This is a genomic window from Coprococcus intestinalis (assembly GCF_023656595.1).
Lineage (GTDB): Bacteria > Bacillota > Clostridia > Lachnospirales > Lachnospiraceae > Coprococcus_A > Coprococcus_A intestinihominis.
On the sequence record NZ_JAMOKJ010000004.1, the window covers coordinates 57,672 to 115,342 of the forward strand.

Here is a 57,671-nt window from a genome sequence, read left to right on the forward strand (position 1 = left end):
TCACAGAAGTTCTTGACGAAATGAATCTCCTCTTCAGAATCTGTTATGAAAGCGTTCAATGTAACGACAATCGGAACGCCGTATTTCTGAAGGTTCTCAATATGCTTCTCAAGGTTGACAATACCTTTCTTCAGTGCTTCAAGATTTGGTACGGATGTCTCTGTCTTCGGAACGCCGCCGTTGTATTTCAAGGCACGAACTGTAGCAACCAGGACAACAGCATCCGGTTTCAGACCAGCCATACGACATTTGATATCGAAGAATTTCTCAGCACCGAGATCAGCACCAAAACCGGCTTCTGTTACAACGATATCTGCCATCTTAAGGGCAAGCTTTGTTGCACGCACACTATTGCAGCCATGAGCGATATTGGCAAATGGTCCGCCGTGGACGATGGCCGGTGTATGTTCCAGGGTCTGGATCAGATTCGGCTTCAACGCATCCTTCAGGAGTGCTGCCATAGCACCAACCGCATTCAGATCTCCGGCTGTAACAGGTTCGCCGGCACGGTTGTAAGCAACAATAATCTTTGCCAGACGGTGCTTCAGATCTTCCATATCATCTGCCAAGCAAAGAATAGCCATGATCTCAGAGGCAACCGTGATGACAAAGTGATCTTCACGTACAACCCCATCCATCTTGTTGCCAAGGCCGACAACAACATTTCTGAGAACACGATCATTCATATCGAGACATCGTTTCCAGATAATCTGTCTGGTATCGATATCCAGTGCATTGCCCTGTTGGATGTGATTGTCCATCATTGCTGCCAGAAGATTGTTGGCAGATGTAATGGCATGAAAATCACCTGTAAAATGCAGGTTCAGGTCTTCCATTGGTACAACCTGTGCGTAACCGCCGCCGGCAGCACCGCCTTTAATGCCGAAGCAAGGGCCGAGAGAAGGCTCTCTTAAGGCAATAACGGCTTTTTTGCCAAGCTGACCAAATGCTTCACCCAGACCGACAGTGGTTGTTGTCTTACCTTCGCCGGCCGGAGTCGGATTGATTGCAGTGACAAGCACAAGCTTGCCATTTGGATTGGATTGAACTTTCTTTAAATATTCATCTGAAAATTTTGCTTTATACTTACCGTATAATTCAAGGTCGTCTTCTTCCACACCGATAGATGCAGCGACATCTTTGATCGGGAGCATGGCTGTTTCCTGTGCAATTTCAATATCTGTTTTCATTCTAACTCCTCCTGCGTATTAAAGGTGAACGTTGTTCAAATCTTGTAACATGATGAGGAAGACCTCACCATGGTATCTTTCTCGATAGTACCATGATTCTTATAATAAGTATATTTAAAATTACTTATAGGATCTATTAGTAATACTTCTTACATGGCTTTTTGTTGAAAAAAACTATTGATTGCCATTGAGATAAGTTTCAAATTCCTCCATCGTCATCTTGATCTGACGCGGTTTGGTGCCAATTTCAGGCCCAACAACACCGGCTTCACAGAGCTGGTCCATAATACGGGCAGCACGGTTAAAACCAATCTTGTACACACGCTGCAGCATGCCGATGGACGCCTTATCTTTTTCAATGATGAAACGGCCGGCTTCTTCAAAATAAACATCTTTGTCACTGCCTGATGCGCCGGAAGGACTGCTGATGGCAGCTGTCTCTATGCTCTTTTTAATCGTCTCACTGTATACAGGTTGACTGGTAAGATGGGCACGGATAAAATCAGTGACACGCGCAATCTCATTTTCAGAAACAAAGGCACCCTGAACGCGGACCGGTTTCTGCAGGCCCTGTGGATAGAACAGCATGTCTCCGTTTCCCAGCAGCTTCTCAGCACCGTTCATGTCAAGAATAGTGCGTGAATCGACACCGGAGGATACGGAGAAAGCGATACGTGACGGTACGTTGGCTTTGATCAGGCCGGTAATAACATTGACAGATGGACGCTGTGTGGCAATAATCAGATGAATACCTGCTGCACGGGCCAGCTGGGCCAGTCGGCAGATGGCATCTTCAACTTCGGATTGAGCGACCATCATCAGGTCTGCCAGCTCGTCGATGATAATGATAATCTGCGGCATCTTCTTGTGCTGTTCACTTTCGTATGGGAGATTCTCCACACGGGCATTATAACTCTTCAAGTCTTTGGCACCGATTTCGGCAAATTTATTGTAGCGGTCCATCATAGTATTTACTGCCCAGTTCAGGGAACCGGCGGCTTTCTTCGGATCCGTAACAACAGGGATCAACAGATGCGGGAGACCGTTATAAACATTCAATTCCACCACTTTCGGGTCGATCATGATCATTTTGACCTCATTCGGATCGGCCCTGAAGAGAATGCTCATAATGATCGTATTGATACAGACGGATTTACCGGAACCCGTTGCACCAGCGATCAGCAAATGCGGCATCTTTTCAATATCAGCAACAACCGTCTGGCCGCCGATATCTTTGCCCACGGCAAAAGCCAGTTTGGACTTTGCCTGCTTACACTTGTCGGACTCAAGAAGATCACGCAGATGCACCATTTCCTTGTGGGTATTCGGAACTTCAATACCGACGGCTGCTTTGCCCGGGATTGGCGCCTCAATTCGGATATCTGCAACTGCCAGATTCAGCTTGATATCATCAGACAGACTGACAATACGGCTAACTTTCACACCCTGATCCGGTTGGAGTTCATATCTGGTAACTGCCGGACCGCAGCTGACATTGGTTACCTGGACACCTACACCAAAACTTTCAAATGTCTGCTGAAGCTTCAGCGCAGTCTGTTTCAGGGATGCGGCTGTCTGTTGATTGCCGCTGCCTTTTCCCTGATCAAGAAGATCCAGTGGCGGAAATTCGTATTTTTCAATCTCTTCTTCTACAATTTCAAGGGGTTCATCAGAACCGGAAGCTGTATCCTCTACAGTTCCTTTCGCAGTTGTATGATGCGAAGGGGATGAAGTGCGGGCGGCTGTCGGTGATACAGTTGTCTGCTGTTGGGTCTGTGCAGCCGGAGAAACGTCCTCAGGTTGTATGTCCGCCACTTCTGTATTGATGTTTCCTGTTGTTTCAGGAATCTCGGACAGAATCTTGGAGATATCGATAAATGTATCGTCTGTATTAACCGGTGTTTCCTCCGGCAATCCTTCTATTTCCAACTCCAGATCATCAGGAGACAAAATAGTTCTGGCAATGACCGGCTTGCCTTTTGGCTTTTTGTCTTCGACAGTCTCAGTCTCCGGTTCTGATTCCGCTTCGGATGGGATATCCCGGCTCAGGTTGGACATGATATCTGATATGGAAGCAGAAGGTGCCTTTACAGAAGATTTGCCGGAAACATGTCCGGTCATAAATTCAGGAATCTGAATATGCAACGGCTGGACAGACTGTCCCTGATCAAAACTGTCAAGGGACGGCTGTTTGGAATCGTCAGAAATGACCGCTGTCTCAGCGGATGAAGCTGACTCTTCGGTATAAGTCTGCAAAACGGGTTCTGATGAAGATGCCGGTGCAGGATCCTTGGACTTGACATTTTCCTTTTTCCTTGACGGGATAATGATATTGGCTGCCTTTTTCTTAGGCTGTATGGAAACGGTTTCTTCATCAATATTTTCATATGCTTCATCCTCAGGCAGGCTGTCTTCTTCAGCTGCCTTCGCTTCCATACGGGCAAGACGTTCGCGGGCCCGTTTCTCACGCCATGCGTTGAAGTGCTGTCCCATATCGGTCATCATATGTCCGATTAAAGTGCCCAGGCGGATAAAAATCCGTTTGCCGGTAATCAATACACCGGAAACCAGCATCAGACATACAAGAATAACGGTAGATCCGGCACGTCCAAAGGCATTGAAAAGAACCCAGCTCAGACTGAACCCGATCAGACCGCCGCCGTTGTGAGCAGCAGCTGAATTGAGAAAACCATCCAGTACAGAGGCTGTGCCGTCAAAAGAACTATCAGCCAGTGCCATCAATGCCATGATCATAATCAGGAAAACAGTGGCTGCTGTCAATTTAATCCGTGCAAGACGACTGCCGCGGTTGGATATGTGAAAGGCGCTGCCGATAAAAAGAAGAAAAGGAAGCGCATAAGCAACAAATCCGAAAAGGCCAAAAAAGAGATAGGCCGCTTTGTCTCCGACTCTTCCGCCAAGGCCAAACACGCTGAGTAAGATGAGAATTGAAACTGCAAGGATAATGATCAATTTGATCTCATCTCCCACAGGTTCTGTATATTCACTGACTTGCATGCGCGATGCCTTTGTATTGGCAGATTTCCCGGATGTGTTCCGCTTCTTTCCGGCGGATGATTTCCTTGTTGTAGTTGTTTTTCTGGTCGATGCAGTACGGCGTTTGACTTCACTGCTCTGCTTTCCCGCCATCTAATCACTCCTTTATAAAATCAGTAAAAATAAATATTCAGTCAAATTGCAGTTTGAAATAGTGATCTGGAAAATAAATGCGAAATATCAATGACCTTTGATATTCCGCATTATCAGAATCTTATTATCTTAATGTAAATCAGCCTTTTACGAAATAGGCAATAATGGCAATGATACCTACGACTGCACAGTAATAAGCAAAATACTGGAACTTATTGGAACGTACAATATAGATCATCAGCTTGATACATATGTAACCAACAACACCGGCAACGATCATACCAATAAAATAGTAAGCAATTGAACTGCCGGCAACTGCAGCAGCATCAAAATGTCTCAGCTCCAGAATGTTGGCACCCAAAATTGCAGGAAGTGAAGCCAGGAATGAATACTTAACAGCGTAAGCACGGTCGAAACCAAGCATCAGACAGGCTGTAATAGTTGTTCCGGAACGGGAAAGGCCAGGAAATGTTGCAAAACCCTGAGCAACACCAATAACAGCGGCGTTCGCATAAGTCGTCTTCTTCACTTTCTTGTGGCCACTTGGACGTGTGTCGGAAATCAGAAGAAGAATGGCTGTGATCACAAGACAGATACCTGGAACAAGTAATGTCTGTGAAGCTCTTTCAATCAGAGAGCTGAAAGCCACACCCATAATGCCTGTTGGAATCGTCGTAATGAGAATCAGTACAACAAACTTCTTGTAAGCACTGTTGATCAGACGGCGATAAGCGGTATGCTCTCCATTCTTCTTGTTGCCGATCCATGTCTTGAAATTGGCAATAATGTCAAATAACAATTGAAATGCGGCAACGATCAGATTGCGGACATCCTTCCAGTAAACAATGCAGACGGCAACCAGTGTGCCAAGATGCAGCATTGTATCAAATAAAAGGCCTGTTTCTGTATTCACATTGAAAATAATCTTGAACAGAGCCAAATGTCCGGAACTGCTGACCGGAAGAAATTCGGTCGCACCCTGAATGATACCCATTAAAATTGACTGCAGTAAACTCATATAAAAATTCCTCCAAATTATTCATAGCGAAGTATCATAAAAAAGAGGCTGCTGCCCGTTGTCTGCAACAACCTCTTACACGCTATTTGCATTTTACTACATATTGAAAGCTTTAACAAGAGCGAATTTGAAATTCGTCAATCATTTCGTTTAATTTGGCCAGGGCATTGCTGATTCCGCCAATGGCATCAATAAGGCCGCAGTCAACGGTTTCCTGACCGTCAAGAACGGTTCCGACATCTTTGGCCAGCTTGCTTGTATCAAGCATCAGCTTTTTCAGATGGCTTTTGGCGATACGGGAATTGGTGACAATAAAATTCAAAATGCGTTCCTGTATACGCTCGAAATATTCATATGTCTGTATCACACCAATAACCATGCCATTCATTCTGACAGGATGAATGATCATGGTTCCGCTGGGTACGATGAAAGAATAGTCCGCTGAGACAGCCAGCGGAACCCCGATTGAGTGACTGCCGCCAAGTACAAGAGATACTGTCGGTTTGCTTATGGAGGCTATCATCTCGGCAATGGCAAGGCCGGCTTCCACATCTCCACCCATGGTGTTCAAAAGAACAAGGATGCCGTCGATGTCGCAGCTGTCTTCTGCCATGGCCAATTGTGGGAGAACGTGTTCGTACTTGGTGGTTTTGACATTTCCCGGAGATTGCTCATGACCTTCTACTTCACCAATAATGGATAACAGAAAGATGCGATGTTTGCCTGCATTGGCCTTTAAAACAACCTGCCCGTATTCACGGATCTGTTCATCCTGGGTAGGTTTGTCAGATTCATTGGATTCATTTTCCTGCATGATCGGATACTCCTTTTTTAGACAGTGTGTCCGATCACGGATATTTTATTCATTGATCTGTATTCTTGACGTATCGGCTGTTTCGCCGGATGCAGTGGTATCTTCTGTGTCTGATTCTGTTTCAGATGGCAGTGCTGAACCTGATGTAGCCGAGGAATTCTTTTGAATATAATCCGTTACAACAGAAGCAATGGTCCGATATGTACCGATGCGTCCGGTAGCTTCTGAACGATAACCCAGGGTGTCCGCCAGTATATTCGTGGTGGCAACAATATATGTTCGTGCATCGTCCAGCTTGTGACCATCGATCATAATATCGGATAAACGGCTTCCGATGGCAGTTGAGGCATTAAAGGTATATGAAATACCCGAAACCTGAAGAAAACCGTCTGCATTTGGATAATTATTAAAGCTGTTCTCTAGGGCGGTCCTCAGATCGCCGCCGGTCATTTTACAGGTGACAAGATATAACTGGTCGTCAAACAGGTTCTGGACCTGTCCTTTTGAAACAATACCATTGGCCAGTGTACCGGAAATCGATTGATCCGGCATGAGTGCAACAACTGCGCCGTCCGATGCAGCTGCATCCAGCATAGCGTCTGCGGTCAGGTTGCCGATGCCTGTTTCAGCTAAATGATAGGTCCGGACATCGCTGTCAGTGGAGCCATCTTCTAATGTGTCGGCTGTTTCATCTGATGTGTCTGATTCTGTTTCAGCTGTGTCGGCAGCTGTATCGGTCGACAGAGTGATAGAACCTGCATGTTCAGAGGCATTGGTATCAGCTGAACGGACAACACTTGCCACCGCATCAGCTACAGACTGTTCTGCCGATAAGCTGTTGTAATCAGAAGATGTATAGAACTGACTGTCAACAGAAACATCTGACCGGTTAATATCAAGGCTGGCGACACCGATTACATTGCCTTTTGTGCCGGCAGAAGTAATGACTGTACCGTTGTCTGCTGTATTGGCAAAAGCTTCAGAAGCGCCGCTTTCAATGACAATGCTGACACCGTCTATTGCGGCAAGTGCATTCGTGATATCTTCGCTGCCTGTGTAGGTAAGAACGATCACTGCATCTGTCTTCCCGGACATCTGACCAAGGACATTCTTCACGGTTTCTACAGGGTCGGCCACTGTCAGACTGCTCTTTTGTGCCTGAGTCTGACTGAGACCGGTGGTTACACCGATCACACCGATACGAACACTGTTGATATTCAGAATCTTGTAGTTTTCAAAAACCGTACTGCCATCGGCCTTGGTGATATTGGCTGCAAGAAATGGAAAACTGGCTTTGGATCGGAGAGATGAAAGGGTATCTGCACCATAAACAAAATCCATTGGACCGGGTACCATTGCATCATATTGCATTGTATTCATCAAAGAAAGAATGGACTGGCCATTGTCCATTTCAGCGATAACACTGTCTCCAAGACAGTTGCCTGCATCAAGAAGCAGGACATGATCACCTTCGGAGGACAGCTTATGGCTGAGGGCAGCAACTTTTTCGTAACCGGCGTATTGTCCGTCTGAATAGGTGATCTGCCCCTGCATATCGCTTGTGTAAATAATCCTGAGGGTAGCATTTCTGTCCGGACGCAGGATCGTATGCGCAATCAAAGCAACAAGTATAATCACAATAAGGACTATAATTATGTAGAAATGGCGTCTACTCAGGTGTTCAGTCTGTACAGTGTCCTGCTGGCTGTGTATGTTGTTTTTTTTCATGAAAAAGGCTCCTTATTCTCCGACAATGGTAATCTGGCACATTTTCATGGCTTCAAGTGCATTCTTGTGGCTCTGAGGAGTCACGCCTGCACAGCAGGAAGCATCAACAATAATCTCTGTATCAGGAAGTGCAGTCTTAAGAAGAATAGCGTTGGAAATAACGCAGATATCAGTACAGAGACCAACAAGTTCAATCTGATCGATAGGTGCCATACGTGCAATTCCGCTGACACATCCGGCAAGACTGGTTGATCCGAAGGTTGGTTTGTCAAAAATCAGGCAGTGATTCTTGAGTGCATATTCATTCAGTTCAGGCTGCAGCTCCCAGCCTTCCGTGCCTCTGATACAATGTTCAACAGGCAGATTCTGACCTTCCTGAGTTTCAAGATAATTCTCTTCGTGCGTATCGCGTGTGAACATCACAGGTCCTTTGAATTCGGCGACCTTCTCTATGACTTTTGGAACAATCGCCTGTGCTTCTTTTGTTCCAAGGGAACCATCAATAAAGTCTTTCTGCATATCAACAACAACAAGGTATTTACTCATATTAAAATCTTCCTTTCCATTTCTCTGCTTACTTATAATAGCGAAGTACATGCTCCGGATAAGTCGTATCGCCATAGGTCTCCCAGCCAAGCTGCTCTTTCATCATGTCTGAGAAAGCCTGGGCATTGGCTTCCGTATAGCCGCCGTCACGTTTGATGGCCCATTCAATATAGTTATGTCCGAAGTTGTAGCCCTGCAGCGCCAACCGGAGTCTGCGTATATCTCCAGGCCCTTTACATCCGGCCAGTTCAAGGCAGTCTGCAAAATAATGAATACCGGTTTTGATAGAATATTCAGGATCCTGGATACTGCCGGGCGTCTGATCATATTCTGTATTGTAGTAGCATTCGGAACACTGCATAACATCTGCGCCAAGGCCGCTGCTCTCCTGCTGCATCAATGCTTCGATGACTGGGACATAGGATTCAATGCCGTATTCTTTGGCATATTGTTGAATCAGGGGCTCATAATTCAGAACAGCATCGTCTACGCTGGCAGTGCCGGGAGTGTCAAAATTACGAAACCACGTAAAATTGCCAAAGCCTCTTGACCAGCCGTAACCACCGATAAGCGCCAAAATGGTGCAGCCAACAATGATAATAATATCTCTGCGGCGGTTCGCCATTATCTTTTGTTTATTCATATTTTTACTCCTGTATTTTTTTACATTCTACCACATCAGAATCTATTTGTCATCCGCAAAAAAAGCTGAAACTACTTGACACTGTGAATGTCCAATGCTATAACAATAAAAGACAGTTCGATTGCACCATCCTGTCTATAAACAAAACCAGGGCTATGAAACCGGAACATCAGGGACATAGCATTGCTGTGTCCCTTTTATTATTGTATAGGAAACACATTGGGTAATTCGTATATAAGTGATCAATAAATCAGGAAGGTACTATAATCATGTATTATTTGAAGACTGAACATAGTTTTGATTCTGCACATTTTCTGGCAGGTTATGAGGGTAAATGCTGCAATATTCACGGCCATGAATGGCGTGTTGTGATTGAGATCTGCCGCCCGGATCTGGATGAAGAAGGCCAGACAAGGGATATGATGTTTGATTTCGGTCAGTTGAAAAAGGATGTCAAGCGTGAAGTGGATGCCATGGACCACGCGTTGATCATTGAAAAAGGCAGTCTGATGCCTGCGACTATGGCAGCACTGCAGGCGGAGAATTTCAGGATTATTGAGATTCCATACCGACCGACAGCAGAAAGACTGGCTTATTATTTTTATGAGAGACTGACGGCATGCGGTTATCATGTTCATCGCTCGACAGTGTATGAGGCCCCGAATAACTGCGCGTCATATGAGGAATAAGAGATGGGAAGGACATATGAGGTAGTAGAACATTTTGTCAGCATTAACGGTGAGGGCCCGTTGGCAGGCCAGCTTGCAGTATTTGTCCGTTTCAAGGGCTGCAATTTATCGTGTCTGTATTGTGACACAAAGTGGGCCAATGTGCCGGATGTGCCGGCCAGAGTGATGACGGCAGAAGAAATTCATCAGGCAATCATGGAAACCGGAGTCCGCAATGTGACACTGACCGGCGGTGAACCTTTGGACCGGCCGTATATTTCAGAATTATTGGAGAAACTGGCCGCGGATCATTTGCTGCATGTGGAGATAGAAACAAACGGCAGTGTCAGTCTGGCTCCTTTTGTGAATATCCCCAACAGGCCGTCTTTTACAATGGATTATAAGTTGTCCTGCAGCGGCATGGAGACCGCTATGGATACAGATAATTTTTCACTGCTTACGGAAAAAGATACGGTCAAATTTGTCACGGGCTCTTTGGCAGACTGTGAACGGGCCGTGGAAATAATGAAACAATTCCGGTTGATTGGACGCTGTCATCTTTATTTCAGTCCGGTTTTTGGCAGTATTGATCCGGCAGATATTGTAGAATTTATGAAAGAGCAACAATTAAATGGCGTCAATCTCCAGATTCAGATGCATAAAGTCATCTGGGATCCCGACAGGCGCGGTGTGTAGGAGGTTATGAAAGAATGGCTATAGATACAGAGGCAATTAAGGAACATGTGCGTGGTATTCTCGTAGCTTTGGGAGATGATCCTGAGCGTGAGGGACTGAAAGAGACCCCGGAACGTGTTGCAAAAATGTATGAAGAAGTATTCGAGGGTATGAATTATACCAATCATGAAATTGCGCAGATGTTTGACAAAACATTTGAGCAGGATCTGGAATTATCCGGCAAAAGTGACGACATGGTCTATGTCAGAGATATTGAAATTTTCAGCTATTGTGAACATCATATGGCACTCATGTATGATATGAAAGTTTCTGTGGCCTATATACCGAACGGCAAGGTTATTGGTTTAAGCAAGATCGCCAGAATTGCCGATATGGCCGCCAAGCGTCTGCAGCTGCAGGAACGGATCGGTTCTGATATTGCAGAAATCATGGCGGAAGTTACAGGTTCAGATTCGATTGCTGTCAAGATTGAAGGCTGTCATAGCTGCATGACTGCCCGCGGCATCAAGAAAACGGCTGCTAAAACATTGACAACAACATTTACGGGACGTTTTAAAACCGATGCATCACTGCAAATGCGTGTGATGATGCAGTAATAAGGAGGACTTTATCATGAAAGCACTTGTGTTATCCAGCGGCGGCGTTGACAGTACAACCTGTCTCGGACTTGCTGTAGATAAATATGGCAGTGACAATGTGATCGCTCTTGCCATTACTTATGGACAGCGACATACAAAAGAAATAGAAGCTGCAAAAGCTGTGGCTGCATATTATCATGTAGAAATGCTGCATCTTGATCTCACACCGATTTTCCAGTACAGCGACTGCTCTCTCCTGAGCCATTCAGATCAGGCAATTCCGGAGGAATCCTACGCAGAACAGCTGCAGCACAGCGACGGCAAGCCGGTTTCGACCTATGTGCCTTTCCGTAATGGTCTGTTTCTCTCTTCTGCTGCAAGTATTGCCCTTTCAAAGGGCTGTGATGTGATTTACTATGGCGCACACAGTGACGATGCGGCTGGCAATGCTTATCCGGATTGCAGCGAAGTATTCAAAAATGCCATGAACCAGGCAATTTATGAAGGCAGCGGACATCAGCTGAAAGTGGAAGCACCTTTTGTGAATCTGACAAAGGCAGATGTTGTCAAAAAAGGTCTGGAACTGAACGTACCTTATGAATTGACGTGGAGTTGTTATGAAGGCGGCGAGAAGCCATGTGGAAAATGTGGCACATGTATTGACCGAGCTAAAGCATTTGCTGCCAATGGTGTTGCTGACCCTGCGCTATAAGTGCCGGGCGGAATTTGAAAAAAGGAGAAGAATTATGTCAGGACGTACCAAAGAAGAAACAGCTGGTATTACCCATCTTGGAAGTCAGGGAACGAAATATGATTTTAACTACTGCCCTGAAGTTTTGGAAACATTCATTAATAAACATCCGGATCATGATTATTTTGTAAAATTTAATTGTCCGGAGTTTACAAGCCTTTGCCCGATGACCGGGCAGCCGGATTTTGGCAATGTTATTATTTCTTATGTTCCATCTGAAAGAATGGTTGAAAGCAAGTCTTTAAAACTGTATCTTTTCAGCTTTAGAAATCATGGAGATTTTCATGAGGACTGTATGAATATTATTATGGAAGATCTGATTAAATTGATGGATCCGAAATATATTGAGGTATGGGGAAAATTCCTGCCAAGAGGCGGTATTTCCATCGATCCTTACTGCAACTATGGCAAACCGGGCACAAAATGGGAAGAAATCGCAGCCATGCGTCTGGCCAACCATGATATGTATCCGGAACGGGTAGATAATCGATAGATAAAACCTTAAAAGATTTGCATTGCTGATGCAGGTGCGGCTTATTTTCCTGCATTTTCGAAAAAAAGCGGTTTCCATAGGGAAACCGCTTATGAGCAGATAAGGGGAGTCGAACCCCCCTCTCCAGCTTGGGAAGCTAGCATTCTACCGATGAAACATATCTGCATGCAATTATTGTAACCGATTATAAAAAAAATTTCAAGCTAATTTAGAAAATAACAGTGATATTTTTCTTTACCGTTTCTTAGGGTGTAATTCTGCAATTTGCTTGCATCGCACAGCCATTAGCTGATACAATGTAGGTGTTACATATTTCGGGCGGCCGCATACCAAGCTCTTCTAATTCTTATAGGCCGCCCTTTTTATGTTTTTTTTATTGATTTGATAGACGCAAAACCTTTTATAAGTCCTCGCAAATGTTTATAAAACCTTGCGAAAATGGCTTAAAATCAAGGTTTTCCGCATATCGTCATTTATCTTGCCGTATCTCCACATAATCTCGTTTTGTAAGCGCGGGCGGCAAAAAAGCGTCAAGCGCAGCACCGAAAATGAAGGAGGACGACATGAAAAACGTACTTTTAGACAAGGGTATTATACTCCCGTCCGGCGAAATCAACAAGGATAAAATCAACCTTGTAGCCGGAGCAATCACGCAGCCGTTCGCGGAAATGGTATGGGTAACGACAGGCGGCGACATGGAAACCATTAACCGCTTGACGGACGTATTTGTAACCATGAACACCCCCGCAGACAGGGAAAAACTTTTTAAGGTTGTCAAGCTGCTGTACGGGCTTATGGGCTTGCCCTTTTCTGAGGAAGCCGAGCCTATGGGCGCAGACCCCGACGTATTGGAATACTTCCTGTTTTCCCTTACGGCTGACTTTGGCGAAGTCATGCAGGACATAATCGCCGACGACAATTAAATACAGACCCGCACAGGCGGCGTTTCTTACTCCCACACCGGGAGAACAGGAACGCCGCTATTTTTATGCCCTCATGTTACGCAGTAGGAGCAGAAAAAGCCTTGATTTATGCGGTTTTGCGGGCGCGTTTTTCGTGCGGTAAGGGATTTATACCTTTTCCCTCAAAATCGCCGTTCTACTGCGTAACAAATCCACAGCAAAGGAGTGATGAAGCTATGGCAGTTTTCCGCGTGGAAAGGACAACGGGCTACACCGTAATGAGCAACCACCACTTACGCAACAAGGAGCTTACCCTAAAGGCAAAGGGGCTGCTTTCTCAAATGCTGTCACTTCCCGAAAATTGGGACTATACCCTTGCGGGGCTGTCCTACATCAACCGGGAAAGTATCGACGCTATCCGTACCGCCATTTGGGAGCTTGAAAAAGCCGGATATATCACAAGGCGGCAGGGGCGCGACGAGAAAGGAAAAATGACCGCTATCGAGTACACCATTTACGAGCAGCCGCAGCCGCCGGGATTGGATTATCCGATATTGGAAAATCCAACAGCGGCTAACCCGATATTGGAAAATCCGACAACGGATAATCCGACGTCGGAAAATCCAACGCAAATAAATAAAGATATATCAAGAACTAACTTACCAAAAAAAGAAAAATCAAATACGGATTTATCAATTACCCATTCCATTCCTATCCATTCCGGGCGTTTGGAACAAACGCCTATCCCTCTGCCTTATGGCGAGGACGAAACGGCACAGCCGCAGGAAAGGAAAAGAACGGAAAGGAACGACGCTTATAGAGTGTATGAGGAAATCATCAAGGACAATATCGAGTATGACATTCTCTTGCAGGATATGAAGTTTGACCATGACCGTCTGAATGAGATTGTTGACATTATCCTTGAAACACTCTGTACGTCAAGAAAGAAAATCCGTATTGCCGGGGACGATTACCCCGCCGAACTTGTGAAGTCAAAGTTTATGAAGCTGAACAGCGAACATATCCGCTTTGTGCTTGACTGTATGCAGGAGAACACCACCAAAATCCGCAACATCAAGCAGTACCTAAAGGCGGTGCTTTTCAATGCCCCGTCTACCATTGACAGCTACTATACTTCCCTTGTCGCTCACGATATGGCAAGCGGCGCACTTGCACCGAGAAAGCCGAAGTACGGCGACCCGGACTATTACACCTACAATGAGGGCGAAAGCCTGTAAACGAAAAAAGGAGGATTTACCACATGACACAGAAAACAGGAGCTTTGATTTTTGATGAAACCGCTGACCGCTACGACATTCGCTTTGATATTGCCGACTATTACGGCGGCTTGCATTGCGGCGAGTGCATGGACGTATTCACAGGCGGCAAATGGAAGCCTACCCGCATTGAGTACGGGGACAACTGGTATCTTGTAGGTATCCGCGCCGAGGATTTGAACGGGCTGCGGGTACGGATTTAACAGGGCGGCGTGAAGAACGGACGCCCTTTTTTCACGCCCAAAAGAACACTATCACTATCGGGAAAGGAGGAACGGTAAACATTGCAAGATGAAATCAACGAAAAAGTGGTTGCGCTCTCTGTCAAGGGAGCAAAGCTGACCGCTGAAATGCTGCAAAAGGCAATCAAAGCCATGCTTGCACAGGCAAAAAAGCAGCAGGAAAAACAGCCCCACGGGAAGCAGACCCTAAAGCAGCTTGCGAAGCAGAACGCGGGGCTTTCCAACATTGAGATAACCGAGGGCAATATCAAAGCCTTTGAGCAGACGGCAAAAAAATACGGTATCGACTTTGCCCTAAAGAAAGACAGCACCGAAACGCCGCCCCGTTATCTTGTATTTTTCAAGGGGCGGGACGCGGACGCTCTGACCGCAGCCTTTAAGGAGTTTTCCGCAAAGAAGCTGACACAGGAGCAAAAGCCCTCTATCCGAAAGGCACTTGCCACATTCCGGGACGCAGCAAAGCAGCTTAATGCGAACCGTCAAAAGACAAAACACAAGGACAGGGAGGTATCGCTATGAAGCCGAATATCAAGAAGCTGCTTATCCTAAACGCCCCCTATCTGCTCTTTGTGTATCTCTTTGATAAAGTCGGACAGGCGGTGCGGCTCTCTCCGGGGGCTGACCTCTCCGGCAAGCTGCTTTCCATTGGCAGCGGCTTTTCTGCCGCCTTTTCAAATGCCCTGCCGAGTTTCGCCCCTATGGACTTGCTTATCGGCATTGTCGGGGCTGTCGTTATCCGGCTTGCGGTCTATGTGAAAGGCAAGAACGCAAAGAAATACCGTAAGGGCATGGAGTACGGCTCTGCACGTTGGGGCAATGCCGAGGATATAAAGCCGTATATCGACCCCATTTTTGAAAATAACGTGCTGCTGACGCAGACCGAACGGCTGATGATGTCAAGCCGCCCGAAGCACCCGAAATATGCACGAAACAAAAATGTACTTGTCATCGGCGGCTCCGGCAGCGGCAAAACGAGGTTTTTTGTAAAGCCCAACTTAATGCAAATGCACAGCAGCTATGTAGTCACTGACCCGAAAGGAACGGTTTTAATCGAGTGCGGGAAGCTCTTGCAGCGGGGCGGGTACAAAATCAAAGTGCTAAACACCATCAATTTCAAGAAATCCATGCGGTACAATCCCTTCGCCTATCTGCGCAGCGAAAAGGATATTTTGAAACTGGTAAATACCATTATCGCCAACACCAAAGGCGACGGGGAAAAATCCGGCGAGGATTTTTGGGTGAAATCGGAACGGCTTTTTTACTGCGCCCTTATCGGCTACATCTGGTACGAAGCCCCGGAGAATGAGAAAAACTTTACGACGCTGCTTGAAATGATAAATGCGTCGGAAGCCCGCGAGGACGACCCGGAATTTCAATCCCCCGTTGACCTCATGTTTGAACGCTTGGAGGAAAAAGACCCGGAACATTTTGCGGTGCGCCAGTACAAGAAGTTTTTGCTGTCTGCCGGAAAAACAAGAAGCTCTATCCTCATTTCCTGCGGTGCGCGTCTTGCCCCCTTTGACATTCGGGAACTGCGCGAGCTGATGGAAACCGACGAAATGGAGCTTGACACCTTAGGCGACCGAAAGACCGCGCTTTTTGTTATTATCTCCGACACCGACGACACCTTTAACTTTGTTGTATCAATCCTTTACACACAGCTTTTCAATCTGCTTTGTGACAAGGCAGATGATGTGTACGGCGGGCGGCTACCTGTTCATGTGCGCTGTCTGCTTGACGAGTTTGCAAATATCGGGCAGATACCGAAGTTTGAAAAACTCATTGCCACGATAAGGAGCCGCGAAATCTCCGCGTCCATCATCTTGCAGAGCCAGTCGCAGCTAAAGGCTATCTACAAGGACAACGCCGATACCATTGTCGGCAACTGCGATACGACCCTGTTCTTGGGCGGCAAGGAGAAAACGACCCTTAAAGAAATGTCGGAAATCTTGGGGAAAGAAACCATTGACAGCTTCAACACTTCCGAAACAAGAGGACGGGAGCTTTCCCACGGGCTGAACTATCAGAAGTTAGGCAAGCAGCTTATGAGCGAAGATGAAATTGCGGTCATGGACGGCGGGAAATGTATCTTGCAACTACGCGGGGTGCGTCCGTTCTTCTCCGAAAAATACGATATTACCAAACACCCGAAGTACAAGTACCTTTCCGACTTTGACAAGAAAAATGCCTTTGACATGGAAAAGCACTTGCGCCGCCGTCCTGCAATCGTAAAGCCGGACGAGGTATTTGACTATTACGAAGTTGACGAAGCAGATTTGCAGGAGGACACAGAAAATGAATAAGCGTATCAGAAAGAAAAAGGCAAAACAGCAGCTAATCCGGGCTATCAGCGGGCTTGTGGAAGCTGCCGAGGAAATGCAGCGGGAACAGGAACGCAGGACAAGACAGGCAGGTATTTCCTATATCAAGTATATCGAAGCTGTCCGGGAACGGCAGTACGGCATTATGCCTGTCTACACACCACTTTTTGAAAAGGAGGGAGCTTAAAGTAAAAATAATAAACACGGGCTACATGGTACGCGCCCCTACTCCTTGCGCGTATCGCGGCAGGAAGCCGCACCCTTACAACTGAATACCGCCGCGCCGCAGCAACAAACGCAGCGCGGGGACTTATGACCGCGGCAGTTATCGAAAACTGACCGCCGTTTTTTATGCCCTTTTTCGGGCAGCCGCACAGCGGCAGAAAGGAGTTATATTATGGCATTTTTCAACAGCGCAGTAGGCGTTTTACAGACACTCGTTATCGCTCTCGGAGCAGGTCTTGGCATTTGGGGCGTTATCAACCTCTTGGAGGGCTACGGAAATGACAACCCAGGTGCAAAAAGCCAGGGCATGAAGCAGTTCATGGCTAATTAGTTGGAACAAAAAACGAAAGGAAAAGCACAATCCAGACGGTATCAGCGGCAGGCTACAAGAATAAATTGTGATTTCACAAGATTGGTGCTATAATAAGAGAAAAGTTCCTGCCGGGGCAGCCGCCCCGGTGGTATAGATAGAAAGGCAGGAAAACAATATGCACATCAGCTATAAGCCACTCTGGCACACACTGTTAGAGCGTGATATGAGAAAAGAGGATTTAAGGCTTGCCGCTGGTATGACAACAAATATGATTGCCAACATGAGCAAAGAGGGAAAGCACATCAGCATGGATACATTAGCCCGTATCTGCGAAACGCTGAATTGTGAGATTACCGATGTGATTGAGTTAGTACCAGACGAGCCTGCTTCCACAGGAGGTAAGGAACATGAGCGAATTGAAACCAAGAATAACGGAAAACGGAATTGATTATATCCTTGTCGGAGATTATTACATCCCGGACTTGAAACTGCCGGAGGAACACCGCCCTATCGGAAAGTACGGACGGATGCACCGGGAATATTTAAGGGAAGTCCACCCAGCCAGATTGAATACATTGATACTGACCGGGGAATTGTGGACATATCTTGCAGACCTGAACGAACAGGCACAGGAACGGTTAGACACCATCATGGAGCAGATGAAAACTGCCGAGGGCGTAACCGAGGAATTGAAGCGTACCCACCAAATGGAATGGGTGCAGCGTTGCAATAACATTCATAACCGGGCAGAAGAAATTGTTTTGCATGAGATGATTTATTCATAACGGGAGCAATTAAATCGGAGGTATATAAGATGATTGAAATTGTATTTGGTGAAAGTGCCTGTGGAAGTTTGAAAATTGCCCAAACTTACGGCAAGGGAAAGTATAGAGGAAGTGCTGTTTCAATATTTATGAGGCATGAAGACGGGAGTGTTCCATCTTCAGATGAAATGAAAAAAGCACAGCTTCAAGCACAGGAACAAGAACGCATTGCTTGGGAGAATGCTATTCCATTGGGAGGCAAGAGCTGTGATGTTTATTGTTTTGATATGGCTCTTAGTGTGGGAGATATTTCTGATAATGGAATTGGCGAACAGCGGAAAAATGTTTTCAAGAAAATGCTGTCTGTCTGCTTTGTAGAGGATTTAGATTATCAGGTTGAAGAAAAAATACAGAAAATTAAAACTACATTGACCTCAGTGATTGAACGATATGTAGCTGGGGAAGAAATTCGCATTTGGTATAGCTATAATCCAGATGAGCTTTGTGGTATGTATTGGCTTATGAAACAACTTCAACCCTTAAACTGCCAGACAACAATTTATTTGGTTAAGTTACCTACATGGGAATATGGAAAAGAAAATACTATGACATCCAAAATAGCATGGGGCGAGGTCTCTCCTGGCGAATGGGGAAACTATATAACTCTACAAGAGAAAGCTAATCCTGTATTTCTTTCAGCTTGTGCTATGAAATGGAATCAACTTCAAAATGAAAATGCACCTTTGCGTGCAATGTTAAATGGTAAATTGCAAAGCGTTTCAGAAGATATATATGATAGTTTCATTCTTCGTGAAATTGCGGAACAGCCAGAGCAATTCAAAATGGCTATTGTCATAGGTAATGTTTTAGGAAAATATCAACTTGGAATTAGTGATGTATGGATTTCCAATCGCATTGATAAAATGCTTGAAGATCCCGGATAATCAGGTTTAGGTCATCCAGAACCATGTGGCTGAAATATTCATCATCACTGATATGGGCGGCTTGCAGCACTTTCAAATGTGGGTCATCTTCGCCAGGGCGATACCGTTCTATGATTTCATGTCGGACAGTATCGACAAGGGTGTTGAGGTTTTGAATCTGCATGGTGGCAATCCCATCCACATAAATCTCAATGTCCGCAAGAAACTTGATAAAGTCCTTATGGGTGGCAAGTTCGCAGAGCAGACGGTTGTTGATCCGACCGCTTTTCAGAAGTGCAACCATTTCATCGTTCAAATGCAGCTCCGTCAGTGGCGTGTTGATCTGCTCCCTGTTCTCTGTCCGGCACAGCAGATAATCGACGGAAACCCCATAGAAGTCTGCCAGCGTGATAAGGTTGCCATGATTGATTTCCTTAAAATCTTCTTTTTCATAACTGCCAAGGGCTGATTTAGAAATACCCGTTAGTTTTGATAGTTCTTCCAGATTTAAGCCTTTGTCCTTGCGGAGTTCCCAAAGGCGTTCCTGTATGCTTGTTGCTCCTTTCATGGGCACACGCTCCTTTCCAACGGTTTCATTGCTGCCGCTTATCTGGATTATATCACACTTTCCGTAATCGTGGAAATTTCTGATTTTTACCCTTAATTCCTACTTTGTGGACATACGGCACAGGGCACAAAAATGTTCTATGATACAGGTAGTTCATCGATGGATTATTCCAATCGAATGACCAGCCTGTGTGGGATATGCTTCCCCGGCGATGTAGCGCCATGAATTTTGGCAGGGATATGGAGGAACCCTGACCAAAACGAGCGTACCAAAGGGAGCGATACGCCGCTGTGAGATTCAGGGGAGGAACGACACCGGGGAGAACTGGCGAACTGACACCGAAATGATACCGAAACACAACAATCTGATAGGGGGACAGTCTACCCTATCGCTGATACTTCGGGAGATTTTAAGCGGCTCTATGGCTGTAATTTTACCGAAAATCGCCCCGAAACCATACACTAAAACGGGAGGAAGCGCAATATGCCGAGAATGAGCAAAAAGAGGAAGTATGAGCTTTCCTTTTACCTCAATGACCGGGGGCGTGTCACTTACAACGAATTATGCCGGAAATGCCAGCATGGGTGCAAGCAGAGCTTCCGGGCGGTTGTGATTGACTGCCCCTGTTATTTATCCAAACGAGCAAAGAAAAAGGAGGAACACACAGAATGAATTTTGAATTTATGACGATAGACACACCATTGCCGCCCTGTATGCCTTTTCCCAGAGCGTTGACAGGATTTCCAGTCAGCAGCACCGCAAAGGTCATGTACTGCCGGATGCTGGACGCTATGCTCTCCAAAGGGCAGGAGGACGAGAACGGAATCCTCTTTGTCTGCTTCCCTGTCACAGCCATTGCCGCAGTCCTGTCCCGCAGCTCCATGACGGTCAAGCGTTCTCTGAATGAACTGGAAACTGCCGGACTTATCATGCGGGTGCGTCAGGGCATTGGAGAACCAAACCGGATTTATGTGCTGATACCGGGAAAGGAGGACGCTGCCCTTGCCTGATACCTCAAAGCTGGAAAAACTCAATCGGGAGTTGGAAAAAAGCGAAAAGAAACTGCGGAAAGCCATCAATGATGAAAAGGCATTGCAGCACCAGTTGAAACAGCTTACCCGAAAGGAACGGACGCACCGGCTCTGTACCCGTGGCGGTATGCTGGAAAGTTTTCTGCAAGAGCCGGAACGCCTGACAGATGATGATGTCATGCTGTTGTTGAAACTCATTTTTCACAGACAGGACACGCAGGAACTATTGAAAAAACTGCTGGAACGGGAGATGCCGGAACCCCCTTAGTTTACTAAGGGCGCAATTATACACCACCCAAAGGTTGGTGCATTGCGTTCTCCGAAGGCTCCTCGCCGGAGGGCTGTGATTTTCCGCAGTCATGGTCTGCTCCAAATCATACAGGGGACGCTACGCTTCCCCTGCGCTGGCTGTCGCCAGCTACCCTTTTGTGGACTTGCCGCCCGGAAACACCTTGCGCTGCAAGCTGTTCCCGTCCAGCAAGTTTAATCAGTCGAGCTATCCTTATCTACGGTAATTTAGTATAATAAGGTCAAAAAACAGAACGCTATCATTGTGCAACCGATATGCAACTGATAATTGCTTGATAGTTGGTGGTAGCAACACGGTAATTCAGATAGAATAAAGCCAACAAAGAAAGGAGGTCATCCAAATGTTAGTAAACATCATTATGATTGTAGTCGGAATAGTTTTCTCATGTATCTTTGTCGGCTTGCTTATCCTTGTTATTCGTGCATTGCTTAAATATATCCGTACAGAGAAATGAAGCCAACAGCAACATTAGGAGGTGGTCAAATGAAAGTAACCGTATTTATGATAATCGTTGGAATAATTTTCTTATGTATCTTTGTTGGTTTGCTTACCCTTATTGTTCGTGCATTACTCAAATATATCCATTCAAAAGATGTACGGCAGGAAAAATCCGTAGTGAGGAAATCGTTGGGTGAAGCACTCAAAGTACACAGAACACAGTGCAAAATGACGCAGGAATTTGTTGCTGAAACGATTGGTGTTAGCAGGCAGGCTGTTTCAAAATGGGAAAATGGAACATCCGACCCTTCCACATCAAATCTTTTTGCACTTGCAAAACTTTACGGTATTTCTGTTGAAGAATTACTAAAAGAAGTTGAATAATCTTCATGCAGATATTTTATTTCATCATCGGGCCACCCTGACCCGAACTTTCAAAACTGAATACCAGCCGCCCACCGGCGGCACCACCGAGCAGGAAATCTGAAAAGGTCTCCTGCTTTTTTTCTGCCCCAAATGAGGTGGTAAAACGCCACCCCATCCACCAATTACCGAAAGGAGGGACACGAAATGCCCTGTCCACACAACGAAATCTCGATTGTGCAGCGAAGCCAACAGCAGTCTGCGGTTGCCGCCGCTGCCTACCAGAGCGGCGAAAAGCTGTTCTGTGGATACGATCAGGAAGTGAAGCACTACCCGGAAAAGCGTGGTATCGTCCACAATGAAATCTTGCTTCCGGCAAATGCCCCACGGTCGTATGCAGACCGCAATACTTTATGGAACGCCGCCGAAGCGGTGGAGAAGCAATGGAATTCCCAGCTTGCAAGGCGGTGGGTGCTTACCATCCCCAGAGAGATACCGCCCGACCAGTACGCCGCCCTTGTCCGGGATTTCTGCAATCAGCAGTTTGTTTCCAAAGGAATGTGCGTGGATTTTGCCATCCATGACAAAGGGGACGGAAACCCTCACGCTCATGTCATGCTGACTATGCGGGCAATGGATGAACATGGGAAATGGCTTCCCAAGAGCCGCAAGGTTTATGACCTTGACGAGAACGGGGAACGGATAAAACTTCCGTCCGGCAGATGGAAAAGTCACAAGGAAGATACGGTTGACTGGAACGACCGCAAGTATTGTGAAATCTGGCGGCATGAATGGGAGATCATCCAGAACCGCTATCTGGAAGCCAACAACCGCCCGGAGCGGGTGGATCTCCGTTCTTATGAAAGACAGGGGCTTGATATTATCCCTACCGTCCATGAGGGTGCTGCTGTCCGGCAGATGGAAAAGCGAGGGATTCAGACCAACATCGGAAATCTGAACCGGGAAATCAAAGCCGCCAACAGCCTGATGAAGTCTATCCGGCAGCTTATTAAAAATCTCAAAGGCTGGATTATCGAGCTTAGTGAAAAACGAAAAGAACTGCTTGCGGAAAAAGCTGCGGAGGAAGCGGTATTTCTTCCCAATCTGTTGATGAAGTACATGGAGGTACGAAAGGCAGAACGGAGCGACTGGACACGGGCGGGACAAAACCGTGGAACTTCCAAAGACTTAAAGGCAGTCAGCGAAGCCCTGTCCTATCTTCAGAGAAAGGGACTTTCCACCGTGGAGGATTTGGAAAACTTTATAGAAACGTCCGGGAAATCTGCCGCCGACTACCGAAAGCAGATGAAGCCAAAGGAAACCCGCAGCAACGTGATTGACGCTATCCTTGCCGCCCGGACGGACTGTAAGGAATGTAAGCCCGTTTATGAGAAATACCAGAAGATATTTTTCAAGAAAACTAAGGAAAAATTCAAGCTGGAACACCCGGAGGTTGCCCGGTTTGAGAAAGCCAGTGCCTACCTTGCCAAGCACCCGGATGATAAGGACAGCACGAAAAAGGAGCTTTTGCAGGAACAGGCGAAGCTTGTGGGCGAAATCGCAGACTTGAAAGTACCGTTGACCGAGGTGCAGGAAGATTTGAAGAAGCTGCGGGACATCCGCTACTGGGTACGGAAAGCCACACCCGGCACAGAGGAAAGCAAAGAGCCGCCCAAGAAGCAGCCCCTCAAAGAAGTCTTGCAGGATAAGGCTGACGAGAAGAAAGCACAGAAAAACGCCCCGGCGCAGACGAAACACAAACAACAGGATATGGAACTTTAACAGGCACTTGCCATTTTCAGATTGAGAATGATAAGTGCCTTTTCTTTTTTACAAGGAGGAATTGATTTGAATGTATTTGAAGCTGTGAAGCAGTCCGTTACGACAAGACAGGCTGCGGAGCATTACGGAATCCGGGTAAACAGAAACGGGATGGCTTGCTGCCCGTTCCACAACGATAAGACCCCCAGCATGAAGCTGGACAAGCGTTTCCACTGCTTCGGATGTGGTGCAGATGGGGATGTGATTGATTTTGTAGCTGCCCTGTACGGGCTGGGGAAAAAGGAAGCCGCCGCACAGTTGGCGAGTGACTTCGGGCTTGCCTATGAGGACTGGAAGCCACCGGGCAGGGCAAGGAAGCCCAAGCCCCGGCAGAAATCCCCGGAAGAACAGTTCCGGGAAGCAAAGGCACATTGCTTCCGTGTCCTTGCCGATTATCTACACCTCTTACGGGTATGGAAAACCGACTATGCCCCGCACTCCCCGGAGGAAGCGTTTCATCCCCGGTTCGTGGAAGCCTTGCAGAAGCAAGCCCATGTGGAATATCTGCTGGATGTGCTGCTGTTCGGGGAGACAGAGGAAAAAGCGGTTTTGATTATGGACTACGGAAAGGATGTGATACAGCTTGAACAGCGAATGGCAGAGCTTGCAGCCGCAGACGCAGCAAGAACTAAAAAACACCATGAACGCCATGCAGCCGCCCCAGAGCGTTGAGGAAGTAAAGGCAACTCTGGAAACCACCGAGAAAGGCGGCGTCCGCCAGAGCATACGGAACTGCCTGACCGTATTCCAGCGTGACCCTGTGCTTGCCGGGGCAATCGCCTACAACATCCTGACCGACCGCAAGGACATCATAAAGCCCATCGGTTTTCACAGAGAAAGCACAGCCCTGACCGATACGGACATGAAGTATCTGCTTCTCTATCTGGAGGAAACCTACGGGCTTACCAGTGAGAAAAAGATTGAAACCGCCATCGGGATTGTGGCGAATGAGAATAAGTACCACCCCATCCGGGATTTTCTGAACAGCCTTGCATGGGACGGGACTGAGCGCATCCGCTTCTGTCTGCGGCACTTTCTGGGAGCTGATGTGGACGATTACACCTATGAAGCCTTGAAGCTGTTCATGCTGGGGGCGATTACAAGGGCATTTAAGCCCGGAAGCAAGTTTGAAATCATGCTGTGTCTGGTAGGCGGTCAGGGGGCTGGCAAATCCACCTTCTTCCGGCTGCTGGCAGTCCGGGACGAGTGGTTTTCCGATGATTTGCGGAAGCTGGACGATGATAACGTGTACCGCAAGCTGCAAGGTCACTGGATAATTGAAATGTCGGAAATGATGGCAACCGCCAATGCCAAGAGCATTGAGGAAATCAAGTCCTTTCTAAGCCGCCAGAAAGAGGTTTACAAAATTCCCTATGAAACTCACCCGGCAGACCGCCCCCGTCAATGCGTGTTCGGCGGCACTTCCAACGCCCTTGACTTTCTCCCCCTTGACCGTTCCGGCAACCGCCGATTTATCCCGGTCATGGTGTACCCGGAGCAAGCCGAGGTTCACATTTTGGAGGACGAAGCCGCTTCCAGAGCCTATATCAGCCAGATGTGGGCGGAAGCAATGGAGATTTACCGAAGCGGCATGTTCAAGCTGTCATTCAGCCCAGCCATGCAGCGGTATCTCAAAGAACACCAGCGGGATTTTATGCCGGAGGACACCAAAGCCGGGATGATACAGGCTTACCTTGATAAGTACACCGGGGAAACGGTCTGCTCCAAGCAGCTCTACAAGGAAGCCTTAAACCACACCTTTGATGAGCCGAAGCAATGGGAAATCCGGGAAATCAACGAGATAATGAACCAGTGCATTACCGGGTGGAACTACTTTTCCAATCCGAGGATGTTTGCGGAATACGGCAGACAAAAGGGCTGGGAGCGTGAAATCCCGGCAACGGACACCGACAACCCGCCCGAAAAATCTATGGACGGTTTTGTGGAGGTCACAGAGCAGATGGAGCTTCCATTCTGAAAATGACAGCCCGTTGCCGACTTCGTTGCTATCCCGTTGCCGAGCCGGTTGCCGGGGAAAATCCCTTATTTCCGGGCTTTTTCCCTCTCTGACAACCAAAACAACAGAAAAATAAAAGAAAAGTATAAATAGTAATCAACGCCAGATTGAGATTGTTTGCAAGGTCTTTTGAAGCCCGTTGCCGGACTTCGTTGCCGACCGTTCTCTGTCTGGCTATTTTCATGTATGGAGGATAACTGCCTATGGCGAAAAATAAGACCAAGATTGAAGTGACAACCGTATTTGACGGGGAACTGGACGCCACCGATGTGTTCGTCAGCCTGATTTCCCAGAAATACGGCAAAACAAATACAAAAGAATATCTTGCTAAAAAGAAAGATTTGAAGTATAATGAAGATGAGGTTCAACAGAGCCAGATACCGTCTGGATTGTGTGGGTAAATGGCTATGATGAACGAAATGGAATACAGAACAATCGGTTCAGCACTTGCCGGGGGCTATCGTGCGGCGGTCTATTGCAGGCTGTCAAAGGACGATGACCTGCAAGGCGAAAGTGCCAGTATCGCAAACCAGCGTGATATGCTGGAAAAATACTGCGAAAAGCAGGGATGGGAGGTTGTGGCAGTCTATCAGGACGATGGCTTCACAGGTCTTAATATGGAGCGTCCTGATTTACAGAGAATGTTGAGAGCCATTGAGCGCAGGCAAATCAACCTTGTCATCACGAAAGACCTCAGCCGACTGGGGCGTAACTATTTGCAAACAGGGCATTTGATTGAGGACTTTTTCCCAAGAAACGGTGTCCGCTATATCGCCATGAATGACGGTATCGACACCCTGCGGGATAACAACGACATCGCCCCGTTCAAGAATATCCTGAACGAGATGTACAGCAAGGATATTTCCAAGAAAGTCCATTCCTCTTATCTTCTGAAAGCGCAGAAAGGACAGTTTACCGGGTGTCTTGCCCCGTTTGGGTATCGGAAAGACCCGGAGGACAAAAACCATCTGCTCATTGACGAGGAAACCGCCCCGATTGTGCGGCTGATTTTCGGATATGCCCTAAACGGTCATGGTCCGAACTATATCCGCAGACGGCTGGAGGAAGAAAAAATCCCCTGCCCCACATGGTGGAACCGGGAACGGGGGCTTCGCAATACCCGCACCAAATGGGAAAAGAAAGACCCGGAAAACGGGCGGTATATGTGGGACTTTTCCGTTATCAAAGACCTTTTGATGAATCCCGTTTACACTGGGGCGATTGCTTCCCAGAAAAAGGACTACCGTTTCAAAATCGGCACGATTGGGGAAAAGAAGCCGGAGGACTGGATTGTAGTGGAAGGACAGCATGAACCGCTGATTGACCGCATGAGCTTTGACATTGTGCAGAACAAGCTGAAATCCCGCCAGCGTCCGGGGCAGACCAATGAAATCAGCCTGTTTGCCGGACTGATAAAATGCGGCGAGTGTGGGAAGTCTCTGACGGTACGCTACACAAACGCAAAACATCCCCAGCAGATTTACTCCTGCAAGACCTACAATGCCTTTGGAAAGAACCACTGCACCCAGCACCGGATTGATTATGACACCCTTTACAGTCATGTGCTGCGGAAAATCCGGGAATGTGCCAGAGCTGCCCTGATGGACGGGAAAGCGGTTGCTGACCGCCTGACCAATACCTGTGAAGCCGAGCAGCGGGAACAGCGGGAAGCAATGGAACGCTCCCTTACAAGGGACGAGGAACGGATTGAGGTTCTGGACAAAATGGTAATGCGGCTTTATGAAGATATGATTGCAGGGCGTATCAGTGAGCAGAACTTCAACACCATGCTGGAAAAGACACAGACCGAGCAGACGGAACTTAAAACAAAAGTGTCCGAGGGCAGAAAGCGGCTGTCCGATGAAGTCCAGCTTGCCAATGACGCAAAACAATGGGTGGAAGCCATTCAGGAATATGCCAACATCACAGAGTTGGACGCAGCCACCCTCAACCGCTTAATCAAAGAAATCGTCGTGCATGAGCGCATTGACGAAGATAAAACAAGACACATTTCTATCGAAATTCATTTTAATCTCAAACCCATCCCGGAGGTGGAACAGGTCACTGCCTGACCTGTCCCGCCGGGACGGTTCTCTTAAAAACACCATATAGATTTTTTGTACGCCGCCGCCCGCCATCGAGCAGAGTTTTACACCTAATTGGGGATAAAACAGCTCATGGCGGGCGGCGGCGTTGCCCTTATCGGTGGCACCCTTGTACCTCTGCTTTCCGGCCTGTTCGGTTAAGCGGCGGGTAACTGCCTATGCAGAGCATACTTGACGCGATTAACGAATGGATAAAGGAAATCCTCATTGGAGCCATTAACGGTAATCTGTCAACTATGTTCGGGGACGTAAACGAAAAAGTCGGAACTATCGCCGCAGAGGTAGGCAAGACCCCGCAGGGGTGGAACGCAGGCATATTTTCCATGATACAGAGTTTATCGGAAAATGTGATTGTACCCATTGCGGGGCTTGTCATTACCTACGTTCTATGCGTGGAGCTTATCAGCATGGTAACGGAAAAGAACAATATGCACGATATTGACACGTTCATGTTCTTTAAGTGGTTTTTCAAGGCGTGGGTAGCGGTGTATCTCGTTACCCACACCTTTACTATCACTATGGCGGTGTTCGATATGGCGCAGCACGTTGTTTCCGGCGCGGCGGGCGTGATCGGCGGCAATACGAATATCGACGTTGACGCCGCCCTCTCGTCCATGCAAGCCAGACTTGACGCTATGGAAATCCCCGAACTGCTTTTGCTCGTTATGGAAACAAGCCTTGTGAGCCTTTGCATGAAAATCATGTCGGTGCTTATCACGGTTATTCTGTACGGCAGAATGATAGAAATTTACCTTTACTGTTCGGTATCGCCTATCCCGTTTGCAACTATGACCAACAGAGAGTGGGGGCAGATAGGCAACAACTACTTAAAAGCCCTGTTCGCCCTCGGTTTTCAAGGCTTCCTCATAATGATATGCGTCGGCATTTATGCGGTTTTGGTTGGCAGCATGATTGTAGCGGATAACCTACACAGCGCGATATTCTCCCTTGCAGCCTACACCGTGATTTTGTGCTTCTCTTTATTCAAAACAGGCACACTTGCGAAGTCAATTTTTAACGCCCACTAAAGACCGAAAGGAGGTTTTCACTTGGCGTATGTACCCGTACCCAAAGACTTATCAAAAATCAAAACGAAAGTCGCTTTTAATCTGACAAAGCGGCAGATTATATGTTTTGCGGCAGCCCTCGCTATGGGACTACCGCTTTTCTTTTTGCTCAAAGACAGCGCGGGAACAAGCATGGCGGCATTTGCAATGATTGTCGTTATGCTTCCCTGCTTCCTCTTGGCAATGTATGAAAAACACGGGCAGCCCCTTGAAGTCGTGATAAAGAACGTCATTCAGACAAAGTTTATCCGACCAAAGGAACGCCCCTATCAGACGGAAAATTTTTATGCCGTCATAGAAAAACAACGAAAACTGGAAAAGGAGGTATCGGCTATTGTCAATGGCAGAACGAAAAACCATGACCCGCGCGGTAAAAAATCCCGTGAAGCGTAAGCTGACCCGCGCAGAAAAGAAAGAAATCGCCGCCGTGATACAGGCGGCAAAGGGCGACGGGAAGCCCCACACCGCACAACAGACCATTCCCTACTTGCAGATGTACCCGGACGGGATTTGCAGGGTAACGGAAAAGAAATACAGTAAAAGCCTTGTCTTTGAAGATATTAACTATCAGCTTGCACAGGCAGATGATAAGACCGCCATTTTTGAAAACTGGTGCGATTTTCTCAACTACTTTGACGCTTCCGTTTTGGTGCAGCTCTCTTTCATCAATCAGGGCGCAAGAAAGGAAAAGGCACAGGCGGCTATCGAAATTCCGGCGCAGGACGACGCTTTTAACTCTATCCGCAGGGAGTACGCGGATATGCTGAAAAACCAGCTTGAAAAAGGCAACAACGGACTGGAAAAATGCAAGTACATTACCTTTTCCATTGAAGCGGACAATCTTGCGGCGGCAAAAGCACGTCTTTCCCGTATCGAAACCGACGTACTCAATAATTTTAAGGTGCTTGGCGTAACAGCCCGCCCCATGAACGGACAGGAACGCTTGAACGTACTGCATGGGATTTTCCACCCGGAGGGCGAGCCGTTCCGCTTCTCTTGGGACTGGCTTGTACCGTCGGGGCTTACCACAAAGGACTTTATCGCCCCGTCCTCGTTCCGTTTTGGCGACGGGCGCACATTCCGCATGGGGCGTAAGCTCGGTGCGGTTAGTTTCCTTGAAATCCTCGCGCCGGAGCTGAATGACCGTATGCTTTCGGACATTCTCGACCTTGAAAACGGGATAATCGTCAATCTGCATATCCGCAGTATCGACCAGAGCGAAGCAATCAAGACTATCAAGCGCAAGATAACCGACCTCGACAAGATGAAGATTGAGGAACAGAAAAAAGCGGTACGCAGCGGGTATGACATGGATATAATTCCGTCCGACCTTGCTACTTTCGGCAGCGAAGCAAAAAATCTGTTGCAGGATTTACAGAGCCGCAACGAGCGAATGTTTCTGCTGACGTTCCTTGTGGTAAACATGGCAGACACAAAACGGAAACTGGATAATGACATCTTTGCTACGGCGGGCTTTGCACAGAAAAATAACTGCGCTCTGACCCGCCTTGACTATTTGCAGGAAGCGGGCTTTATGTCCTCTATCCCTCTTGGAGAGAACCTTATCCCCATTCAAAGAGGGCTTACCACATCAAGCACCGCTATTTTTATCCCGTTCATCACACAGGAGCTTTTTCAGCGGGGCGCAGCCCTTTACTACGGCTTAAATGCGCTGTCAAATAACATGATACTCTGCGACCGCAAGCAACTGAAAAATCCCAACGGGCTTATCCTCGGAACGCCGGGAAGCGGTAAATCCTTTGCGGCAAAGCGGGAAATGACAAACGCCTTTCTCATTACTGACGACGATATTATTATCTGCGACCCGGAAGCAGAATATTTTTCCCTTGTGCAGCGATTGGGCGGGCAAGTGATACGCCTGTCGCCTGCCGGAAAAGGCATGGACGGTAAGCCCCAGTATGTGAACCCTATGGATATTAACTTAAACTACTCCGAGGACGACAACCCGCTTGCCTTGAAATCCGACTTTATCCTTTCCCTCTGTGAGCTTGTTATCGGCGGCAAAGAGGGCTTGCAGCCCGTGGAAAAGACCGTCATTGACCGCGCCGTTAGGAATGTGTACCGACCTTTCCTTGCTGACCCCGACCCGGCAAAAATGCCTATCTTGGGCGACCTCTACAACGAACTGCTGAAACAGCCGGAGCCGGAAGCTGCCCGCATTGCGGCGGCATTGGAGCTTTATGTTTCGGGAAGTCTGAACGTCTTTAACCACAGAACGAATGTAGAGCTTTCTAACCGCCTTGTCTGCTTTGATATTAAGCAGCTTGGAAAGCAGCTCAAGAAATTAGGTATGCTCATTGTGCAAGACCAGGTGTGGAACCGCGTTACCGTAAACCGCGCCGAGAAAAAGGCAACCCGTTACTATATGGACGAATTTCATTTGCTTTTGAAAGAGGAACAGACCGCAGCCTATTCCGTGGAGATTTGGAAGCGTTTTCGTAAATGGGGCGGCATACCGACGGCAATCACACAGAACGTCAAAGTGCGCCCAGATAGGGCGCTGTGCAAAGCAGTCTAAGGTACTGCCGCACACGGCAGTGTGCGAAACAATCTGCCTTACCGACTAAGGAGAAATCCTTTACGGGAACAGCGCATGGCAGAAAAAGGAATAGTCACCAAAGGACTTAGGTGCGACTGTTTTCTAATGTTAAGAAGATATGAGGATAAGATTGGGTTTATCGAATGTAAGGTTCCAGTTCCTGTTTTTTGCAGGTGTGGGAAAAGTCCTGAAACCCATGTCATAACGCTGTCACGTCATCTTTCACGGCGGGACAACTGCCAACACGTTATGAAACAGGCGTGAGAACACGTCACAACGAACCGAAAGCATATCCGACAATCTTCACTAACCTATGCACAGTGCTAACTGGGGATTGCCTAAGTCTGGCTCATTTGCCGGATATGGTAACGGAGGCTCCATAGTAGTCCGAGAGGGATAACGACCCTTACATGGCGAAGGGAGCCAGTTAGTAACATCTAAAATGTAAGAATGAAAGGGAGGAGAAACCTCAATGAAACCAACATCTGAAATTTTAGAGCGTATTGAAAAGTGTTCCAGCGAACACAAAGACGGCGTATTCACAAGACTTTACAGATACTTACTTCGTGAAGATATTTACTACGCCGCCTATCAGAAACTTTATGCAAACAAAGGTGCAACAACACAGGGTATCGACAACGATACCGCAGACGGTTTCAGTGACTTCTATGTAAAAGAGTTAATCCAGTCACTAAAGGACGGAACCTACAAAGCCAATCCTGTAAGGCGTGAGTATATTCCAAAGAAAAACGGAAAGCTCCGTCCGCTGGGTATCCCGTCTTTCCGTGACAAGCTCCTGCAAGAAGTTGTCAGAATGATTTTAGAAGCTATCTATGAACCTGTCTTTGACAGCCACTCCCACGGTTTCAGACCGGGTAAAAGCTGTCATACCGCACTCCGTCAGATTTCTTCTGACTTCACAGGCGTGGTCTGGTTTATCGAGGGCGATATACAAGGTTGTTTTGATAACATCAATCACGAAAAATTGATTGAGATTTTGAGCAGGAAAATCAAGGACAGTCGTTTTCTGAACATCATTCGCCAGTTTTTGAAAGCTGGGTATATCGAGAATTGGAAATACAACGCCACTTACAGCGGTTCCCCGCAGGGTGGTATCTGTTCTCCAATACTTGCAAATATCTATCTGAATGAGCTGGACAAGAAGTTTCGGGAAATCGCAGAACGCTTTGATAAGCCGAGGTCTGCATATCAGACACCGGAATATCATGCGGCAAGCAAAGAATTAAAAAGACTGTCTTATTGGATTGACCATACCGCTGATGAAGCGGCAAGACAAGAACTGATTGACCAGCATAGGGCACAGAAGGAAGCTATGAGAAATCTGCCCTGCAAACCTGCCGACAACAAGAAGTTCACTTTTGTCCGTTATGCGGACGATTGGCTGGCAGGTGTGTGCGGCACAAAAGCGGAATGTGAGGACTTGAAAGCCGAAATCGCTGAATTTCTAAGCACAGAGCTGAAATTAACTCTAAGCGAGGAAAAGACGCTGATAACGCACAGCTCCGAAAAAGTCCGTTTCATTGGATATGATATTTGCGTCCGCAGAAATCAGGAAGTCAAAGGTCACAGAATGAAAAACGGAACGTGGAGAAAATCCCGTACCCTGCACATGAAAGTTGCCCTGTCTGTTCCCCATACGGAAAAGATTGAGAAATTCATGTTTGCAAAGAAAGTCATTCGCCAAAAGGAAAACGGGGAGTTTCAGCCGATACACCGAGCCGGACTTCTCAACCTTGCGGATTATGAGATTGTGGAACAGTACAATGCCGAAGCAAGAGGATTATGCAACTATTACAATCTGGCTTGTGATTATCACACGCTGGACTACTTCTGCTATCTTATGGAGTACAGTTGCTTAAAGACGATTGCTAATAAGCACAAAACCAGTATCCGCAAAATCATTCGCCAGTATAAAGACGGGAAAACATGGTCTGTCCCTTATGAAACTAAAGCAGGAACAAAACGTGTTCGCCCTGTTAAAATCGCAGATTGTAAGCGTGGCGAAGCGAGTGACATCATTTATCAGAGAAAGAAATTCAGCTGGAAAACCACTATTAGACAACGGCTCAATGCCAGAGTTTGTGAACTATGTGGGTGTAAAGAAGCCGATTTGTATGAGGTTCACGTTATACGGAACTTAAACGAATTGGGTAATTCTGATTGGGAAACCGTGATGAAAAAGAAGCGGCGAAAAACGCTTGTTGTTTGTAGCAAGTGCCATGAAAGAATACACAGACACTAATCAATACGTTAATTACTAATGGGGAGCCGGATACTTCGAGAGGAGTAAGTCCGGTTCCGAGGGAGGGTGTAGGAAACCTACCGCCAACGGCGGCAAGGCGCCTTTACCCTACCCTACGACCTTTTAAGCAGCCGCGAAGTCGAGAATATCTTTGAAAACTCCGATTTTGTCCTCATGCTCAATCAAGCCGCAGGCGACCGGGCTATCCTTGCAAAGCAGCTTAACATCTCCCCGCAGCAGATGAAGTATGTAACCCACACCGAAGCAGGCGAGGGGCTTATCTTTTACGGGAATGTGGTGCTGCCGTTCATTGACCGCTTCCCAACCGACACCGAGCTTTACCGTCTGCTTACGACAAAGCCGGAGGAAGTGAGCAAGCCATGAAAACGGACGTAATCATCAACCGCGACGCCCTCTATGCCCTGCGGGAGCTGCCGAGTGAAAGCGTGAACTGCTGCGTCACAAGCCCGCCCTACTATGGACTTAGGGACTACGGGCTTGACGCACAGATTGGACGGGAGGACACGCCGGAGCAGTACATTGACAGGCTTGTAGAAGTATTCCGGGAGCTGCGCCGGGTACTCAAAGACGACGGGACGTTTTGGCTGAATATCGCAGACACTTACTGCGGCACAGGCATGAAAGCGGGCTGCAAGCAAAAGGATTTAATCGGTATTCCGTGGCAGCTTGCTTTTGCCCTGCGCTCTGACGGGTGGTATTTACGCAGCGATATTATCTGGCTGAAAGAAAATCCTATGCCGGAGAGCTGCCGCGACCGACCGAGCCGCTGCTATGAGCATATCTTTTTACTGACGAAATCAAAGAAATATTACTATGACGCTGCCGCCATTGCAGAGCCGATTGCGCCGGGAACGGCTGCGCGGTACCGGCAGGGGCGCGGCGCAGGACACAAATATGCCGAGGAAATACCCGGACAGGGCAAGGTACAGGGTATCAATAAAACCCGCAGCGGCGGCTATTATGACGACGCTCTTATGCCGACCACAAGGAACAAGCGGGACGTTTGGCTTATCAATACCGTACCGTATAAGGGCGGGCATTTTGCCGCCTATCCCCCGAAGCTCGCGGAAACGTGCATACTGGCGGGCTGTCCGGCAGGCGGCGTTGTCCTTGACCCTTTCTTTGGAAGCGGCACCACCGGGCTTGCAGCGAAAAGCCTTGACCGCCGCTATATCGGCATTGAACTGAACGCCGAGTATTGCGCCCTTGCAGGGGCGCGGATTGGAGGTGCAGAACCATAAAGCAATACAAACCTCGTGATAAAATCACGCAGAAAATGACCCGCGACGGGGCTATCGCAGAAAATCAGACCACGGGAGACACGGAACGTATCAGCAAGCGGACGCAGGACGCGGATTTTCAGAAATCCCCGGAGCAACAGGCAGCACAGCTACAAGGTGCAGCTTCCCCGACTTCTCCCTTGCCCCATGTGCCGGGAGCTGCCCCCAAAGCGGACACAGGCAAAACGGAGCGCGTCATGGAGCATATCGAAGCCGCCCATACCCGCAAAGCGTCTAAAAAAGCGGTACGAAAGGCACAGGCGGAAGCTACCGCCGGGACGAAATCTTCCCGGCTGCAATTTACCGACGAGGAACGCGCTGCCCCGGAGCTTGAAAAGTATATCAAGAAATCCGACAAAGCCGCCGACCGCTTGGATAAGGCAAAGGCAGCTATCCCCAAAGAAAAGAAACTGGTAAAAGAGCGCACCTTTGACGAAACCACCGGGAAAGGCAAGACCCGCCTGCACTTTGAGGAAAAGGACAAGCCGCCCGGATTTAAGGAGAAGCACAACCCGCTATCCCGCCCCACACAGGAAGCCGGGATTTTGGTACATAACAAAATCCATTCTGTCGAAAAGGATAATTCCGGCGTGGAGGGCGCACACAAGAGCGAGGAAGCCGCAGAACGGGGATTGAAGTACGGGGCGCGGAAAATCAAGCAGGGCTACCGCAACCATAAGCTGAAACCCTACCGGGAAGCGGCAAAGGCTGAAAAAGCTGCTTTCAAGGCAAACGTGGATTTTCAGTATCATAAGACCCTGCATGATAACCCACAGCTTACCTCTAACCCTATTTCCCGTTTTTGGCAGAAACAGCAGATTAAAAAGCAGTATGCAAAGGAAGCCCGCAATACTGCAAAGGGTATCAAGGGCGCAGCGGAACGCACCCGCAAAGCGGCAGCCAAAGCCGCCGAGAAAACGAAGCAGACAGCGGCGTTTGTGGCAAGACACCCGGCGGGCGTGGCAATCGCTGTCGGGGCGCTGCTACTTTTCATTATGCTTCTGTCCGGGCTGTCCTCTTGTGGTGCAATGTTTTCCGGCACGTTAAACGGCGTGCTTGGAACGTCTTATACCTCCGAGGACAGCGACCTTGTGGAAGTGGAAAATGCCTATGCCGGACTGGAAAGCGGGCTGCAAAACGAGATTGACGCTATCGAAAGCACCCACCCCGGCTATGACGAGTACCGCTATGACCTTGCAAATATCGGGCATAACCCCCACGAATTAGCGTCCTATCTGACCGCAAAATACCAAAGCTACACCCGCGCCGAGGTACAGAGCGAATTACAACGGATTTTCAATCAGCAATACAAGCTGACGCTGACCGAGGAAGTGGAAATACGCTACCGGGAGGAAGAACGCACCGACACATGGACAGACGAGGACGGCAACGAGCATACGGACACCTATACGGTACAAGTGCCTTATGAGTATTACATCTTAAACGTCAAGATGACGAACACCCCGCTATCCACCATTGCGGAAAATAATCTGCCCCCGGAACAACTGGAAATGTACCGGGTGTACTTGCAGACAAGCGGGAACAAGCCCCTTATCTTTGGCGGCGGCTCTCCCGACACTTCCGCGTCCGAGGATTTAAGCGGCGTGGACTTTGTAAACGGAACGCGCCCCGGTAATACCGCTATCGTTGACCTTGCAAAGCAGCAAGTCGGAAATGTGGGCGGCTATCCGTATTGGAGCTGGTACGGCTTCAACTCCCGCGTGGAATGGTGCGCCTGTTTCGTGTCCTGGTGCTACGGGCAAATGGGACTTTCCGAGCCGCGCTTTGCCGCCTGCCAGTCGCAGGGTATTCCGTGGTTTACCTCTCACGGGCAATGGGGCGCGCGGGGCTATGAGAACATTGCCCCCGGTGACGCTATCTTTTTTGACTGGGATTTAGACGGAAGCGCAGACCATGTAGGGCTTGTTATCGGCAGGGACGCAAACCGCGTTTATACCGTGGAGGGCAATTCCGGCGACGCCTGCAAGATTAAGAGCTATCCCCTTGACTATGCCTGTATCAAAGGGTACGGGCTGATGAACTGGAACTGACACATTTTTGAAAATCGAAAGGAGAAAAAATTTATGGCAATGAGTAAAATCGAAAGAATTGAAAAGGAAATCCAAAAGACCCGTGAGAAAATCACGGAGTATCAGAACAAGCTGCGCGGACTGGAAGCACAGAAAACCGAAGCGGAAAACCTTGAAATCGTGCAGCTTGTACGCGCTATGCGTCTGACCCCGCAGGAGCTTACCGCTATGCTTTCCGGCAACGGTATTCCGGGCATTGCCCCTATGCCCACAGACTATGACGAACAGGAGGACAATGCAGATGAAGAATAAAATCCTTGCAAGCATTACCGCACTTTGCGCCGCCCTTGTCCTTGTGGGCGGCTTTTCCGTTACTGCCTACGCGCAGACCCCGACAGAGGAAACCGACGACAGCGGCGTAATCGTGGAAACCGAACCGCAGCCCCTTACCCCGGAGGGCAACATGACCCTTGTGGACGACATCGACGGGGACGCTGCCGAGGATAAGCAGTTTATCGTCGTGAAAAGCAAAGGCGGCAACTATTTTTACATTATCGTTGACCGGGCAGCCGAGGGCGAAAATTCCGTCCACTTCCTAAATCAAGTAGACGAAAGCGACCTTATGGCGATTATCGGGGAGGAACAGACCGAGCAGCCCCCGGCTGTCTGCAACTGTACCGAGAAATGCAAGGCGGGCGAAGTAAACACCGCCTGCCCCGTCTGCTCCGCAGCCATGAATAACTGCACAGGCAAGGAAGCCGAGCCGGAAGCACCCGCAGAGCCGGAGAAACCCAAAAACAGCATGGGCGGGCTTCTCATTTTCCTTGTTGTGGGACTTCTTGGCGGCGGCGCAGCCCTCTACTACGTTAAGTTTATGAAACCGAAGCAGAGCGTAAAAGGCGGCACCGACCTTGACGAATTTGATTTTGACGAATACGACGAGGACGAGCCGGAGGAAGAAGCTGACAGCGCAGATACCGAACAGGAGGACGAGGAAGCATGAAACTTGTGATTTGTGAGAAGCCCAGCGTCGGGGCGGCGGTTGCCGCCGCCCTTGGCGTTACGGGCAGAAAAGACGGATATATCGAGGGAAACGGCTACCTCATTTCTTGGTGTATCGGGCATTTGGTACAGCTTTCCGAAGCTGCCGCCTATGGGGAACAGTACAAGAAATGGAGCTATGACAGCTTACCCATTCTGCCGCAGGAATGGCAGTACACCGTAGCTGCCGACAAGGGAAAACAATTCAAAATCTTAAAAGACCTCATGCACCGCGCCGACGTTTCGGAAGTCGTGAACGCCTGCGACGCAGGACGCGAGGGCGAGTTGATTTTCCGATTTGTCTATCATCAAGCGGGCTGCAAGAAGCCCTTTACCCGTCTTTGGATTTCCTCAATGGAAAACGAAGCAATCCGAAGTGGCTTTGACAATCTGAAGGACGGGCGGGAATACGACGCCCTCTACCATTCCGCACTATGCAGGGCAAAGGCTGACTGGCTTATCGGCATTAACGCGACCCGCCTTTTCTCCTGCCTGTATGGAAAGACCTTGAACGTGGGGCGTGTGCAGACCCCGACCCTCAAAATGCTTGTAGACCGGGACGCTGCGATTACAGGCTTTCAGAAAGAAACCTACTACCATGTGCGCCTTACTCTCCCCGGCGCAGAAGCGGCAAGCGCGAAGATCTGCGCCGCTGATGAAGCGGGCAAACTGAAAGCAGCCTGCGAAGCGTCGGCGGCTGTCTGTACTTCCCTTGTGAAAGAAAAGAAAACCATTGCCCCGCCGAAGCTCTTTGACCTTACCAGTTTACAGCGGGAAGCAAACCGTATTTACGGGTACACCGCGAAGCAGACCCTTGACCTGGCGCAAGCCCTCTATGAAAAGAAGCTCTTGACCTATCCGAGAACGGACAGCGCATTTCTGACCGACGACATGGGAGAAACAGCGACGGGCATTATCAAGGTGCTTTGTGAGAAACTTTCCTTTATGGAGGGCGCGGATTTTTCGCCGGAGATTGCAAAGGTGCTGAACAGTAAAAAGGTATCAGACCACCACGCAATCATTCCCACTATGGAGCTTGCAAAGGCTGACCTTACCGCGCTGCCGGAAAGCGAGCGCAATATCCTGACCCTTGCCGGGGCGCGTCTGCTTATGGCAACCGCAGAGCCGCACGTTTACGAAGCGGTAACGGCGGTTTTCTCCTGCGCCGACCATGAATTTACGGCAAAGGGAAAGGCGGTAATCGCTGCCGGGTGGAAAGAGATTGAACGGCTTTACCGGGCGACCCTCAAAAAGAAGCCGGACAGCGACGACGAAAACGAGCTTGTGTTAGATGTGCCGGACTTTTCCGAGGGGCAGACCTTTGAAAATCCGGCGGCAAAAGTGACAGAGCATGCCACCACGCCCCCGAAGCCCCACAATGAAGCAAGTCTTTTGTCGGCTATGGAACGCGCCGGGAATGAGGACACCGACCCGGACGCAGAACGCCGGGGGCTTGGTACGCCTGCCACCCGCGCCGCCGTCATTGAAAAGTTAGTCAAAGGCGGCTTTGTGGAGCGCAAGGGCAAGCAGCTATTTCCCACCAAAGACGGCACAAACCTTGTCTGCGTCCTGCCGGATAGTCTGACCTCTCCGCAGCTTACGGCTGCATGGGAAAACAATCTGACGCAGATTGCAAAGGGCAACGCCGACCCTGCCGCTTTCATGCAGGGAATTGAAGCAATGGCACAGGGGCTTGTAAAAACCTACGCTTCCGTGTTGGGTGAGAAACAAGAGCTTTTCAAGACAGAAAAAACAGAGATTGGGAAGTGTCCCCGCTGCAAGTCCCCGGTCTATGAGGGAAAGAAAAACTACTACTGTTCCAACAAAGAGTGCGGCTTTACCATGTGGAAAAATGACCGCTTCTTTGAGGAACGTAAAACCGTCTTTACCCGGTCGATTGCCGCAGCACTCTTAAAATCCGGCAAGGTAAAAGTCAAAAAGCTGTACTCTCCGAAAACAGGCAAAACCTATGACGGAACGGTACTTTTAGCTGATACGGGCGGCAAGTATGTGAATTACAAAGTAACCATTTCAAAGGACAAAGAACTTGAATAGCAAGCATAGGAAGCGGGTACCCACTTCCGTAAAATCCCTGCCACTCTAACCGAGCTTGGCGGGGATTTTGCTTGTTGGGAAGTTTCCCAAACCCTCTAAAAATCCTCAAAAATCTTTGGCAGAAATGCGGGCGCACCGTAGTAGGACTATGTAACCACAAACGCAGCGTCCGCGCTGCCATACGCGAAAGGAGGTTTTACACATGGCAAGTTTGCGCGACAGCGTAAAGGACTATCAAGAGGAACTTAGGGACGGTATTGCATGGGTAGCATTTTGGAAAGAGGGACGTTCATGGAACGCCGAGCTGTTTCATCTTGAAGTGGACGGTACTTTAGAACCGTTTGACAGGAGCCGGTTAGAGGAAATCAAGGCGGCTGACCCCGCCGCCGTTATTCTAAACGGCTACTACTGCGGGCATTTAGGCGAGAATATGAGCCTTGACGAGCTGACCGCCGGAGTGCGCCACCACTACAAAAACGGCACAAATGACGTTGCCGGATTTATCGAAGCCCACGACGACAGACTTCCCCCGGAGCTTATCGAGGAAGCAAAAGCCGCCGCCCATGCAGCGGGGCTTCCCTTTTCCGAAAAGCCCTACCGGGACGGGGAAGATTTTGACCCTTATGTATTTGACGGGAGCATGAGTATTGAGGACTACGAGCTTATGCACCGCATGATTGAAAAAGAAAGGAGCGAGCAAATGGACGAATGGAAAACAGGTTATTCCTCATACGACCATGACAGACTGGAAGCCGCCGACAAGATGAAGATTGAGCGCGGTATCTATTTTGACACGAAAGGCGCGGATATTTCCCCGCTGACCGCCTTACCTCTTGCCGAGCTTGTGAAGCTGCGGGAGGAAAGCGCGGCTGCGGAGCAGACTGTTTTTGAAAATCTGAAAGTACAGGCTTCCGCATGGGAGGAACAGGCAGGAAAGACCCTGCTATTTGACAAGGCGATTGAGTATGCGAGAATACCCGAAGTGAAGCATACGGCGAACAAGTGGCAGGACGAGGACAACGACCGCCACACCATCAGCAACCGGGTATATAAAATGAGCTACCATGTGTATGAAAATACCCGCTACGACAAGGCAGCACAGAAATCTATCCCGTATTCCTATACGCTGTCTTGGAACATCTACACCAACAGCCCCCACGGGTACGGACAGGCGAAAATCGCCGGACAGGACAGAAAGGTATTTGCTGACCGGGCGGCTATGGAAAAATATCTGAATGGGCGTATCAAGGCGTATGAAAAACTTTTTACGGAAATCTCCCCGGCTATCCCGCCGGAATACGCGGAACAGTTTAAGGTAAACGGGCAGCTCTTACCGGGCTATACCGTAGAGGGCGAGGAAATCAAGCAGCCCGCTGCCGACATTCCCGCCGCTGCACCGAGAACCGAACCGGGACAGGATACGGAACAGTTTGCAATCCTTATTGACAGCCGCACCCGTTTTGAAACGGGAGAACCGGGCGGCTGCTGGTTATCCATGCCCGCCACAAAGGAAGAACTTCACGAAGCCATGCAAAGCGTCGGCATTACCGCAGACAATCCGCAGGAATTTTTCATTCACGGCTACTCTGACCGGGAGGACAGACACATTGCCCTGCCGTATGACATGGTATGCGCGGCACAGGTGGACGAGCTGAATTTCCTTGCGGCACGACTGGAAACCCTTGACGCTTCCGGGATTACCGCGCTGAACGCCGCCACGCAGCGCAGGAATGGTTTTGAGAATATCGGGCAGCTCATTGACTTTACCTATAACGAGGACTTTTTCGTGCATATCCCCGAAGTACATAATCTCCGCGAATTGGGCGATTATTACCTTAACAAATCCGGCATGGTGCAAATGCCCGCTGAATGGAAAAACAGCATTGACCTTATCGCCTTTGGACGAAACGCCGCCGCACAGGAAAAAGGCAGCTTTACGGAATACGGCTACCTTGTGGAAAGCGGCGACGCATGGGAGCAGCACTTTGAGGGGCGCGATGTGCCGGAGGACTACCGCATTATGAGCTACCCGCAGCCAACCGTCGAACTGGACGCAGCCCCGGCAGTACAGGCGACTGTTCCCGAAGCAACGCCGCAGGAGCCGCGCCCGGTTATCCCCATTGTCTTAACTTCCGAGAAGCCCGCCGAAAAGCTCAAAGAGATAACCGACCGCTTGGAGCAAGGCATTACGGAACTGTTCGACAGCGAGCGTTACAAGGAATATCTGCGCGTCATGTCAAAGTTTCATAATTACAGCTTTAACAATACGCTGCTGATCGCCATGCAAAAGCCCGACGCTTCCCTTATCGCCGGATTTTCCGCATGGAAAAATAACTTTGGACGAAACGTGATGAAAGGACAAAAGGGTATCAAAATCCTTGCCCCGTCGCCGTTCAAGATTAAAAAAGAAATGGAGAAAATCGACCCGCAGACACAGAAAGCCATTATCGGCAAAGACGGAAAGCCCGTAACCGAGGAAAAGGAAATCACAATCCCCGCCTTTAAGGTGGTATCGGTCTTTGACGTATCGCAGACCGAGGGCAGGGAAATCCCCGATATTGCCGTAAATATGCTGACCGGGGACGTGGAGCATTACAAGGAGGTTTTCGCTGCCCTTGAAAAGACTTCTCCTGTTCCTGTTGGCTTTGAAAAAATCGAGGGCGGCGCACATGGTTACTACCACTTGGAGGACAAGCGTATTGCCCTTGATGAGGGCATGAGCGAGCTGCAAACCTTAAAGACACTTATCCATGAAATCGCCCATGCGAAGCTGCACGACATTGACCTAAACGCCCCTTTAGAGGACTTGGAGAACAGACCCGACCGCCGCACCCGTGAGGTACAGGCAGAAAGTATCGCCTATACCGTGTGCCAGCATTACGGGCTTGATACCTCTGATTATTCCTTTGGGTATGTTGCCGGGTGGAGTGCCGGACGGGAGCTTACCGAACTGAAAAGCTCTCTTGAAACAATCCGCAGCACCGCAGCGGAAATCATCAACAGCATTGATGAACATATCGCAGAACTGCAAAAGGAACAGGTGCAGGACGCGCCGAGGGAGAAAGCCGCCATGCCGGAGTACATTTACAAGATTGAAGCCAACCCCCGCACAACGGGCGACAACGACCGCTTTTTCTTGCAAGCCTATCTCCCGCAGGAAAACGGCAGGGCAAAAATCGGGGACGTGCTGTATATCGGCAGCCTTGCAAAATGCCGGGAACTCATGGGCGGGCTGAACGCCGGAGAGCTGACGCAGGGAGAAGTAAAGGAGCTATATGCAAAGGCGCAGGAAGCCGAAGCCGACAAAGACACCTTTTCCATTTATCAGCTAAAGCAAGGGGACGAAACGCGGGACTTCCGCTTTGAGCCTTACAACCGCCTGCAGGCGGCGGGAAATGTGGTTGATAAGGCAAACTATGAGCTTGTCTATTCCGCAGAGCTTACGCCGGGTACTTCCCTTGAAGATATTTACACCCGTTTCAATATCGAACACCCGAAAGATTTTAAGGGACACAGCCTTTCCGTTTCCGACGTGGTAGTGCTTCATCAGAACGGACAGGACGCGGCGCATTATGTAGATAGTTTCGGCTACAAGGAAGTGCCGGAGTTTTTGCAGGAGCAGACACAACAGCCGGAAAAGATAAACCCGCTAAAGCACGTCGAGGACACAATCGAGCAGAACGACAACAACTTTGACGGTATCATCAACAACACCCCTACGGTTGACGAACTGGAAGCAAAGGTAAAAGCCGGGGAACAGATTTCCCTTGTTGACCTTGCAGAAGCGATTAAGGCAGACAAAGAACGCGGCAAAGAAAAGCCCTCTATCCGGGCGCAGCTTAAAGCTGACAAGGAACGGACGGGGAAAAAGAAGAACACAAAGCAGAAGTCACAGGACTTGGAAAGGAGCTGACCCATGCCGAAACAGAATAAATTTGAAAATGTGGACGTACTTGCTTCTCTCCATGCGATATTAAAGCAGAATACAGGATTTTATCAGAGCGATTTTGACATTGACAGGGAGATTATCGCAAGGGCGGCGGCAAATGCGAGTAAAGAGGACAAGACCCTCTTATGGTTTTGCCGACCGTCCGGGACGCATTGCTTTCGGGAGCGCGACGTATTCCTAAAGGACACCGCGCCCCATAACACCTGGCGTTTCTACATGGAGCAGACAAGCGACCGTATTCTTGCCTATGCAATCGAGCTGACAGACAGGGAGCATGGAAAAATCAAGGGCAATCTGTATGAGCTTGACTATTCCCGCCATTATGAGCGCGTCAAGGAAAAGGGGCTGCCCGCCGATACGGTCAAGCTGATTTATGAGCGCGGGGAGCAGACGATACCCGCCGGACAGTATTTCAACGGAAGTCCAGACCCGCAGCTTGGGAAGTTTGAACGCTTTGAAGCCCTACCCAACGACCCGGACGCGCTTAAATGGCTCTTACGGGAGGAACACCGCAACAGGGAGCAGCTTCTACCGGGAGATTTTAAGGCACATATCGCCACGCTGCATGACGGACTGATTGAAACGGAAGCGCGGCGCATTGTGCGGGAAATGAAGCGGAATGACACACCGAACAGCCCGAACAAGACCCATTTCATGGTGGAGCTTTCCCCGGCGTTCATGCAGCTTGCGAACACAAAGGACATTGACCGCCTTTTCTCCATGCTGCCCTACAAGACCCTTTCCTTTTCCAAAATCGAGGGCAGACATGGGACGTATGCGCTGATTGACAAAGGAGAGAACCGGGACAAAGAGATTAAAAAGCCACGCCCCTCTGTCCGGGCGCAGCTAAAAGCAGATAAGACAAAGACAGCCCCTAAAAAGACGACGACAAAAGCAAAAAATCACGATTTGGAGGTATGAGCATGAATAGATTGACTGTTGAGGAAACAAACCTTTTAAGCATTTACCACGAGGGAAGCAAAGCGCAGCTTGTAGAGAACATGACCGCCGCGCTGCCTTTCATGGACGAGGATATGCGAGAGCTTGCAAAGCGCACCCTTTCCAAAGTGGAAGCCATGACCGAAGCGGAGTTTGCGGGGCTTCCCATTTACGCCGCTGATGAAGTATGACTGGGATTAAGCGGCTGACGCCGCCCCAAAGCCGGAAAGTCAATACCCTTGTACGCCGGGAGTGCTGCAACTGCGATAACGGCAACTGTATCTTACTGGACGACGGGGACACTTGCGTATGCCCGCAGCTCATTTCCTATTCGCTGCTCTGCAAGTGGTTTCGGATTGCCGTACTTCCCGCCGACAAGCTCCTGTATGCAGAACTCAATCAGACCGAGGACAGAAAGAAATGTACCGAGTGCGGCACGTTCTTTGTATCTACTTCAAACAGCGTCAAATACTGCCCGGATTGCCGGAAGCGGATTACCCGCAGACAGGCAGCCGAGCGCATGAGGAAAAGACGCGCTCTTGTTACGCAGTAGGGGCGAAAAAAGCCTTGTTTTATGCGGCTCTGACAGCCGTTTTGAAGGGCGGTAATATCTTAATACCTATTCCCTTAAAATCGCGGTTCTACTGCGTAACAAAAAATAATTTGCACCCATAGAGAAAACGGGCGCGGTGGCCAACATACCGGCTGCCGCGTCCGTTCTTTTTTTGTGTTCATTTATCCGCGCTCTGTTCCCTTTGTCCGTTCTGGCTGACGTTCCACTTTCAAAATACTGTCGATATTCTTCTTGATAACGTCGTATTCCTTGACCTGCTTTTTCAGCTTCCCATAGTCGGCATACAGGGCTTCTTTCTGCTCTTGAAGTGCTGCGTACTCTGCTTGCAGGGCGGCAAGACTTGGTAGCTTGGTTATCCCCGCCGCCTTAATTGCCTTTGCCGCTGCTTCATAGAGAATAATATCGCTCTCATGGGCTGCCCGGTATTTGTCTTTATCCTTTACCTTGCGGTATGAAGCATAGGCGGGCTTTGTCTTTTGATAGGTAGTGATATTCTTAATAAGCAGCGTCATATCGGTAAGCCGCTTTTCAACCTTTTTCAAGCTGTCCGCTGCCTGTTCGCTTGCTTTGGTAACTTCCGTGATTTTCGCGGTCAATTCTGCGTGCTGTTCAATCTTATGTTCTGTCAAGAAATTCATGGTTTTCGCTGCCTGTTTCAGATTATGGATTTTTGCCCATTGCTCATAGCCCCGGCTTTCCTGCGCCTTGATACTGTTCTGAATATCAATGAGCAGACTAACGCCGCCACGATCTGCGCGGGGAGCTTTCGCAGCGCGGGCGCGTTTGCCGCTTATCCGTTCTCTGATAGCTTCCTCTGTATAATCTGCGCCGAGAGTTTTAAGGCGGGTAAACCGTTCCTGTCCGGGAGCGCGGCAGGAAATATATTTCCCCGGTTTTACCTCATAGCCCGTCGCTTCTAACCGTGATAGCAATTCCTCAAAACTTGACACTTGGGGAATGAGAGCGTCCACGGCAATTTTCAGCTTGCCTTTCCAACTGGTACCTGTTTTCTCTGCCTGGTACTCTGCATAGCTTTTTCCCTTGCTGCCCCGGTTCGGAAGGACAACTGATAAGCCATGTTCCCGGCACAGCTTATCGCTCATGTTCCGTATACCGTAATAGCTGCGCTTGTTGGAATTGTACTTGTGGTGGTCTACGAAATTGACCGCGCAAAAAATAATGTGGTTATGGATATGCCCCTTGTCAATGTGAGTAGTCAAAACATATTCGTGCTGACCTTTGGTTACTGCGTCGGCAAGCTGCCGCCCGATTTCATGGGCTTCTCTGTAATCGACTTCTCCCGGCTCAAAGGCTTGTATCAAATGGTGGGCGAGGTTGTTGCCCTTATCCAACGCCTGCGACAAAGTAAATGTAAATTCAATGTCTGCCGTTTCATAGGAGCAGCCAAAGGAGGACACAAGCATTTTTTCATCGGTCTTTGCCGGATTTTGGATATAGTCAAGGGCTTTGTTTAGCGTTCCCTTAATAGGCTTAATCTTTGTAACCGCCATATTTCCGCAAGCACCCCCTTTATTTCTTCTATGTCCTCTTGGTAGACGCTGCCCGTACTGTTCACGCGCTTTGCAATCTGATTGACGTTGACGCCGATTTTCTGTATCTCCGCTGTCATTGCCTTTATGTCGATATGGTCTACCTGTATGATATAGCCGTCAATGGCAATCTTGCGAAGATACGCCGCCATGTTCCGGGTGGGAACGAGCTTCATTTTTTCAAGAATTAAATCTCGTTCCGCTTCTGTTACTCTGAACTTGATTTGCACCGTTCTTTTTCTTCCGTCCATGTGTAAATGCTCCTTTCCATTCCGAGGGTTTGGGACACTTCCCAACAAGCAATTTTGCCGACGCTGCCGCAGCGCAGGACGGGCAAAATACGGAAGTGGGTACCCGCTTCCTATGCTTGCTACGAATGTTTTTATCTTTTAGGCTCTTATCCCTTACTACGGAGAAAAAGCGATTTTGCCAAACTTCCGCAAAAGAAAAACGCTGCAATCTCAAAAAAAGATTACAACGCTTCCTAAAATCCATATTCAATTTTGCCGGACATTTTCATTTGTCCTCTTTTTCAACTTCCTTAATTTCTTTCGCCGTTGCGGTCACAATCCGTATTCCCTTATCGCTCATGGTATCAAGCAACGTGTCAAGCTGCCGACGCTGCGTATTTTTCGTATCCGGCTTCTCTAAAAGGAACTGGTCTACGGATATATCGTAACGGAGCATAAGCTCAAAAAAGATTTGCAGACTTGGGTGTTGCCCGTTATTCTCAATGTTCGCAAGGTAGCGAGGGGAAATAAACATTTCGTCGCTTACTTTCTTGCGGCTCTCCTTTCTTGCTGTCCGCGCTGCTTTTATTGCTTGCCCGAAAGCCTTGAAGTCATATTTTTCTACTGGTCTTTTTGCCATATTCATTCACCCAGTTACATTTTACTGTTCCCCTTTCTCGTTGGATATGTCTACACAATTCAATCAGTTAGCCAAAATAATTCATATGTATATGTTGACAATTAGCCGCTTTTTTTGTATAGTATTATTAAAAGGGGGAAATGTTTATGTTACATAGCATGCGTATTCGATAAGCATTGAAATCAAAAAAGATTTTTCCCATTTTCAATATGGGCTTTTTTGTCATGCTTATTTTGCGTATGCTATACAACAAAACTAACGATGTATAGACATAGTATAAAAACTATGCCTTAATTTTGTTGTAGTGTTATATGTATAAATGCAGGTCAATGCTCATGTTGAGAATTGACCTGTATTTTTTTGCACAAAAGGAGAAATATTATGCTTGAAAAATATTGGATAAAATGTCCAATTTGTAACGGAAAGACGAGGGTTCAAGTATTTTATAATACGGTATTAAGAAATTTTCCTCTTTTCTGCCCTAAATGTAAATTAACACATATCATTGATGTTGAAAAATTAGAAATCATAATCAAAAACTCTGAAAAACAAAAGGAAGGATATTAAATGAAACACTTACCTAAAAGTACACCTACGGAAATATTGAATGACCCATACGGATTTACTTACAAAGAAATGTCGGAAGTAATTGGAGAGGATAAAGCAAGAGCCTTATATGCGGAATTGTATAAACAGCCATTTCACAAAAAAAATCTATCAATATCAACAAAAAAAGTCTATAAAAGTAGCGATACTGAAAAGTATGTTTATGAATTGAAAGACAACAGGTATATCGAAACGGTTTTTATTAAACGGCGAGATGGTGGGACTGTTTGCGTAAGTACGCAAGTTGGTTGTTCTGTTGGCTGTATTTTTTGTGAGTCCGGACGCAATGGTTTCGTTCGTAATCTAACACCATCTGAAATTGTGCAGCAGGTCATATTGATACGTCAAAAAGTAAATCGTATCGTTTTTATGGGAATGGGAGAACCTTTATTCAATTACGACAACTTGATTGCAGCAATCCATATTCTTCGAGATAGAAATGGACTTAACTTTCCAACCGACGGCATTACCGTATCAACAGTTGGTCCAGTTAATCAATTAAAAAAATTGCGCGAAGAACATCTAAAAATTCAGTTGACAATATCTTTACATGCAGCAACACAGGCTGCGAGAAACTGCATCATTCCTCATATGCACATGTACGCTATTGAAGATGTTGTTAAGCAAGCATTGTCCTATTCACAAAGGCATAATCGAAAAGTGGTATTTGCGTATTTGCTTTTACCAGGTATAAATGACCGTTCCTCAGATATAAGGCAACTTGCAAAATGGTTTAAGGGCAAAAATGTTATGATTAACGTGCTGCAATACAACCCGACGAGTAATTCAAAAATTAGAGCACCACAAAAACAAGAAATGGTTGCGTTCAAACATCAATTAGAGCAAACAGGACTTGAAGTTACCATGAGAGTTTCTCATGGTAGAGAGATTAAAGCAGCTTGTGGACAGTTAGCTAATACATATAATAAAGCCAAAAAACAACAAAAATAATTTAATTAAAAGAGCCAGACGCACAGACGCAGAGCCGATAATATGCAGTTTGAAATACTGCTGTTATCGGCTCTTTTTTGATTTAATTTGTGCCCCCAATAACCATATTGGAGCAAAATCAGAACTGTTGCTTGTCGTTCTTTGATTTCCGCAGCAGCTTTGAAAAACCAGAGCCGCCGTTTCTTTTCGTCAATCTATCCCAAACTTGCGACGACCCGGACACCATGAACTGACACGGCGGTATTTTAGGAGGTTGCCGCCGTGTCTACTTTGGTATTCCATAATACCCATGAGCTTCATCAATTAAAAAAAGCATAGCTCCACCTCCGGGCAAGTCTACCCATGAGTATGAACTGTCAAATCATCTGAATACTGCTTACATTTCCTTTGCGTCCGTCTGCGCCTTGCAGACGGGCGCATTTTGTGTTTTTCAAAACTTTTTTGAAAAACTTTTCTATTCCGTTTGGCAAATCTGCGGCACGTCCGTGGAAGGCAGCCGAAAGGGGATAAATAACCCGCCCCCGGGACGAAAGGGGGTGAGAACATGGATTATCCTAATCGGTTGGAATGGCAGACAAGATGTGAGTTTAATGCGTACTGCAAACACACGCTACGCAACGAACTGATTGACGCCTGCCGGGAAAGCAAAAGTCGGCGAAAGCACGAAGTCAACTTTTCAGACCTTGCCCCGCATGAGGAAAAGCAGCTTTATACCGTTGACAGATATTTTGTCAATGAGGACGAGGACGCTTTTTGTGCAGGCGGTTTGAAGATTACGGCGAAGTTGCTTGCCGAAGCAATGCACTCCCTGCCGGAAGAAAAACGGCAAGCCGTTTTACTGTATTACTTTTTCAGCATGACCGACGCTGAAATCGCGGAGCTTATGAAAGTACCCCGCAGCACAGTACAGTATAGACGGACAAGCTCTTTTGAACTGCTAAAACGATATTTGGAGGAACGCGCTGATGAATGGAACGAATTGTAATGACAATGAGCGCGGCTTATTACCCTACCCGGTCATTTTAGCCGCGACAAAGGGCGACCCCGACGCCATGAAAATTGTAATGCAGCACTACCAAAGCTACATAGCCCACCTGTCTATGCGGAAAATCCGTGACGAGAACGGCAATACCTATTACGGCATAGACGAGGACTTGCGCGAACGGCTGCAAGCAAAGCTCATGCGGGCTGTCCTATCCTTTAAGACAGAGAAATAAACGCAAAGTGTTCCTCCCCTTTCCTCTTTGTATATTTCTGTCTTTTGTACCTTGAAAAAGAAAGCGACGCAAGATAACGGCGGCGCAGCATAGGGCAAATCAGATACGTTCCTTTTGCGTCGAGCCATGCGGCGGGTGCGCCATGACGCATTCCCGGCGGGATTTCCCCGCTCCGGATTGCCGAGCGATCAACACCGACTCCGGAAAACAGGCACAGCAGCTTGTCGGCGACGAAGCGCAAAATACATAATGATACTCCCTTATCGCCATAGTCCGAGCGTTCAAAGCGTCGCAGGCAATGGGTAGGGCTGCGCGAGAACCGCGCAGGGGTGCAATTCCCGTGAGGTTGAGAAGCGAATCGACCGTCTGATGAAACCCACTTTTCGTAAACAAACCTTTTGCCATTTTTACGAAAGGGGGTAATCTCTATGGCAAAAAAAGAAACTACAAGCTATGCCGCCCCTTTGCTGCCTATGCTGAAAACAGTAGAGCAAATGAGCAAGGTTAGCGGCATTGGCGAAAACAAGCTGCGCGAGCTTATGGATAGTGGCGAGCTTGAATATATCCAAAATGGAAACCGCCGCTTGATTGCCGACGCTGCTATTTGGGATTGGTACCACAGAGCAAAGAAAGCGGCAAAGCCCCCGGCAACGCAAGGGGGTTAAGCTATGGCAATCAGAACAAGACAAGCGAAAAACAAACGCGACAGTAACGGCGTACTGACCGGGCGACCGGGTACGGTTTACGACGTTGATATAAAGTACACCGCCCCCGACGGGGCGAAAAAATCCTATACCAAACGAGGATTTGCGACCAAACGCGAAGCGGCGCAGCATGAAGCGGAAATGAAAACGAAACTCCAAAATCCGGGGCAGATCGCTTCCATTACTTCACAGCGCAAGCAGACCGTCGCCGCCTATCTCAATGATTGGGTGGAAAGCTATGCAAGAGTAAACTTGCGCCCCTCTACCTACGACGGGTACAAAAAGACCATTGCAAACTATATCAATCCATACATTGGCGGCGTTGCCCTTAATCAGCTTACCCCGGCTATGGTAGACAAGATGTTTCAGCAGATTATTGACAAGGGCTTGAAACCGTCCACCGCAGCCGGGGCAAAGCGCGTGTTGAGCGTGGCGTTGAGCCATGCCCGGAAATATCGCTATATTGAAACAAACGCTGCAAAGGACACCCTTACGAAGTTTGGAAAAGGCGATAAGACACCCGACCCCTACACGCCGGAACAAGTCAAGCTGCTCATGCAGCGGGTGGAGGGGACAGTTTGGGAAATGCCCGTTATTCTTGGCGGGCTTTATGGTATGCGCCGTTCTGAAATCTTGGGGCTGCGTTGGCGCAACGTGGATTTAGAAAACAATACCTTTGACGTTACCGAGCAGCTACCCTTTAAGGTGCCGCCGAAAACAAAAGTCATTGAAGAAATGGCACCGCCAAAATCCAACGGCAGGAAGCTACCGATTACCGAGCTTGCCCGTCCGTTCTTCCTCAAACAGTTTGCTATGCAGGAAGTGCAAAAGGAACAGGCAGCAAAGGAGGGAAAGCCCTACTACGACAATGACCTTGTTGTGGCAAAGCCGGACGGTGCGCCTATCAATGCGTCTTGGGTATCGTCGCAGTTTGGTAAACTTCTTGAAGATTTGGAAATGCCGCATATCCGTTTTCACGATTTGCGCCATACAGCAGCTACGAATATGCACCAACTGACAGGCGACTTCTACACAGTGGGCGAAGTCTTGGGACATACGCTTGCGGGTATCGGCGCGTCGCTTGGCTTATCCATGAACTTTGAAGCAGTAACCGCCCGATATGTTGATGTGCGCCTGGAGCGAAAAAAGGAGGTGTTGGACGCCTACCACGGCGCAGTAGAAAAAGCAGCCCCGGCACAGGCAAAGGAAGCAGGCGCAAAAACAGAAAAAGGAACGACAAAGAAAAAACACAAGGAAATGGAGCTTTGACCGACTTATCTTTTTACCGCTTCTTATAGCCTTTTATATCACCCCGTCGAGTTAGGGCGGCAAAAAAGCGTCAAACGGCATTTTTTGACCGCTGACGCAGGAACGCGAAAAGCCGCAAAAACATAGTGTTTATGCGGCTTTTCAGCGTTTTACCTATCAAATTTTATTGTGTGGAACGGCAGAAAATTCTACTATTTTTTATTGCAGTAAATCCAGGATAGATTCACCGATTGTTCCTTCTGGCATATTTACGCCGAAGTTCTCAGTGATGGTTGCCCCAAGGACAGCAAAATTGTGAAATGCGTCTCGCTCCTTAAGAATACCTGATGCCTTCATAGATGGTGAATAGGCGATCATCGGTACGGTTTCACGTGTATGGTCAGTACCTGTATAGGTAGGATCATTGCCGTGATCCGCTGTCAGAATCAAAAGGTCATCCTTGCGTAAAACATTAAGTAATTCACCAAGCTTAACGTCAAAACGTTCAATTTCTTCACCATAACCAATTGGATTACGGCGATGCCCCCAAAGGGCATCAAAATCCACCAGATTTGTAAAACACAATCCCTTAAAATCTCTACCGGCAATATCGATTGTCTGTTCCATGCCATGAACGGAACTTTTGGATTTATTGGATTCTGTCAGACCCTCACTGTCAAAGATGTCATAGATCTTTCCAACGGAAATACAACTGTAACCGGCATCTTTTAGGGCATTTAAGGCCGTCAATCCTGTCGGTTTTAAGGCATAATCATGGCGATTGCTTGTGCGGACAAATTCACCGCGTTTTTTGCCGACATAAGGTCTGGCAATGACACGGCCGACACGCCATTCATCTTTTAACGTTAATTTTCTGGCTATTTCGCAGCATCGATAAAGTTCTTTCAGATCAAAAGTTTCTTCATTGCCGCATATCTGCATTACAGAGTCCGCAGAAGTATAAACGATCATATGACCCGTTGCAATTTCCTCTTCACCCAGTTCATCAAGAATAACGGTACCACTGGCACTTTTATTGCCAATGACTTTATGGCCGGTTTTTTCTTCCAGGGCAGCGATCAGGTCTGGCGGAAAGCCGTGTTCAGTGAAGGTTTTAAAGGGCTTCTTTGTCTCAATGCCCATCATCTCCCAGTGCCCTGTCATTGTGTCTTTGCCGTTGCTTTTCTCAAACAGTCGGGCACAACAAGCCATGGGATGTTCAACAGCAGGTACCTGTTTGAGGGGGTGCAGATTGGCCAATCCGAGTTTTTGTAAATTGGGTATATTCAGATGGCCAACGGTATCACTGATATGGCCAAGCGTATCAGCACCGGTGTCGCCGAAACGTTTGGCGTCCGGCATGGCACCGATACCGAGAGAATCCAATACAATCAGAAAAACTCTTTGGTATTTTCCCATATAAATCATCCTTTCTGCGATGAATGCATACATCTTTTTTATTTATATGATACCACAGCGAGATTTACCTGGCAAATTTTAATTCAAGACTTGATAATTTTTAATAATTATTGTATAGTTTAATAGATATAATGTTGATTTATATACATTTGATTGGACATATAAATAGATAAATGGAGGAACAAATGATGGCTGAAAAGACAGATCGCCGCATCAGAAAGACCAAAGCCCAACTGAGGCGCGGATTGGCTAAATTATTAAAGGAAAAGACGATTAAGGAGATTACCGTTAAGGAGCTTGTGGAGGAAGTTGATATCAATCGCTCTACATTTTATCTTCATTATACGGATATCTATGACTTGCTTGAACAGACAGAGAATGATCTGAAGAACGAGATTCTGGAAATTGTTAATAAGGACCAGCGATTGAGAATGGAAGAAACAATGCCTTATATTACAGAGTTGTTTGCATTTATTGCTGACAATAGAGAGATTGCATCGGCTTTGCTTGGCCCGCATGGGGATGTTACCTTTATGCGTCAGATTGAACAGATTATTTTAAGTCATTGTATGAAGTATCTGAAGCCTTATCTGGAACAATTGGATGAGCGAACCCTTGAGAGTGTCAATGGATTCTGCATTGCAGGATGTATAGGTTTGATCATTAGCTGGATGAAGCATGATTTTGAAGATACACCTGAGAGTATGGCCAGGATGACGTATACACTTGTACTGTCCGCTTTAAAGCCATATATGCAGAGCATCGCCGAGTAAAACCCGGCGATGCTTTTTAGTGCATAGGAATTTAGGATTCCCGATTCAGTTTAATGTTCAGCATGAGGTGGTCCTCTGCATCGATACAATCTTCAATAAAAACATAACACTTCAGATCAAGAGCCTCATTGCCATTGGAAATTTCCAACGACGCATAATAATCCATATAGGACCAATCCATCTGATTCCGGCTGTTGTCCCATCCCACATAGTTTGCGTAGCGCTTCAGAAAATATCCGGCAATACGCTGCTCAAGAGGAAGTTCAGTGGTTTCTTCATTTGTATCCTGAAGAATATTTAATTCAAAGTCCTCTAATTGACTCATATCCAGATCATAGATTTCCATGCCCAACAGATAGCCACTGCTTTCATCATAGTAGAGCTGTGCAAATGGCATAGGATAGCTGTCACTTGGCTGTTCAGCAGCAAAATAACTATCCATCTGAAAAGTCATCACCCATAGAATGGTTGAATTACCGTTCTGATCCGTGACCAGGATAGGTAGAATGGCATCTGAATCCGTATATTTCATGGCATCATTGTAGTCCTGTATAGATGCGATGTATTTATAGAATTCAGGCATCAGTGTTTCCAGTCCATCTGCAAGTTTCATGAATTCAGTGATGATATTGCTCCAGGCTTCTTCCTTTGTCAGTTTGTAACCACGGCTCAACACAGCGACTTCAAGCGATGTATCCGTTTCGCCGTTTAATGCCGCTTCGATGGTGTCCAGATTATAGATGAGCTGGATTTTTTCACTTAGAGACATACTGTCAATATTTAATCCGGAGACATTGGCGGATTTCTCTACTCTTTTCTCGGTCCATTCAGTATCGTAAAATTGAAATAAAGCAGATGGGAGCATAAAACACAAAATAATCACAGCAAGGGTTATGGCAAGCAGTGTCAGATAATTCTTTTTTATTCGCATTTTGTCCGACCTCCGTTTAAAACAGCTTTAACCACTGTGCCTTTTCCCGGTGTACTCTCAAAAATAAGCTGACCGTGATGCAGTTCAGCGATTGCCTGACACAGAGCCAAACCGAGTCCGGCACCGCCCTGAGCCCTGGAACGGGATTTGTCTACCCGGTAAAAGGCTTCTGTAATGCGGGACAGTTCCTCCGGCTTCATACCGCGCCCTGTATCGGCCACGGTAATCAGGCACCCTTCTTCTGTCAGTCGTCCAACTACCAGAATGTTTCCGCTGTCGTCTATGGCCTTTTTGGCATTGTCAATGAGATTAATGATCAGGGACTTTACAAGATCAGACTCCATCAGGCAAAATCCGTCATCATAACGCCCTTTTAAGCTGATATTTTTGTCCGCCATGGATGGAAGTGCTGTGTGTACGGCGCCTTCAATCACGGTCTGCAGATTTGTCGGACGAAGTTCAAAATCCTTTTTCTTAAGGACCAGCAGATCCAGCAATTTAAGTGACAGACTTTCCAATCTTCGTCCCTCGGAGAAAATGTATTCTGCTGCTTCCTGCTGCTCTTCTTCATCAAGGGCCTGACTGCGCATCAAGTCTGCATAGCCGATGATGGATGTCATCGGCGTCTTTAATTCATGGGCAAAGCTTCCCATAAATTCTTCCTGACGTTTCATGGCATCTGCCATTTGGTGCATATTGTCTTCAATAGTATCTGTCATCCGATTAAAATCCCGGGCCAGCAGCTCAATTTCATCGCCGGAATGAATATCAGCCCGAATTGATAAATTGCCGTCCGTGATTTTTTTGGAAACATCAGAAAGCTGACGAATAGGTTTTGTCAGTTTTTCGGCAATGAGCAGTGCACTGACAGAACCTGCTGTCAAAACAAAGGCGAGAATAACTTTGTAAATCTGGAGCTGCGTCTCTCTGGCCGTATAAACTTGTGTCACATCCTGGGAGACTTCAAGACTTAAAGGAACACTGCCGGTCTCAACCAGGCCTGAAACCTGAATATATTGCCCATCCTCGGTTTGGATATACCGTATAAGACAACATTCTTCCGTTTTCATTGTGCGGATATCTTCATCGTTCAGATGATATGGGAGATATCCGTTTTCGTAATACAGCGTTCCGCTGCCAGTCTGTTTGAGTCGGATGCCTTTCCACATCGAATCGTTCTGACTGGCAAGCTGATTCAACGTGTATGTATAAGCCTTTTGATTCATATCATTGGAAACAAGCAACATATTCTGGATCATTCGGTAGGCATTGAGGGCATTGGCTTTTTCTTTGTTCAGAGACATCTGAAAAGACACAAAGATAAGCAGACAGGCGCTGACCACATAGAAAAAAGATAAAAAAGCTGTCATGTAAAGCATGACTTTGTATTTAAATTTCATGTTGTGTCCACCAATCTGTAACCGACTTTTGGAATGGTAATAAGGGCTTTTTCCCAGCCGACCTTTTTGCGCATGCGCTGTATATGCAGCTCAATGGTTCTGGAACCCGGTACATACTCTCCGCCCCATACCCGCTCGTAAATGGTTTCTTTGTAAAGTGCGATGCCCGGATTTCTAGCAAATAATAGTAACAGCTCATATTCTTTGTTGGTAAGCTGGATTTCTTCATCGTCTCTTTTTACTGTCATACTGACGGTATCGATATCAATCCCCGCAGCATGCAGGTGCTGGATCATCTTGTTGTAACGGCGAAGCACGACTTCTACTC

General features: G+C 47.7%; 56 protein-coding genes, 1 tRNA gene and 5 pseudogenes (2 of these 62 cut by a window edge). 46 read left to right on the plus strand and 16 right to left on the minus strand.

What is annotated here, in order from left to right:
* From NBH03_RS04390 to NBH03_RS04420, 7 genes are all read right to left on the minus strand, one after another.
* Positions 1-1,190, minus strand: partial view of a formate--tetrahydrofolate ligase gene (locus NBH03_RS04390; protein WP_117526958.1) — the 5' portion only. Its footprint begins 481 nt before the window's first position; only the first 1,190 of its 1,671 coding nucleotides appear in the window; its start codon is at positions 1,188-1,190; the stop codon falls past the left edge of the window.
* Positions 1,191-1,364: 174 nt separating this feature from the next.
* Positions 1,365-4,340: a DNA translocase FtsK gene (locus NBH03_RS04395; protein ID WP_250797513.1), complete on the minus strand. Its 2,976-nt coding sequence runs from the start codon at positions 4,338-4,340 to the stop codon at positions 1,365-1,367.
* Between the two features lie 139 nt (positions 4,341-4,479).
* The gene (locus tag NBH03_RS04400) at positions 4,480-5,358 is read right to left on the minus strand and encodes an undecaprenyl-diphosphate phosphatase (protein WP_250797515.1); all 879 of its coding nucleotides are present in this window, start codon (positions 5,356-5,358) and stop codon (positions 4,480-4,482) included.
* 112 nt (positions 5,359-5,470) lie between these two features.
* Positions 5,471-6,172 carry a ClpP family protease gene (locus NBH03_RS04405; RefSeq protein ID WP_250797524.1) on the minus strand — a complete coding sequence of 234 codons (702 nt, stop codon included), beginning with the start codon at positions 6,170-6,172 and terminating at the stop codon, positions 5,471-5,473.
* Positions 6,173-6,217: 45 nt separating this feature from the next.
* Positions 6,218-7,900: a bifunctional metallophosphatase/5'-nucleotidase gene (locus NBH03_RS04410; RefSeq protein WP_250797527.1), complete on the minus strand. Its 1,683-nt coding sequence runs from the start codon at positions 7,898-7,900 to the stop codon at positions 6,218-6,220.
* Positions 7,901-7,912: 12 nt separating this feature from the next.
* Complete coding sequence (locus tag NBH03_RS04415) at positions 7,913-8,446, minus strand: cysteine hydrolase family protein (protein ID WP_015514296.1); 534 nt, start codon at positions 8,444-8,446, stop codon at positions 7,913-7,915.
* Positions 8,447-8,474: 28 nt separating this feature from the next.
* Positions 8,475-9,089 carry a lysozyme family protein gene (locus NBH03_RS04420; RefSeq protein ID WP_250797532.1) on the minus strand — a complete coding sequence of 205 codons (615 nt, stop codon included), beginning with the start codon at positions 9,087-9,089 and terminating at the stop codon, positions 8,475-8,477.
* 269 nt (positions 9,090-9,358) lie between these two features.
* On the opposite strand from NBH03_RS04420, the gene NBH03_RS04425 reads away from it, so the two are divergent.
* The 5 genes from NBH03_RS04425 to queF are packed head-to-tail and all read left to right on the plus strand — an operon-like array spanning position 9,359 to position 12,275.
* Positions 9,359-9,778, plus strand: coding sequence for a 6-pyruvoyl trahydropterin synthase family protein (locus tag NBH03_RS04425; protein WP_250797542.1), 420 nt, complete (start codon positions 9,359-9,361; stop codon positions 9,776-9,778).
* 3 nt (positions 9,779-9,781) lie between these two features.
* A complete protein-coding gene (gene queE / locus NBH03_RS04430) occupies positions 9,782-10,453 on the plus strand; it encodes a putative 7-carboxy-7-deazaguanine synthase QueE (RefSeq protein ID WP_250797543.1) in 672 nt (223 codons plus the stop codon).
* 14 nt (positions 10,454-10,467) lie between these two features.
* Positions 10,468-11,049, plus strand: a complete 582-nt coding sequence (gene folE / locus NBH03_RS04435) for a GTP cyclohydrolase I FolE (RefSeq protein ID WP_015514300.1) — start codon at positions 10,468-10,470, stop codon at positions 11,047-11,049.
* Between the two features lie 16 nt (positions 11,050-11,065).
* Complete coding sequence (gene queC / locus NBH03_RS04440) at positions 11,066-11,743, plus strand: 7-cyano-7-deazaguanine synthase QueC (protein ID WP_015514301.1); 678 nt, start codon at positions 11,066-11,068, stop codon at positions 11,741-11,743.
* 34 nt (positions 11,744-11,777) lie between these two features.
* Entirely contained in the window at positions 11,778-12,275 is a 498-nt protein-coding gene (queF, locus tag NBH03_RS04445) for a preQ(1) synthase (RefSeq protein WP_015514302.1), read from the plus strand.
* 94 nt (positions 12,276-12,369) lie between these two features.
* On the opposite strand, the gene NBH03_RS04450 is transcribed toward queF, so the two are convergent.
* Positions 12,370-12,440, minus strand: a tRNA-Gly gene (locus NBH03_RS04450).
* Positions 12,441-12,838: 398 nt separating this feature from the next.
* On the opposite strand from NBH03_RS04450, the gene NBH03_RS04455 reads away from it, so the two are divergent.
* From NBH03_RS04455 to NBH03_RS04500, 10 genes and pseudogenes are all read left to right on the plus strand, one after another.
* The gene (locus NBH03_RS04455) at positions 12,839-13,198 is read left to right on the plus strand and encodes a hypothetical protein (protein ID WP_118235262.1); all 360 of its coding nucleotides are present in this window, start codon (positions 12,839-12,841) and stop codon (positions 13,196-13,198) included.
* A gap of 215 nt (positions 13,199-13,413) precedes the next feature.
* A complete protein-coding gene (locus NBH03_RS04460) occupies positions 13,414-14,415 on the plus strand; it encodes a DUF6017 domain-containing protein (RefSeq protein WP_118235263.1) in 1,002 nt (333 codons plus the stop codon).
* A gap of 23 nt (positions 14,416-14,438) precedes the next feature.
* Positions 14,439-14,657: a DUF5348 domain-containing protein gene (locus NBH03_RS04465; protein WP_118235264.1), complete on the plus strand. Its 219-nt coding sequence runs from the start codon at positions 14,439-14,441 to the stop codon at positions 14,655-14,657.
* Positions 14,658-14,738: 81 nt separating this feature from the next.
* Positions 14,739-15,215: a PcfB family protein gene (locus tag NBH03_RS04470; RefSeq protein ID WP_117853068.1), complete on the plus strand. Its 477-nt coding sequence runs from the start codon at positions 14,739-14,741 to the stop codon at positions 15,213-15,215.
* Positions 15,212-16,999 carry a VirD4-like conjugal transfer protein, CD1115 family gene (locus NBH03_RS04475; RefSeq protein WP_118235265.1) on the plus strand — a complete coding sequence of 596 codons (1,788 nt, stop codon included), beginning with the start codon at positions 15,212-15,214 and terminating at the stop codon, positions 16,997-16,999. Before NBH03_RS04470 ends, NBH03_RS04475 begins: the two co-directional genes overlap by 4 nt.
* Positions 16,992-17,204, plus strand: a complete 213-nt coding sequence (locus NBH03_RS04480; RefSeq protein WP_005928546.1) for a hypothetical protein — start codon at positions 16,992-16,994, stop codon at positions 17,202-17,204. The genes NBH03_RS04475 and NBH03_RS04480 overlap by 8 nt, the downstream gene beginning before the upstream one ends.
* A 210-nt stretch (positions 17,205-17,414) precedes the next feature.
* The gene (locus NBH03_RS04485) at positions 17,415-17,573 is read left to right on the plus strand and encodes a Maff2 family mobile element protein (RefSeq protein ID WP_116705496.1); all 159 of its coding nucleotides are present in this window, start codon (positions 17,415-17,417) and stop codon (positions 17,571-17,573) included.
* 157 nt (positions 17,574-17,730) lie between these two features.
* Positions 17,731-18,003: a helix-turn-helix domain-containing protein gene (locus tag NBH03_RS04490; protein WP_002593556.1), complete on the plus strand. Its 273-nt coding sequence runs from the start codon at positions 17,731-17,733 to the stop codon at positions 18,001-18,003.
* On the plus strand, positions 17,963-18,340 hold the full coding sequence (locus NBH03_RS04495) for a TnpV protein (RefSeq protein WP_005927690.1): 378 nt from the start codon (positions 17,963-17,965) through the stop codon (positions 18,338-18,340). Before NBH03_RS04490 ends, NBH03_RS04495 begins: the two co-directional genes overlap by 41 nt.
* 29 nt (positions 18,341-18,369) lie before the next feature.
* Positions 18,370-19,254: pseudogene (locus tag NBH03_RS04500) on the plus strand (DUF3658 domain-containing protein); the annotation flags it as partial.
* Here NBH03_RS04500 and NBH03_RS04505 read toward each other — a convergent pair.
* Positions 19,220-19,810: pseudogene (locus NBH03_RS04505) on the minus strand (helix-turn-helix domain-containing protein); the annotation flags it as partial. The pseudogenes NBH03_RS04500 and NBH03_RS04505 overlap by 35 nt on opposite strands.
* 483 nt (positions 19,811-20,293) lie before the next feature.
* On the opposite strand from NBH03_RS04505, the gene NBH03_RS04510 reads away from it, so the two are divergent.
* The 24 genes and pseudogenes from NBH03_RS04510 to NBH03_RS04625 all read left to right on the plus strand — a co-directional run bounded on the left by NBH03_RS04510 (position 20,294) and on the right by NBH03_RS04625 (position 45,653).
* A complete protein-coding gene (locus NBH03_RS04510; RefSeq protein WP_005927683.1) occupies positions 20,294-20,482 on the plus strand; it encodes a hypothetical protein in 189 nt (62 codons plus the stop codon).
* Entirely contained in the window at positions 20,479-20,820 is a 342-nt protein-coding gene (locus tag NBH03_RS04515; protein ID WP_005927681.1) for a replication initiator protein A, read from the plus strand. Before NBH03_RS04510 ends, NBH03_RS04515 begins: the two co-directional genes overlap by 4 nt.
* Positions 20,813-21,109, plus strand: coding sequence for a DUF3847 domain-containing protein (locus NBH03_RS04520; protein WP_005927679.1), 297 nt, complete (start codon positions 20,813-20,815; stop codon positions 21,107-21,109). The genes NBH03_RS04515 and NBH03_RS04520 overlap by 8 nt, the downstream gene beginning before the upstream one ends.
* Before the next feature lie 525 nt (positions 21,110-21,634).
* On the plus strand, positions 21,635-21,973 hold the full coding sequence (locus NBH03_RS04525; RefSeq protein WP_003509323.1) for a helix-turn-helix domain-containing protein: 339 nt from the start codon (positions 21,635-21,637) through the stop codon (positions 21,971-21,973).
* Positions 21,974-22,159: 186 nt separating this feature from the next.
* The gene (gene mobQ / locus NBH03_RS04530; protein WP_008394607.1) at positions 22,160-23,734 is read left to right on the plus strand and encodes a MobQ family relaxase; all 1,575 of its coding nucleotides are present in this window, start codon (positions 22,160-22,162) and stop codon (positions 23,732-23,734) included.
* 66 nt (positions 23,735-23,800) lie between these two features.
* The gene (locus NBH03_RS04535; RefSeq protein ID WP_025544160.1) at positions 23,801-24,445 is read left to right on the plus strand and encodes a CHC2 zinc finger domain-containing protein; all 645 of its coding nucleotides are present in this window, start codon (positions 23,801-23,803) and stop codon (positions 24,443-24,445) included.
* Positions 24,414-25,751, plus strand: coding sequence for a virulence-associated E family protein (locus NBH03_RS04540; protein WP_008394605.1), 1,338 nt, complete (start codon positions 24,414-24,416; stop codon positions 25,749-25,751). Before NBH03_RS04535 ends, NBH03_RS04540 begins: the two co-directional genes overlap by 32 nt.
* A gap of 242 nt (positions 25,752-25,993) precedes the next feature.
* Positions 25,994-26,191: a hypothetical protein gene (locus NBH03_RS04545; protein ID WP_002595176.1), complete on the plus strand. Its 198-nt coding sequence runs from the start codon at positions 25,994-25,996 to the stop codon at positions 26,189-26,191.
* Complete coding sequence (locus tag NBH03_RS04550; RefSeq protein WP_008394601.1) at positions 26,192-27,862, plus strand: recombinase family protein; 1,671 nt, start codon at positions 26,192-26,194, stop codon at positions 27,860-27,862. It begins immediately after the preceding gene.
* Between the two features lie 90 nt (positions 27,863-27,952).
* Positions 27,953-28,036 (plus strand): annotated as a pseudogene (locus tag NBH03_RS04555) (Maff2 family mobile element protein); the annotation flags it as partial.
* A 17-nt stretch (positions 28,037-28,053) separates the two neighbouring features.
* Positions 28,054-28,923 (plus strand): VirB6/TrbL-like conjugal transfer protein, CD1112 family, encoded by an 870-nt coding sequence (locus NBH03_RS04560; protein WP_250797544.1) that lies wholly within the window; start codon positions 28,054-28,056, stop codon positions 28,921-28,923.
* 21 nt (positions 28,924-28,944) lie between these two features.
* Positions 28,945-29,355 carry a PrgI family protein gene (locus tag NBH03_RS04565; RefSeq protein ID WP_035290041.1) on the plus strand — a complete coding sequence of 137 codons (411 nt, stop codon included), beginning with the start codon at positions 28,945-28,947 and terminating at the stop codon, positions 29,353-29,355.
* Positions 29,303-31,465 (plus strand): annotated as a pseudogene (locus NBH03_RS04570) (VirB4-like conjugal transfer ATPase, CD1110 family); the annotation flags it as partial. The gene NBH03_RS04565 and the pseudogene NBH03_RS04570, both read left to right, overlap by 53 nt.
* A 529-nt stretch (positions 31,466-31,994) precedes the next feature.
* On the plus strand, positions 31,995-33,785 hold the full coding sequence (locus tag NBH03_RS04575) for a reverse transcriptase domain-containing protein (protein ID WP_118420158.1): 1,791 nt from the start codon (positions 31,995-31,997) through the stop codon (positions 33,783-33,785).
* Between the two features lie 117 nt (positions 33,786-33,902).
* Positions 33,903-34,169: pseudogene (locus NBH03_RS04580) on the plus strand (VirB4-like conjugal transfer ATPase, CD1110 family); the annotation flags it as partial.
* Positions 34,166-35,047: a DNA-methyltransferase gene (locus NBH03_RS04585; protein ID WP_118660501.1), complete on the plus strand. Its 882-nt coding sequence runs from the start codon at positions 34,166-34,168 to the stop codon at positions 35,045-35,047. The pseudogene NBH03_RS04580 and the gene NBH03_RS04585, both read left to right, overlap by 4 nt.
* Positions 35,048-35,082: 35 nt before the next feature.
* A complete protein-coding gene (locus NBH03_RS04590) occupies positions 35,083-37,137 on the plus strand; it encodes a CHAP domain-containing protein (RefSeq protein ID WP_118660503.1) in 2,055 nt (684 codons plus the stop codon).
* A 33-nt stretch (positions 37,138-37,170) separates the two neighbouring features.
* Positions 37,171-37,428 (plus strand): DUF4315 family protein, encoded by a 258-nt coding sequence (locus tag NBH03_RS04595; protein WP_118592089.1) that lies wholly within the window; start codon positions 37,171-37,173, stop codon positions 37,426-37,428.
* A complete protein-coding gene (locus tag NBH03_RS04600) occupies positions 37,418-38,119 on the plus strand; it encodes a DUF4366 domain-containing protein (RefSeq protein ID WP_170158610.1) in 702 nt (233 codons plus the stop codon). The genes NBH03_RS04595 and NBH03_RS04600 overlap by 11 nt, the downstream gene beginning before the upstream one ends.
* On the plus strand, positions 38,116-40,212 hold the full coding sequence (locus NBH03_RS04605) for a DNA topoisomerase 3 (RefSeq protein ID WP_118660505.1): 2,097 nt from the start codon (positions 38,116-38,118) through the stop codon (positions 40,210-40,212). The genes NBH03_RS04600 and NBH03_RS04605 overlap by 4 nt, the downstream gene beginning before the upstream one ends.
* Positions 40,213-40,414: 202 nt before the next feature.
* Positions 40,415-44,125 (plus strand): YodL domain-containing protein, encoded by a 3,711-nt coding sequence (locus NBH03_RS04610; protein ID WP_118660507.1) that lies wholly within the window; start codon positions 40,415-40,417, stop codon positions 44,123-44,125.
* A gap of 3 nt (positions 44,126-44,128) precedes the next feature.
* Complete coding sequence (locus tag NBH03_RS04615; protein ID WP_118660509.1) at positions 44,129-45,082, plus strand: hypothetical protein; 954 nt, start codon at positions 44,129-44,131, stop codon at positions 45,080-45,082.
* A complete protein-coding gene (locus tag NBH03_RS04620) occupies positions 45,079-45,291 on the plus strand; it encodes a transposon-transfer assisting family protein (RefSeq protein ID WP_442857716.1) in 213 nt (70 codons plus the stop codon). Before NBH03_RS04615 ends, NBH03_RS04620 begins: the two co-directional genes overlap by 4 nt.
* Complete coding sequence (locus NBH03_RS04625; protein WP_118660513.1) at positions 45,288-45,653, plus strand: cysteine-rich VLP domain-containing protein; 366 nt, start codon at positions 45,288-45,290, stop codon at positions 45,651-45,653. Before NBH03_RS04620 ends, NBH03_RS04625 begins: the two co-directional genes overlap by 4 nt.
* 182 nt (positions 45,654-45,835) lie before the next feature.
* Here the strand turns inward: NBH03_RS04625 and NBH03_RS04630 are convergent, their stop codons facing one another.
* From NBH03_RS04630 to NBH03_RS04640, 3 genes are all read right to left on the minus strand, one after another.
* A complete protein-coding gene (locus NBH03_RS04630; RefSeq protein ID WP_250797546.1) occupies positions 45,836-47,185 on the minus strand; it encodes a relaxase/mobilization nuclease domain-containing protein in 1,350 nt (449 codons plus the stop codon).
* Positions 47,146-47,475 (minus strand): plasmid mobilization protein, encoded by a 330-nt coding sequence (locus NBH03_RS04635; RefSeq protein WP_118660517.1) that lies wholly within the window; start codon positions 47,473-47,475, stop codon positions 47,146-47,148. The genes NBH03_RS04630 and NBH03_RS04635 overlap by 40 nt, the downstream gene beginning before the upstream one ends.
* Before the next feature lie 265 nt (positions 47,476-47,740).
* Entirely contained in the window at positions 47,741-48,094 is a 354-nt protein-coding gene (locus NBH03_RS04640; protein ID WP_118660535.1) for a helix-turn-helix transcriptional regulator, read from the minus strand.
* Between the two features lie 381 nt (positions 48,095-48,475).
* Here NBH03_RS04640 and NBH03_RS04645 point away from each other — a divergent pair, with 381 nt between their 5' ends.
* From NBH03_RS04645 to NBH03_RS04670, 6 genes are all read left to right on the plus strand, one after another.
* Positions 48,476-48,661 carry a cysteine-rich KTR domain-containing protein gene (locus NBH03_RS04645; RefSeq protein WP_004607970.1) on the plus strand — a complete coding sequence of 62 codons (186 nt, stop codon included), beginning with the start codon at positions 48,476-48,478 and terminating at the stop codon, positions 48,659-48,661.
* On the plus strand, positions 48,662-49,651 hold the full coding sequence (gene rlmN, locus NBH03_RS04650; protein ID WP_158404629.1) for a 23S rRNA (adenine(2503)-C(2))-methyltransferase RlmN: 990 nt from the start codon (positions 48,662-48,664) through the stop codon (positions 49,649-49,651).
* A gap of 544 nt (positions 49,652-50,195) precedes the next feature.
* Complete coding sequence (locus NBH03_RS04655; protein ID WP_118592104.1) at positions 50,196-50,636, plus strand: RNA polymerase sigma factor; 441 nt, start codon at positions 50,196-50,198, stop codon at positions 50,634-50,636.
* A complete protein-coding gene (locus tag NBH03_RS04660) occupies positions 50,617-50,868 on the plus strand; it encodes a helix-turn-helix domain-containing protein (protein WP_118660531.1) in 252 nt (83 codons plus the stop codon). Before NBH03_RS04655 ends, NBH03_RS04660 begins: the two co-directional genes overlap by 20 nt.
* Before the next feature lie 428 nt (positions 50,869-51,296).
* Positions 51,297-51,533 carry a MerR family transcriptional regulator gene (locus tag NBH03_RS04665; protein ID WP_118660533.1) on the plus strand — a complete coding sequence of 79 codons (237 nt, stop codon included), beginning with the start codon at positions 51,297-51,299 and terminating at the stop codon, positions 51,531-51,533.
* A 3-nt stretch (positions 51,534-51,536) separates the two neighbouring features.
* Positions 51,537-52,841, plus strand: a complete 1,305-nt coding sequence (locus tag NBH03_RS04670) for a tyrosine-type recombinase/integrase (protein ID WP_250797549.1) — start codon at positions 51,537-51,539, stop codon at positions 52,839-52,841.
* A gap of 198 nt (positions 52,842-53,039) precedes the next feature.
* On the opposite strand, the gene NBH03_RS04675 is transcribed toward NBH03_RS04670, so the two are convergent.
* Positions 53,040-54,239, minus strand: coding sequence for a phosphopentomutase (locus NBH03_RS04675; protein WP_250797553.1), 1,200 nt, complete (start codon positions 54,237-54,239; stop codon positions 53,040-53,042).
* Between the two features lie 185 nt (positions 54,240-54,424).
* Between NBH03_RS04675 and NBH03_RS04680 the strand changes: the two genes are divergently transcribed.
* A complete protein-coding gene (locus tag NBH03_RS04680; RefSeq protein ID WP_250797555.1) occupies positions 54,425-55,012 on the plus strand; it encodes a TetR/AcrR family transcriptional regulator in 588 nt (195 codons plus the stop codon).
* A gap of 31 nt (positions 55,013-55,043) precedes the next feature.
* On the opposite strand, the gene NBH03_RS04685 is transcribed toward NBH03_RS04680, so the two are convergent.
* The 3 genes in view from NBH03_RS04685 to NBH03_RS04695 are tightly spaced (each overlapping or abutting the next) and all read right to left on the minus strand, a layout consistent with a single transcriptional unit that may run on beyond the window.
* A complete protein-coding gene (locus NBH03_RS04685; RefSeq protein ID WP_250797558.1) occupies positions 55,044-55,943 on the minus strand; it encodes a hypothetical protein in 900 nt (299 codons plus the stop codon).
* Positions 55,934-57,343: a sensor histidine kinase gene (locus tag NBH03_RS04690; RefSeq protein WP_250797561.1), complete on the minus strand. Its 1,410-nt coding sequence runs from the start codon at positions 57,341-57,343 to the stop codon at positions 55,934-55,936. The genes NBH03_RS04685 and NBH03_RS04690 overlap by 10 nt, the downstream gene beginning before the upstream one ends.
* Positions 57,340-57,671 carry the 3' portion of a response regulator transcription factor gene (locus NBH03_RS04695; protein ID WP_250797567.1) on the minus strand. Its footprint extends 328 nt past the window's final position, so the window shows 332 of its 660 coding nt (coding positions 329-660); the start codon falls outside the window, past its right edge; the stop codon is at positions 57,340-57,342. Before NBH03_RS04695 ends, NBH03_RS04690 begins: the two co-directional genes overlap by 4 nt.

Coding starts and splice junctions, on each gene's coding strand:
- NBH03_RS04395 (WP_250797513.1), bottom strand. CDS start 4,340: ATGGCGGGAAAGCAGAGCAGTGAAGTCAAACGCCGTACTGCATCGACC.
- NBH03_RS04400 (WP_250797515.1), bottom strand. CDS start 5,358: ATGAGTTTACTGCAGTCAATTTTAATGGGTATCATTCAGGGTGCGACC.
- NBH03_RS04405 (WP_250797524.1), bottom strand. CDS start 6,172: ATGCAGGAAAATGAATCCAATGAATCTGACAAACCTACCCAGGATGAA.
- NBH03_RS04410 (WP_250797527.1), bottom strand. CDS start 7,900: ATGAAAAAAAACAACATACACAGCCAGCAGGACACTGTACAGACTGAA.
- NBH03_RS04415 (WP_015514296.1), bottom strand. CDS start 8,446: ATGAGTAAATACCTTGTTGTTGTTGATATGCAGAAAGACTTTATTGAT.
- NBH03_RS04420 (WP_250797532.1), bottom strand. CDS start 9,089: ATGAATAAACAAAAGATAATGGCGAACCGCCGCAGAGATATTATTATC.
- NBH03_RS04425 (WP_250797542.1), top strand. CDS start 9,359: ATGTATTATTTGAAGACTGAACATAGTTTTGATTCTGCACATTTTCTG.
- queE (WP_250797543.1), top strand. CDS start 9,782: ATGGGAAGGACATATGAGGTAGTAGAACATTTTGTCAGCATTAACGGT.
- folE (WP_015514300.1), top strand. CDS start 10,468: ATGGCTATAGATACAGAGGCAATTAAGGAACATGTGCGTGGTATTCTC.
- queC (WP_015514301.1), top strand. CDS start 11,066: ATGAAAGCACTTGTGTTATCCAGCGGCGGCGTTGACAGTACAACCTGT.
- queF (WP_015514302.1), top strand. CDS start 11,778: ATGTCAGGACGTACCAAAGAAGAAACAGCTGGTATTACCCATCTTGGA.
- NBH03_RS04455 (WP_118235262.1), top strand. CDS start 12,839: ATGAAAAACGTACTTTTAGACAAGGGTATTATACTCCCGTCCGGCGAA.
- NBH03_RS04460 (WP_118235263.1), top strand. CDS start 13,414: ATGGCAGTTTTCCGCGTGGAAAGGACAACGGGCTACACCGTAATGAGC.
- NBH03_RS04465 (WP_118235264.1), top strand. CDS start 14,439: ATGACACAGAAAACAGGAGCTTTGATTTTTGATGAAACCGCTGACCGC.
- NBH03_RS04475 (WP_118235265.1), top strand. CDS start 15,212: ATGAAGCCGAATATCAAGAAGCTGCTTATCCTAAACGCCCCCTATCTG.
- NBH03_RS04480 (WP_005928546.1), top strand. CDS start 16,992: ATGAATAAGCGTATCAGAAAGAAAAAGGCAAAACAGCAGCTAATCCGG.
- NBH03_RS04485 (WP_116705496.1), top strand. CDS start 17,415: ATGGCATTTTTCAACAGCGCAGTAGGCGTTTTACAGACACTCGTTATC.
- NBH03_RS04490 (WP_002593556.1), top strand. CDS start 17,731: ATGCACATCAGCTATAAGCCACTCTGGCACACACTGTTAGAGCGTGAT.
- NBH03_RS04495 (WP_005927690.1), top strand. CDS start 17,963: ATGAGCGAATTGAAACCAAGAATAACGGAAAACGGAATTGATTATATC.
- NBH03_RS04510 (WP_005927683.1), top strand. CDS start 20,294: ATGCCGAGAATGAGCAAAAAGAGGAAGTATGAGCTTTCCTTTTACCTC.
- NBH03_RS04515 (WP_005927681.1), top strand. CDS start 20,479: ATGAATTTTGAATTTATGACGATAGACACACCATTGCCGCCCTGTATG.
- NBH03_RS04525 (WP_003509323.1), top strand. CDS start 21,635: ATGAAAGTAACCGTATTTATGATAATCGTTGGAATAATTTTCTTATGT.
- mobQ (WP_008394607.1), top strand. CDS start 22,160: ATGCCCTGTCCACACAACGAAATCTCGATTGTGCAGCGAAGCCAACAG.
- NBH03_RS04540 (WP_008394605.1), top strand. CDS start 24,414: ATGAACGCCATGCAGCCGCCCCAGAGCGTTGAGGAAGTAAAGGCAACT.
- NBH03_RS04545 (WP_002595176.1), top strand. CDS start 25,994: ATGGCGAAAAATAAGACCAAGATTGAAGTGACAACCGTATTTGACGGG.
- NBH03_RS04550 (WP_008394601.1), top strand. CDS start 26,192: ATGGCTATGATGAACGAAATGGAATACAGAACAATCGGTTCAGCACTT.
- NBH03_RS04560 (WP_250797544.1), top strand. CDS start 28,054: ATGCAGAGCATACTTGACGCGATTAACGAATGGATAAAGGAAATCCTC.
- NBH03_RS04575 (WP_118420158.1), top strand. CDS start 31,995: ATGAAACCAACATCTGAAATTTTAGAGCGTATTGAAAAGTGTTCCAGC.
- NBH03_RS04585 (WP_118660501.1), top strand. CDS start 34,166: ATGAAAACGGACGTAATCATCAACCGCGACGCCCTCTATGCCCTGCGG.
- NBH03_RS04590 (WP_118660503.1), top strand. CDS start 35,083: ATGACCCGCGACGGGGCTATCGCAGAAAATCAGACCACGGGAGACACG.
- NBH03_RS04595 (WP_118592089.1), top strand. CDS start 37,171: ATGGCAATGAGTAAAATCGAAAGAATTGAAAAGGAAATCCAAAAGACC.
- NBH03_RS04600 (WP_170158610.1), top strand. CDS start 37,418: ATGAAGAATAAAATCCTTGCAAGCATTACCGCACTTTGCGCCGCCCTT.
- NBH03_RS04605 (WP_118660505.1), top strand. CDS start 38,116: ATGAAACTTGTGATTTGTGAGAAGCCCAGCGTCGGGGCGGCGGTTGCC.
- NBH03_RS04610 (WP_118660507.1), top strand. CDS start 40,415: ATGGCAAGTTTGCGCGACAGCGTAAAGGACTATCAAGAGGAACTTAGG.
- NBH03_RS04615 (WP_118660509.1), top strand. CDS start 44,129: ATGCCGAAACAGAATAAATTTGAAAATGTGGACGTACTTGCTTCTCTC.
- NBH03_RS04620 (WP_442857716.1), top strand. CDS start 45,079: ATGAGCATGAATAGATTGACTGTTGAGGAAACAAACCTTTTAAGCATT.
- NBH03_RS04625 (WP_118660513.1), top strand. CDS start 45,288: ATGACTGGGATTAAGCGGCTGACGCCGCCCCAAAGCCGGAAAGTCAAT.
- NBH03_RS04630 (WP_250797546.1), bottom strand. CDS start 47,185: ATGGCGGTTACAAAGATTAAGCCTATTAAGGGAACGCTAAACAAAGCC.
- NBH03_RS04635 (WP_118660517.1), bottom strand. CDS start 47,475: ATGGACGGAAGAAAAAGAACGGTGCAAATCAAGTTCAGAGTAACAGAA.
- NBH03_RS04640 (WP_118660535.1), bottom strand. CDS start 48,094: ATGGCAAAAAGACCAGTAGAAAAATATGACTTCAAGGCTTTCGGGCAA.
- NBH03_RS04645 (WP_004607970.1), top strand. CDS start 48,476: ATGCTTGAAAAATATTGGATAAAATGTCCAATTTGTAACGGAAAGACG.
- rlmN (WP_158404629.1), top strand. CDS start 48,662: ATGAAACACTTACCTAAAAGTACACCTACGGAAATATTGAATGACCCA.
- NBH03_RS04655 (WP_118592104.1), top strand. CDS start 50,196: ATGGATTATCCTAATCGGTTGGAATGGCAGACAAGATGTGAGTTTAAT.
- NBH03_RS04660 (WP_118660531.1), top strand. CDS start 50,617: ATGAATGGAACGAATTGTAATGACAATGAGCGCGGCTTATTACCCTAC.
- NBH03_RS04665 (WP_118660533.1), top strand. CDS start 51,297: ATGGCAAAAAAAGAAACTACAAGCTATGCCGCCCCTTTGCTGCCTATG.
- NBH03_RS04670 (WP_250797549.1), top strand. CDS start 51,537: ATGGCAATCAGAACAAGACAAGCGAAAAACAAACGCGACAGTAACGGC.
- NBH03_RS04675 (WP_250797553.1), bottom strand. CDS start 54,239: ATGGGAAAATACCAAAGAGTTTTTCTGATTGTATTGGATTCTCTCGGT.
- NBH03_RS04680 (WP_250797555.1), top strand. CDS start 54,425: ATGATGGCTGAAAAGACAGATCGCCGCATCAGAAAGACCAAAGCCCAA.
- NBH03_RS04685 (WP_250797558.1), bottom strand. CDS start 55,943: ATGCGAATAAAAAAGAATTATCTGACACTGCTTGCCATAACCCTTGCT.
- NBH03_RS04690 (WP_250797561.1), bottom strand. CDS start 57,343: ATGAAATTTAAATACAAAGTCATGCTTTACATGACAGCTTTTTTATCT.